Genomic DNA, 56605 nt, shown 5'->3' with positions numbered 1-56605 from the left:
AGTTGCGCAGGCAACAAGGCCGAGAACTGCGCGTTGTTGCCGGGCGTCAGGCGCAGTTGCGTGGCCTGGGCGAGTAGCCGTTGCAGCACGGTGCTGTCTTTATAGGGGATCAGCAGCGCCGCGGCCGACGCGTCCACGCCCCCAGTCTGATGAACGCGCAGGCTGTCGCTTTTGCGGTCGATCATCAGCAGCATCACCCGCTGAATGCCCGAGGCCAGTAGCGCATCCCGCGCGCAGGTGGTCAGGTGCATGGCGTTGGTGAAGGCGCTCGGTTCTTTGAGCAGGTCGCCGCAGTGTTTGCGCCAGACCTGTAACCCCTCGGCCGACGGCGGTGGGGCAGGCAGCAGACCCTTGTGAATACGCCGGGCATCCCATGGCCACAACAGGGCTTCGGCCGGGTGCCAGACCCCGGGTGCCGCATGTTGGCGGGCACTGGCCGCCGCGTTCTGATGCACCTGTTGCTGCAAGTCCATCAACGGCTGTTGCAGATAAAGGCTGGTGAGCAGTTGCCAGCGCAGGTTATGGGGCGTATCCCAGGCTTGTTGCGCTGAGAGCGCCAGACCACTCGCCAGCAGGATGGTGTTGGCCGGTTGATTCAGCCACCGCTGCAGCGGCAAGTCTGCATCCAGCAGTTGCTGTTGCTTGAGTGGCTCAGGGTTTTCGTGAGCGATGCGCAGCACCTTCACCAGATTTCGCTGTTCATTGATCAGCAAGTTGTAGCCTTGAGTGACCCAGATCGGCAAACGCCAATGATCAGCCAGTGCCTTGCACAGGCGCAGAAGGCGTACGCCGAACAGGGACTTCTCGACGATCTTTGCCGACTCACCTTTGTGAATGACGCGCAGCTCCCATTCCTCCAGCAGGCCAGGATGCGCCAGTGCCAGCGGCCACAACGGCGCGAGAAACAGCAGACTGCCCAGATGAATGTCCTGCCAGAGCCGCGCCAGTTGGTTGGCGAACAAGCCATAGGCCTGTTGCGTCGCGTGCTGGCTGATCAGTTGCAGTTGGCGCAGTGCGAGCGGAATTTCCTGAAGCTCCACGTTGGGCAGGCGCGCCAGCAATGTACCGGTACGCGCCAGTCCCAGCCGGTTCAGTGCCACTTCCAGACTCTCCGCAGGCTCCGCCAGCCCGCCGCTGTGCAGGTTTGCCTCACGCAGTACGCTGAGCACGAGTGCAGGGCTGTCTTGCATCAGGTCCGCGATTTCGCGCAACGAACGACGGCTGTCGTTTAGCGCCGCATGGACCTTGGCGTGAGCCACCGCCGGGACCGGCAAGGCGATGCCGTCCAGTTGTTTGATCCAGGTGTCGAGTGTCTGCGGAACGGGGAGCGTCGAGGCTTTATCTGATTGCATTCACTGGGCCCATACGGCTGGGAGGTTTTGATCGGTGTCGAATGGTGGCATCATGCTGGCCCTCTCGCTGGGGTGCCCGAGACAGACGCCAGACAGGATTTTCGCCTGTTTTGACTATAGTCTGGCGCACTCGTGCCGATAAGGAGAACAAGAGTTTTGAACGCTTTTCGCACAATGACCATGAACCCGACTCAGTAAGTATTTTTATCTATGGCAAAAATTATCGGCATCATCGTCGTTTTCGCGAGCGTACTCGGCGGCTACGTACTTTCCCACGGTCAGATCGCTGCGTTGATTCAGCCTTTCGAGGTCCTGATCATCGGCGGTGCAGCATTCGGTGCATTTTTGCAGGCGAACCCGGGCTACATGACCATGCACGTCATCAAGAAATCCTTGAAGATGTTCAGTTCGCGCTTCACTCATGGCTTCTATCTCGAAGTGCTTGGCCTGATCTACGAGATCCTCAACAAGAGTCGCCGCGAGGGCATGATGGCGATTGAAGGCGATATCGAAGAGCCTGAGAACAGCCCGATCTTCGCCAAGTACCCGAGCATCCTCAAAGACACCAGGATGATCGCCTTCATCTGTGACTACTTGCGCATCATGTCGTCCGGCAACATGGCTCCCCACGAGCTGGAAGGATTGTTCGACATGGAGTTGCTGAGCATGAAGGAAGAACTCGAGCATCCTTCCCACGCAGTGACCGGTGTGGCTGACGGCATGCCTGGTTTCGGTATCGTCGCGGCGGTGCTGGGTATCGTTGTGACCATGGCCTCCCTGGGTTCCGGGGACAAGGCGGCGATCGGTATGCACGTAGGTGCGGCGCTGGTGGGTACGTTCTTCGGTATTCTCGCGGCTTATGGTTTCTTCGGTCCGCTGGCGACCTCCCTGGCTCACGATGCCAAAGAGGAGATGAACGTCTTCGAAGCGATCAAGGCCTCTCTTGTGGCTTCGGCTTCTGGCGTGCCGCCTTCGCTGGCTGTGGAGTTCGGTCGCAAGGTTCTCTATCCGGCACACCGCCCCAGCTTCAGCGAGCTGGAACAAGCTGTCCGCGGTCGTTGATCCATGGAAAACAATCAGCCAATCATAATCAAGCGCGTCAAGCGCTTCGGTGGAGGGCACCACGGCGGTGCCTGGAAAATCGCGTTCGCCGACTTCGCGACAGCCATGATGGCGTTCTTCCTGGTGCTGTGGCTCATGTCGTCGGCCACGCCTGAGCAATTGATCGCCATTGCCGGTTACTTCAAGGATCCGGTCGGATTCTCCGACAGCGGCTCGCCTTACGTGATCGACCTTGGCGGCTCGCCCGAGATGTCGCCTGACCAGACATTGAACCCGGAAGTGAAATCCACGCCAGCGCCGGACAAGGTGCCGGTGGACGCCGACCAGCAGGATGCAGCCGCTGAGCAGGTCGAGCAAGAGCGTCTGGAAATGCTGTTGCAGGAGTTGCAGACCAAGGTCAACGAGAACCCGCAACTGGCGAAATTCAAGGATCAGATCCTGTTCGAAATCACTCAGGACGGCCTGCGCATTCAGATCATGGATGCCGAGAATCGCCCGATGTTCGACATTGGCAGTGCGCGACTAAAACCGTATTTCGAAGACATCCTGCTGGCGATGGCTGACACGATCAAGGCGGTGCCCAACAAGGTCAGCATCAGCGGTCATACCGATGCGACGCCTTATGTGGGCAACAATGGTTTTGGTAACTGGGAGCTGTCGGCCGGTCGTGCCAACGCCGCACGTCGTGCGCTGATTGCCGGTGGCTATCCTGATCCCCAGGTGGCTCGAGTGGTGGGCTACGCCTCGTCGTCGCTGTACGACAAGGAGCATCCGGAAAACCCGATCAATCGTCGTATCGACATTGTGGTCCTGACCAAGAAGGCGCAGACGCGTATCGAAGGTGACCAGAACGCAGGCGAAGCGCCGAAGACGGATGCCGCTCCAGCCCCTGCCTCGCCGACGGCCCCGTCGGCCAAGCCAGGTGCGTCGACCAGCGCGCCTGCGGTCGATCCCCAGGCCTACGCCCAGCCCCACGAGATCCGGCAGAAGCTGAATATCTTCGATGGGCAGATAAAGATCGACGAGACCAGGAACTGATAGCTGCTGAAAAGAAAATGCCGCGATGATCGCGGCGTTTTTGTGTGTGCTTTATTAGGTGACATCTGCCCTGTAGCAGTCCGGCTTGCCGGCGGTAGCGGTTTCGGACGACGTCACCGCCAGCAAGCCGGCCTGCCACAGGGCGTTCAGCGAGCCCTAATAACTGCTCTCGGGAAGACTCGCGATGATCGAGCGATAGCTGTTCATCCGCTGCTGCTGAACCCGACCGTCTTCCAGCGCCTTGAGCAGTGCGCAGCCCGGTTCGCGGTCATGCTTGCAGTCTCTGAAGCGGCAGCGACCCAGCAGGTCGTTGAATTCGATGAACCCCGCTTCGACATCGGCGCGACTGACGTGGCCCAGGCCGAACTCACGGATCCCCGGGGAGTCGATCAGATCGCCGCCGCGGGGGAAGTGGAACAGCCGAGCAGTGGTCGTGGTGTGTGTGCCTTGGCCGGAATACTCCGACAATGGCCCCACCCGTGTTCCCACTTCCGGCAGCAGGCTGTTGACCAGCGACGACTTGCCGACACCCGATTGCCCGACGAACACGCTGATGTGGCCGTCCAATTGGTCCTGCAGGTCCTGCATGCCGTTGCCGTGATGGGCCGAGACTTCCAGCACCGGATAACCGAGCGTGCGGTACACCTCCAGCAGCGCATTGAGCGCCGGGGCGTTTTGCTCGTCGATGAGGTCGAACTTGTTCAGCAGCAACAGGGGCCGAATCCCTGCATGCTCGGCGGCGACCAGATAGCGGTCGATCAAGTTGGCATGGGGTTCGGGCATTGGGGCAAAAACGATGACGATCAGGTCGACGTTGGCCGCGACAGGCTTGAGCTGGCCCCGGGTATCAGGGCGACACAGCTCGGTGGTGCGTGGCAGCTGCGCGACGATGACGCCGATACCCTGATTGCCAGCTCGCCAGACCACTTTGTCGCCGGTGACCAGCGCAGGCAGGTTGGCGCGCAAGTGACAGCGGAACACTTGGCCGCTGGTTTCACCTTCCTGCGCCTCGACTTCCACCTGCACGCCAAAATGCGCAATTACCAGGCCGGTCTGTTCCGGACCCAGGCCGCCGCCTTCCAGCGTTTCCAGTGCCTGTGATTCACGTTTGGCGGCACGCGCGGCGCGCTCGCCCTGAATCTTTTCGATGCGCCAGTTCTGGCGGCGGTTGAGTTGGCGTTTGGCCATGGGTGTTCAGTGTCTCGTTTTAGGACGCATAAAGCTGCTGAAGGATGAAACGCGGGGCAGTCTAGCATGATGCCCTGAGCTAAACTGCGCGCCTAAGCTGAGGAGCCGACATATGCAGAACAAGCAGAACCTGATCTGGATCGACCTGGAAATGACCGGTCTGGACCCCGACAACGACGTCATCATCGAAATGGCCACGATCATTACCGACAGCGAGCTGAACACGCTGGCTGAGGGGCCGGTCATCGCGGTGCATCAGAGTGATGAATTGCTGAACGGCATGGATGAGTGGAATACCCGTCAACACGGCGGCTCGGGGCTGACCCAGCGCGTGCGCGAGAGCACGATATCCACAGCCGAAGCCGAGGCCATGACCCTGGAGTTCATCAAGCAATGGGTACCGGAACGCAGTTCGCCGATCTGCGGCAACAGCATTTGCCAGGATCGCCGCTTCCTTTATAAGCGCATGCCGACCCTGGAAAACTACTTTCACTACCGCAACCTCGACGTATCGACGCTCAAGGAACTGGCCGCACGCTGGTCTCCTGAGTTGAAATTCAAGAAAGGCAGCAGCCACCTGGCGCTGGACGACATTCGCGAGTCCATCGCCGAGCTGCGTTTCTATCGCGAGCATTTCATCAAGGTTTAAGCGGTTGCATGATGAGAGGGTGTGGTCGATCGCGCCCTCTTTTGGTGCTCTGGCCGAGTGTTTAGACTGCGCCCCCTTTCTCGCAGGGACTGCCGCTATGCTGTTGATGCTCTATCTGATCGCCATTACCGCCGAGGCCATGACTGGCGCGCTGTCTGCCGGGCGGCGGGGCATGGACTGGTTCGGCGTCGTGCTGATCGCCTGCATCACTGCGCTGGGTGGCGGTTCGGTGCGCGATGTCTTGTTGGGGCACTACCCGCTGACGTGGGTCAAACATCCCGAATACCTGATTCTCACCAGCGTCGCGGCCTTACTGACGATCCTCATCGCTCCCCTCATGCGACACCTGCGTTCGCTGTTTCTGGTTCTCGATGCGCTGGGGCTGGTCGCGTTCACCGTGATCGGCTGCATGACCGCACTGGACATGGGCCTGAGCATGCCGGTCGCGGCAGTCAGCGGCGTGATCACGGGGGTATTCGGCGGCATCCTGCGGGACATCTTCTGCAACGACATCCCGCTGATCTTTCGGCGAGAGCTGTATGCGAGCGTGTCGTTTGCTGCTGCGTGGTGCTTTCTGTTGTGCCAGTGGTGGGGGATGCCTGTCGAGCAAGGCACCTTGATCACGCTGTTTGGGGGATTGCTGCTACAGGGATGGTGTTCCAGACCGGTCCTTGTGCTGCAGCAATGCCCATTCCACATGCTCGCGAACCATCTCTGACGGGTGGTCAAGGCGGGCTTTCAATGCCTCGATTACGGGAATGGTTGAGGGCGCATTGCCCAGTCCTACAGCCAGATTCCTCAGCCAGCGTTCGTAACCCGCTCGACGCAGTGGCGATCCTTCGGTATTGCTGAGGAAGGTCGTTTCGTCCCACAGGAACAGCGTGGTCAGTTCCGCGTTGTCCAGGCCGTGGCGCGGTTTGAAATCATTCTGATCGGTTGCTCGGGCAAATCGATTCCACGGGCAGACGATCTGGCAATCATCGCAGCCGAACACACGGTTGCCGATCATCGAGCGCAGTTCTTCCGGGATCGAGGCTTTCAATTCGATCGTCAGGTAAGAAATGCATTTGCGCGCATCCAGCACATAGGGACCTACAAACGCGTTGGTAGGGCAGATATCCAGACAGGCCGTACACCGCCCGCAATGCTCGGTGGCGTGGGGAGCGTCCGTTGGGAGGGGCAAGTCCACGAACAGCTCGCTGAGAAAGAAATAGCTGCCCGCCTTGCGATTGAGCAACAGGGTGTTTTTGCCGATCCAGCCCAAACCCGCCTGCTCGGCGATGGCCTTTTCCAGAACCGGCGCGCTGTCGACGAACGCCCGAAAGCCGAACGGACCGATGGCCTGTTGAATGCGTTCGGCCAGTTGCTGCACGCGCTTGCGGATCAGCTTGTGGTAGTCGCGACCCAATGCGTAGCGAGAAACGTAGGCTTTATGAGGCTCGGCCAGCAGTTGAGCCATCTGTGTGTCGCCCGGCAGATAGTCCATACGCAATGAAACGACGCGCAATGTGCCCGGCACCAATTCGTCGGGATGCGAACGTTTGCTGCCATGGGCTGCCATATAGTCCATCTCGCCGTGATACCCGGCTTCGAGCCAGCGTTGCAGATGCTGCTCATGTTCCGCCAGATCCAGCCCCGAGATACCGACCTGCTGAAATCCGAGGTCGCGACCCCAGTCCTTGATCGATTGGGCAAGCTCGGCCAGCCCGGCAGCCGACCGCGGCATGGAGTTTGTGGATGGATCTACAGTAATGGCGGACATGCAAAGAGGACACCGGGGCGCAGGTGCGTATAATTCTGCCAGACATCGGAGCTCAAAAACGCATGTTGCACAGCAAACCTCCATTACCCGACGCGCTGTATAGCGCAGCGCAGGTGCGCGACCTCGACGCACGGCTGATCGCCGCAGGCACCCCCGGCTTCGAATTGATGCAGCGCGCGGCCCATGCCGCGTGGCGTGCGTTGCGTCGGCGCTGGCCCGATGGCCGCCAACTGACCGTTCTTGCCGGGCGTGGCAATAACGCCGGTGATGGCTACCTGATTGCAGCCCTGGCTCAGCGTGCGGGTTGGCAAGTGTCGGTGTTGGCGGTAGGCGATGCGTCGGCACTGACTGGCGACGCCGAAGCTGCCTACCAAGAAGCGCGCAGCGCAGGCGTCGACGTTCAGCCGTGGAATCAGCAACCTTTGGTCGGCATCGTGGTGGATGCGTTACTCGGTACGGGCCTTAAGGGCGATGTGCGCGAGCCGTATGCATCGGTCATTCAGCGGATCAACGCCAGCGATCAGCCCGTCATGGCCGTGGATATCCCGTCCGGTCTGTGCTCAGACACGGGCCGAACCTTGGCCGTGGCAACGCGCGCCGACCTGACGGTCACATTCATTGGGCTCAAGATCGGGTTGTTTACTGGCGATGCGCCTGATCTCGTGGGTGAGCTGGTTTTTGACGATTTGCAGGCGGATCCGATGATCGTGGCGCAGACCCCGGTGGCGATTAAACGCCTGGATACTCTCAGCCTNGTGTGCTGGTGATCGGCGGGGATCTGGGGTTTGGCGGTGCTGCATTGTTATCCACAGAGAGCACGCTGCGCTGCGGCGCCGGGATGGTCACGCTGGCGACGCGACCCGAACATGTTCAGGCGGCATTGGCGCGGTTTCCGGAAGTCATGAGCGCCGGGATTCATTCCGCCAATCAATTGATGGGCTTGATCGAACCTGCAACGGTTCTGGTGGTGGGACCGGGCCTGGGCCAGCACAGTTGGGGGCGCAGTCTGCTATCCGCAGCCGCCAATGCCGAACGGCCACAGGTCTGGGATGCCGATGCGCTGAATCAGCTGGCTGCCGGGCGTGTCAGCTTGCCAAAGGATTGCGTCATCACTCCCCACCCCGGTGAGGCTGCACGTCTGCTGGGCATAAGCACCAAAGATGTACAAGCGGACCGTCCTGCTGCCGCAGAGGCGCTGGCTAAGAAATACAATGCGGTATGCGTGCTCAAAGGCAGTGGCAGCTTGATTGCCAATCCTGCCGGTGAGCTGGCGTTGGCCGATCATGGCCATCCCGCGATGGCCACGGGGGGATTGGGCGATGTGCTGGCCGGCGTCATTGGAGCGTTGATGGCGCAGAAAATGTCGGCGTATGACGCCGCTTGTCTGGGTGTGTGGCTGCATGCGTTCGCCGGTGAAAAATGTGGAGCGAGCGGGCGAGGCATGGCTGCCGCTGATCTGATTCCTGTCATTCGTGAGCTTCTGGAGGAGCAACAACCGTGTCTGAGTTAACCCTGCATCTAGTGGGTGAGGAAGCCATGACGAGCTTCGGCACGCGGATGTCCCAACTGACTGAAAGCAATGGGATTATTTTTTTGCAGGGCGATCTGGGGGCGGGCAAGACCACGCTCTCCAGAGGCATCATCCGTGGCCTTGGGCACACAGGTGCGGTAAAAAGCCCGACTTTTACCCTCGTAGAACCTTACGAAATCGGGAGAAATCGCGCGTATCACTTTGATCTTTACCGACTTGTTGATCCAGAAGAGCTAGAATTCCTCGGCATACGCGATTACTTCGAAGGAGACGCGCTCTGCCTGATCGAGTGGCCGGATCTAGGTGCAGGCTTTTTGCCAAAGCCCGACCTGATCATTACCATTAGGCCCCACGCGGATGGTAGAGCGCTGACTCTGAGCCCGAAAAGCTCGCGCGGCGAGACGTGGTGTGCCGCTTTGGCTTTGGAATTCAAATAGATATGGGGTTAGGTATGCGCATGCGCGCGCTGGTTACTGTGATAGGACTGTTGCTGACGACATTGGCTGTCGACGCGTTGGCCGCTTCACAGGTACGAAGTGTGCGCTTATGGCGTGCTCCGGATAACACCCGACTGGTCTTCGACCTGTCTGGCCCGGTTCAGCACAGCGTTTTCACGTTGCAGTCTCCGGATCGTCTGGTCATCGACATCAATGGCGCGACCCTGGGCGGTTCACTGAATATTCCTACTGCCAATACCCCGATTACCTCCATGCGTTCGGCGCAACGCACGCCGGATGACTTGCGTGTGGTCATCGACCTGAAAAAGGCCGTGACGCCGAAAAGTTTTACGTTGGCGCCGAACCAGCAGTACGGCAACCGCCTGGTGGTCGATCTGTATGACAACGCTGCCGACGCCAACCCGCCACCGTCCGTGGCCGACACGCCTGCAACGGTGGCTCCCGCAACGCCAGCCGTGCCGGTCAGCCCTTCGAAGCCTGAAATCAAGCTCACTCCGGTGCCAAATGGCAAGCGCGACATCGTCGTCGTGGTCGATGCCGGGCACGGTGGCGAAGACCCGGGCGCCTCCGGTGGTCGTGGTCAGAAAGAAAAGAACGTAGTGCTGTCGATTGCCAAAGAGTTGCAACGCCAGATCAACGCCGAAAAAGGCTATCGCGCCGAGCTGACCCGCACTGGCGACTACTTCATTCCGCTGCGCAAACGCACCGAGATCGCGCGGGCCAAAGGCGCGGACCTGTTTGTTTCCATTCATGCCGATGCTGCGCCGTCCTCGGCGGCGTTCGGGGCGTCGGTGTTCGCGTTGTCGGAGCGCGGCGCGACCTCCGAGACTGCGCGCTGGCTGGCCGACAGCGAAAACCGTTCCGACTTGATCGGTGGTGCCGGCGCTGTGAGTCTGGACGACAAAGACCGCATGCTGGCCGGTGTTCTGCTGGACCTGTCGATGACGGCCTCGCTCACCTCCAGTCTCAACGTGGGTCAGAAGGTCCTGAGCAACATCGGTCGGGTGACCTCACTGCACAAGTCGCGGGTCGAACAGGCGGGCTTCATGGTGCTCAAGTCGCCGGATATCCCGTCGATTCTGGTCGAAACCGGCTTCATCTCCAACGCCGCCGAAGCCAACAAGCTCGAAGGTGCCAGCCACCAGCAGGCGCTCGCTCGCTCCATCACGGCAGGCGTGAAGCAGTTCTTCCAACAGAACCCGCCGCAAGGTACCTATATCGCCTGGCTGCGAGACAACGGCAAGCTGGCCATGGGCGCCCGCGAGCACACCGTCCGTCCCGGCGAGTCGCTGAGCATGCTCGCCGTGCGTTACGACATGAGCATGGCGGCGCTGCGCACGGCCAACAACCTGAGTTCCGATGAGCTGAAGGTCGGCCAGCAACTGAAGATTCCGAGTGCGGATCTGGCGGGTGAGCCATGACCGACCTGTTACTCGATGAGAGCGGTCTCGATGCCGATGTAAGTGTCGATAGCCCGGCGGCGCAGGCTGCTCGCATTCAGCTACTCAGCCCGAGACTGGCGAACCAGATCGCGGCAGGCGAGGTGGTCGAACGTCCCGCGTCGGTCATCAAGGAGTTGCTGGAGAACAGCCTGGATTCCGGTGCCCGGCGTATCGATGTGGATGTCGAGCAGGCCGGCATTAAATTGCTGCGCGTGCGCGACGACGGTGGCGGCATCTCCTCTGACGATCTGCCGCTGGCGTTGGCGCGGCACGCCACCAGCAAGATCCGCGAACTCGAAGACCTCGAACGGGTTATGAGCCTGGGCTTTCGCGGTGAGGCGCTCGCGTCGATCAGCTCCGTTGCCCGTCTGACCCTCACCTCGCGTACTCGCGGCGCCGATCAGGCCTGGCAGGTGGAAACCGAGGGGCGCGACATGGCTTCTCGCGTTCAGCTGGCCGCGCACCCTGTGGGCACCTCAGTGGAAGTGCGGGATCTGTTCTTCAACACGCCTGCACGCCGCAAGTTCCTCAAGGCCGAAAAAACCGAATTCGATCACCTGCAGGAAGTGATCAAACGCATGGCGCTGGCGCGTTTCGACGTCGCTTTCCATTTGCGCCATAACGGAAAGACCATTTTGAGCCTGCATGAGGCCCGTGACGATGTGGCCCGTGCGCGGCGTGTGTCTGCGATCTGCGGGCCGGGCTTTCTTGAGCAGGCGTTGCCCATCCAGGTTGAGCGCAACGGCCTGAAATTGTGGGGCTGGGTGGGGCTGCCGACCTTCTCGCGCAGTCAGGCGGACTTGCAGTATTTCTTCGTCAACGGCCGTGCGGTGCGCGACAAGCTGGTCGCTCACGCTGTGCGTCAGGCGTATCGGGATGTGTTGTTCAACGGCCGGCACCCGACGTTTGTGTTGTTCTTCGAAGTCGATCCAGCCGTAGTCGACGTCAACGTTCACCCGACCAAGCACGAAGTGCGCTTCCGTGACGGGCGAATGGTTCACGACTTCCTGTATGGCACGCTTCACCGCGCATTGGGCGACGTGCGTCCTGAAGATCAACTGGCAGGCACGACTTCAATCACGGCACTGGTGCGTCCGACCGGACCTGAAGCAGGCGAGTTCGGGCCACAGGGCGAAATGCGTCTGGCCAACAACGTGCTCGAAGCGCCGCAAGGTCCGGCCTGGAATGCGCCTGCTGGTCCTAATCCCGGCAGCGGCAGCGGGGCGGGCTATCAATATCAGTACACGCCCCGACCGTCGTCGGTGCTGCCGGCTGAAGAAGCGCGCGCGGCGTACAGCACGTTCTTTGCGCCACTTCCCGGTACCCCTCAGGCGAATGCGGACGTAACCGCTGGCGTTGCGCTTCCTGATCCCCAAGGGGATATTCCGCCACTGGGCTATGCGCTGGCTCAGCTCAAAGGCATTTACATCCTTGCCGAGAACGCCCACGGCCTGGTGCTCGTAGACATGCATGCCGCGCATGAACGCATCATGTATGAACGGTTGAAGGTTGCCATGGCGAGCGAGGGCTTGAGTGGACAGCCGTTGCTGGTGCCGGAGTCCATTGCAGTCAGTCAGCGTGAGGCCGATTGTGCAGAGGAACACATGGCGACGTTCCAGCAACTGGGCTTCGAATTACAGCGTTTGGGGCCGGAGAGCCTCGCAATCAGGCAGATCCCGGCACTGCTCAAACAGGCTGAGGCAAATCGCCTGGTTCACGATGTGCTCGCCGATCTGATGGAATACGGTACCAGCGACCGTGTTCAGGCGCACATGAACGAGTTGCTCGGGACCATGGCCTGCCACGGTGCGATCCGCGCCAACCGACGTCTGGCGATTCCCGAAATGAACGGCTTGCTGCGTGACATGGAAAACACCGAACGCAGCGGTCAATGCAACCATGGACGGCCGACCTGGACCCAATTGGGTCTGGACGATCTCGACAAACTCTTCCTGCGCGGTCGCTGATGAGTGCTCTTCCACCGGCCATCTTCCTGATGGGGCCGACCGCCGCCGGCAAGACCGATCTGGCCATCGAGCTGACCAAAGTCCTTCCCTGCGAGCTGATCAGTGTCGATTCGGCACTGGTTTATCGCGGCATGGACATCGGCACGGCCAAACCTTCAAAAGCGCTTTTGGACAAGTATCCGCACCGGCTGATCGATATCCTCGACCCGTCGCAGAGCTATTCTGCGGCGGATTTTCGGACCGATGCGCTGCAGGCCATGGCTGAAATAACCGCGCGGGGAAAAATTCCCCTGCTGGTCGGTGGCACCATGTTGTATTTCAAGGCTCTATTGGAGGGGCTGGCAGACATGCCGGCCGCCGATGCCGAAGTTCGTGCGCAGTTGGAAGCCGAGGCGGTCAGTCGTGGCTGGCAAGCGTTGCACGATGAATTGGCGAGTATCGACCCGGTGTCTGCGGCCAGAATTCATCCCAATGATCCACAGCGGCTGGTTCGTGCGCTGGAAGTGTATCGGGTCAGCGGGATGAGCATGACCGCGCACCGCGAGCAACAAAGTGCGCAAAGTGCTCAAGCTGGCGCTTCGGGGCAGCATCAATTGCCCTATACTGTCGCAAATCTCGCGATCGCTCCCATGGATCGCAAGGTGTTGCATGACCGGATCGCGCTGCGTTTCAGGCAAATGCTCGATGAAGGATTCGTTGAAGAAGTCGTGGCGTTACGTTCGAGGGGTGACCTGCACTCGAATTTACCGTCTATAAGAGCTGTAGGGTATCGCCAGGTCTGGGACTTTCTGGACGGCAAGCTGACCCGCGACGAGATGCAGGAACGCGGCATCATCGCCACGCGTCAATTGGCCAAGAGGCAGTTCACCTGGCTGCGAAGCTGGGAAAATTTACACTGGTTGGACAGCCTGGCTTGCGACAATCTGCCACGCACCTTGAAATACCTGGGATCGGTCTCCATATTGAGCTGAGTCCTTGCAATAGCCGTCTATCCTTGGGGGGTAACGGCCCAAGCCAATGTTTTCGAATTTATTCTATTGATCCTTAAAGGAGTGCGGCACATGTCAAAAGGGCATTCGCTACAAGACCCTTACCTGAACACTTTGCGTAAAGAAAAGGTTGGGGTTTCGATCTATCTGGTAAACGGTATCAAGCTGCAAGGCACGATCGAGTCCTTTGACCAGTTCGTTATTTTGCTGAAGAACACTGTCAGCCAAATGGTTTACAAGCACGCTATCTCTACCGTTGTTCCGGTTCGTCCAATTCGTCTGCCTAGTGCGTCCGAATCCGAAACGGGTGACGCTGAGCCAGGTAACGCCTGATAGGAGTCTGCCTTGTTCTTTGAGCGCCACGGTGGTGGTGAGCGGGCAATCCTCGTTCATTTGGATGGTCAGGACCCTGAGGCGCGCGAAGACCCGCAGGAGTTCCGGGAGCTGGCTCTTTCGGCAGGTGCCGATATCGTTGCGTTTATCAACGTGCCGCGACATCGGCCAACGGCCAAATATCTGGTTGGCAGTGGCAAGGTCGAGGAGTTGCGCGATCTGGTCCAGGCCGAGAAATCGGATATCGTCATTTTCAATCACATCCTTACGCCCAGTCAGGAACGCAACCTCGAAAGAGTTTTCGAGTGTCGCGTGCTTGACCGTACGGGTTTGATTCTCGACATCTTTGCCCAGCGGGCGCGGACTCATGAAGGCAAGTTGCAGGTCGAGCTGGCACAGCTTGAGCACATGAGCACGCGCCTTGTTCGCGGCTGGACTCACCTTGAACGGCAAGGCGGTGGTATCGGTTTGCGTGGTCCGGGTGAAACCCAGCTGGAAACGGACCGTCGTCTGTTACGGGTTCGCCTGCGTCAGATCAAGGGCCGTCTGGAGAAAGTCCGCAGTCAGCGTGATCAGGCCCGTCGTGGCCGTTCCCGCGCCGACATTCCTACGGTTTCCATCGTGGGTTACACCAACGCCGGTAAATCGACCCTCTTCAATGCGGTGACCGATTCCGACGTCTACGCTGCTGACCAGTTGTTCGCAACGCTCGACCCGACCCTGCGCCGTCTTGAACTGAACGACCTGGGGCCGATAGTGCTGGCCGATACGGTGGGATTCATCCGCCATTTGCCGCACAAGCTGGTCGAGGCGTTTCGGGCTACGCTCGAAGAGTCGAGTAACTCGGACCTGCTGCTGCATGTGATCGACGCTCACGAGCCTGATCGCATGGAGCAGATCGAGCAGGTGATGGCGGTGCTGGGCGAGATCGGTGCCCAGGACTTGCCGATGCTGGAGGTCTATAACAAACTCGATTTGCTCGAGGGGGTCGAGCCCCAGATTCAACGCGATGCCGATGGCAAGCCGCAACGGGTCTGGGTTTCTGCTCGTGATGGTCGTGGCCTGGACTTGCTCAAGCAAGCCATTGCCGAGCTGTTGGGGGACGATCTTTTCGTTGGCACCTTGTGTCTGTCGCAACGCTTCGCCCGGCTACGTGCCCAGTTTTTTCAACTGGGGGCGGTGCAGAGCGAAGAGCACGACGAAGAAGGCCAGAGCCTGTTGGCAGTACGCTTGCCCCGAGTCGAATTCAATCGCCTGGTGAGTCGCGAAGGACTGCAGCCGCTGGAATTCATCGAGCAACACACTTTGCAATAAAAGCCTGAAAAAGCGGTTGTGCTGCTTTGACAGGCATTCTGTAGCATTGGTCGGCGCGCCGCGGGCGCGTCTTTGCTTTATCAGATGGAGAGCGCTATGGCTTGGAATGAGCCGGGTGGCAACTCGAATAATCAGGATCCTTGGGGTGGTAAGCGCAAGGGCGGCGACCGCAAGGGGCCACCGGATCTCGACGAGGCCTTCCGAAAGCTGCAGGAAAGCCTGAATGGGTTGTTCGGTGGTGGCAAGAAACGCAGTGGTGATGGCGGCGGCAGTGGCAGTGGATCGGGCAAGGGCGGCGGTTTTGGCCTGCTCGGAATCGGTCTGGTCGTGCTGCTCGCAATCTGGCTCTACAACGCGATCTACGTGGTCGATGAGCAAGAGCAGGCAGTGGTTCTGCGTTTCGGCAAATACTATGAAACGGTCGGCTCGGGTCTGAACATCTATTTCCCGCCATTCGATCGCAAGTACCTGGAAAACGTGACGCGCGAACGTGCGTACAGCAAGCAGGGCCAAATGCTCACTGAAGACGAGAACATTGTCGAAGTGCCTTTGACCGTGCAGTACAAGATCACCAACCTGCAGGATTTCGTGCTGAACGTCGATCAGCCTGAAGTCAGCTTGCAGCATGCGACCGAAAGTGCCTTGCGCCACGTGGTCGGTTCGACCGCCATGGATCAGGTCCTGACCGAAGGCCGTGAGTTGATGGCGAGCGAAATCAAGGAGCGCCTGCAGCGTTTCCTCGATACCTATCGCACCGGCATCACTGTGACCCAGGTGAACGTGCAGAGCGCTGCGGCGCCTCGTGAAGTTCAGGAAGCCTTCGATGACGTGATCCGCGCCCGTGAAGACGAGCAGCGTTCGCGCAACCAGGCCGAAACCTATGCCAACGGTGTGATTCCGGAAGCTCGTGGTCAGGCTCAACGCATCGTCGAAGACGCCAACGGTTACCGCGACGAAGTCGTCTCGCGTGCAAAGGGTGAGGCTGACCGCTTCACCAAGCTGGTCGCCGAGTACCGCAAGGCGCCAGAGGTCACTCGCGAGCGTCTGTATCTGGACACCATGCAAGAAGTCTTCAGCAACACCAGCAAGGTGCTCGTGACCGGCGATAAGGGTCAGAACAACCTGCTCTACCTGCCATTGGACAAAATGATCGAAAGCAGTCGTAACGGTTCTGCATCGTCGGCGAGCGGTGCGGCGGCAACAGTGGTCGATCCGGGCTCTCGGGCGGCGGACATGCAACAGCAACGCGACACACGCACTAGGGAGACTCGCTGATGAGCAATAAATCTCTGGTCGCCCTGATTGTCTGTGTCGTGCTGGCCGTTGTGGCCTGGAACAGCTTCTACATCGTCGCTCAGACCGAGCGTGCGGTGCTGCTGCAATTCGGTCGTGTGGTTCAGGCCGATGTTCCGCCGGGCCTGCATGTGAAGGTTCCTTACGTGAACCAGGTTCGCAAGTTCGATGGTCGTCTGCTGACCCTCGATGCGCCGACTCAGCGTTTCCTGACGCTGGAAAAGAAAGCCGTCATGGTCGATGCCTATGCCAAATGGCGCGTGAAGGACGCTGAGCGTTTCTACACTGCGACATCGGGTCTCAAGCAAATCGCTGACGAGCGTCTGTCCCGCCGTCTTGAATCCGGTCTGCGTGACCAGTTCGGCAAGCGCACCCTGCACGAAGCCGTGTCGGGCGAGCGTGACGCACTGATGGCTGACATCACCGCTTCGCTGAACAAGATGGCCGAGAAAGAACTGGGCATCGAAGTCATCGACGTTCGTGTCAAAGCCATCGACCTGCCGAAGGAAGTCAACCGCAGCGTGTTCGAGCGTATGAGCACCGAGCGTGAGCGTGAAGCTCGCGAGCATCGCGCCAAGGGTAACGAGCTGTCGGAAGGCATTCGTGCCGACGCCGATCGTCAACGCCGTGTGTTGCTGGCCGAAGCCTATCGTGAGTCTGAAGAGGCGCGTGGTGACGGTGATGCACAAGCCGCTGCGATCTACTCCAAGGCGTATGGGCAGGACCAGGAGTTCTATGCGTTCTACCGCAGCCTGCGCGCCTATCGTGAAAGCTTCGCCAACAAAAGTGACGTGATGGTTCTTGATCCAGGCAGCGAATTCTTCCGCTATCTGAATAAGGCAAAACCGTAAGCGTCAACCGCAATTGAGACCTCCGCCGGGCGGCAAAACTGTCCGGCGGGGTGATCGCACGCCAAAACGTGTGTATGATGCGGCAGCCGGGAAATTCCCGGCTTTTTTGCGTCTACACGATTGATTGGCCGTGGCGTGTTTCGTGCGCGGCAGTTTTTTCGAGGACAGTGTTCGCAAAGCTGCGATGCACAAGGCTTGGGCCCAATTGCCCGTCTGGCATCCGCAGAACGCTGTCTGCTTCACTCAAGGCTTGCCCAAGGGTTGGCCGCCCGGATCATAGGGGAAAGGCGTAATGGCAACGGTTGACCGCTGGCTGCTGCCGGATGGCATCGAAGAGGTACTGCCGCCGGAAGCTGCGCGCATAGAAGTGGCGCGTCGTCAGGTGTTGGATCTGTTTCAGAGCTGGGGCTATGAGTTCGTAGTCACTCCGCACATCGAATACCTTGAATCACTGCTCACAGGTGCTGGCCAGGATCTGGATCTGCGCACCTTCAAAGTGGTCGACCCGCAATCGGGTCGGCAGATGGGCTTCCGTGCGGACATCACCCCGCAGGTCGCCCGCATCGACGCGCACACCCTGCGCCGCGAAGGTCCGAGCCGTCTGTGCTATGCCGGTAGCGTGCTGCATGCCCAGCCGCGGGCGCTGTCGTCCTCGCGAAGCCCGATTCAACTGGGCGCCGAGTTGTACGGCGATGCCAGTCCGAGCAGCGATGTCGAAGTCATCAGCCTGATGCTGGCTATGCTGAAACTGGCAGATGTTCCCGACGTCCATATGGATCTGGGGCATGTGGGTATCTACCGTGGGCTGGCTCGTGCGGCCGGTCTCTCCGGTGAAGTCGAGCAACAGCTTTTTGACGCATTGCAGCGCAAGGCCATCGCCGAAGTCGTGGCGCTGACCGAGAATTTGCCAGCCGACCTGGCAGCCATGCTCCGTGCGCTGGTCGATCTGTGCGGCGGCAGTGAAGTGCTGACCGCTGCTCGTGATCGACTGACCAAGGCGCCGGCGCCGGTTATCGAAGCGCTGGATGACCTGGTGGAAATCGCCGAACGTCTGTCGGCACGCTTCCCTGATCTACCGTTGTACTTCGACCTCGGCGAGCTTCGGGGCTATCACTACCATACGGGCGTGGTGTTCGCGGTATTCGTTCCGGGCGTCGGCCAGTCGATCGCTCAAGGCGGTCGCTACGATGACATCGGTGCGGACTTCGGTCGTGCGCGACCGGCAACGGGCTTCTCCACCGATTTGAAAACCCTGGTCACGCTGGGGCAGGCACAGATCGAGCTACCGTCTGGCGGTATCTGGATGCCTGACAGCACCGATGCGGCACTCTGGCAGAAAGTCTGCCAGCTGCGCAGCGAAGGTCAGCGCGTGGTTCAGGCCTTGCCGGGCCAACAGGTCTCGGCTGCGAAAGAAGCCGACTGTGATCGGCAATTGATTCAGCACGGCGAGCTTTGGCAGGTAATGCCGCTGGCCTCTTGAGTTTTCCAGTCGGCTGCAGCCGGCACCAAGTTTGCGTGAATGAGGACAAGTGTTATGGGTAAGAATGTCGTAGTCCTGGGCACCCAATGGGGTGATGAGGGCAAAGGCAAGATCGTCGATCTGCTGACCGAACATGCTACCGCGGTAGTTCGCTATCAAGGCGGCCACAACGCCGGTCACACGCTGGTGATCGATGGCGAAAAAACCGTTCTGCACCTGATCCCGTCCGGCGTGCTGCGCGAAGGCGTTCAGTGCCTGATCGGTAACGGTGTGGTCGTGGCGCCTGATGCACTCATGCGTGAAATCACCAAGCTGGAAGAGAAGGGTATTCCTGTGCGCGAGCGTCTGCGCATCAGCCCGTCCTGCCCGCTGATCCTGTCCTATCACGTAGCGCTGGACCAGGCGCGTGAAAAGGCCCGTGGCGAGCACAAGATCGGTACTACCGGTCGTGGCATCGGCCCGGCTTACGAGGACAAGGTTGCACGTCGTGGCCTGCGCATTGGTGATCTGTTCCACCGCGAGCGTTTCGCTGCCAAGCTGGGCGAGTTGCTGGATTACCACAACTTCGTACTGGTCAATTACTACAAAGAGCCCGCGATCGACTTCCAGAAGACGCTCGACGAGTGCATGGAGTACGCCGAACTGCTCAAGCCGATGATGCTCGACGTCACCGCTGCGCTGCATGAAATGCGTCGTGCCGGCAAAGACATCATGTTCGAAGGTGCGCAGGGTTCGTTGCTGGACATCGACCACGGGACCTACCCGTACGTCACCAGCTCCAACACCACTGCTGGCGGTATCGCCACCGGTTCCGGTGTGGGTCCGATGTTCATCGACTACATTCTGGGTATCACCAAGGCGTACACCACCCGGGTTGGTTCCGGTCCGTTCCCGACCGAGCTGTTCGATGACGTGGGTGCTTTCCTGGCCAAGCGTGGTCATGAGTTCGGCGCTACTACCGGTCGTGCCCGCCGTTGTGGCTGGTTCGACGCCGTCATCCTGCGTCGCGCCATCGACGTCAACAGCATCTCGGGCATCTGCCTGACCAAGCTGGACGTTCTGGACGGTCTCGAAACCATCAACATCTGTGTTGGCTACAAGAACGCAGATGGCGCAGTCATCGACGAGCCGACCGATGCCGACAGCTACATCGGTCTTGAACCGGTGTACGAGCAAATGCCAGGCTGGACTGAATCGACCCTGGGTGCCAAGACCCTGGAAGAGCTCCCAGCCAACGCCCGTGCTTACATCGCGCGCCTGGAAGAGCTGGTTGGCGCGCCGATCGACATTATTTCGACGGGCCCGGATCGCAACGAAACCATCGTTCTGCGTCACCCGTTCGCTTGATAAGTCGTTGAAAGATAAATAAAGGGTCGCCTCTGCGGCCCTTTATTTTGCCTGTTTGATCCGCGTCATCGGAACGGCACGACCCTTGCTGTAAATACCGTCATAAAAGATGCCATCATTTTAGTGGCGTTTGTTGTGAGGGAGTCTCCAGTGTCAGCCGTCCTTTCGCTTCTTCGCAGTCGTTTGCTGCGCCCTGTATTCATTGCTCTTGGCATTGCGCTTTTGGTGCAAGTGCTAGTGGCGGTCGCCCTCACGCGGAGCACCGTGACTGCGCTGGAGGCTGATCTTGCCACGCGTCTCGGGGTAGATTCGCAACACTTGTCCGCGGAGCTCGAGCAGGCTAGCCGTGACGTAACGTCCAGCCTGGATAGCCTGTCGCAAAATACCCGTCAACGTCTGAGCACCGGACTGTCCTTCCGTCTGAAGGATGAGCAGAAGCAGTTGCGTGCGACGCTCGAGAAAGACCTGAAAGACTCGGCTACCGATATGGCGGAATTACTCGCCGCCGTAGCCCCTCGCGCGATGTGGGACGGAGATACCCCGACGTTGTCCGAATTCGCCCGACGTGCCCAGCGCAATCCCAACGTGTTGTTCGTCGTGTACGACGACGCGCAGGGAGAGCATCTGACGCGCTATTTGAATCGCGACAACGAGTCGATCAAGTCGCTTCTGGCTAAAGGAGAGGGCGAGCGGGCCATGGACAAAGTGCTCAATGCCGCGCAGAAAGACCCTTCCGTTTACTACGTCGAAGCGTCGATCAGCCCCAATGGGGTGGAAATCGGCAAGGTGCGCATGGGCGTCTCGACTGCCACCGTTGAAGAAAACCTTGCAGCGCTGGACAAGCGTTTCACGGCGTTGATCGGCAGCGGTGAGCAGTTGGTGTCGGAGAGTCTTGGCGGCGCTGCGGCTGAGAGCTCAGGTGCTTTGCGCTCCCGCTTGCAGACGGCACAAACGGCCGCCGCTGCTATGGCAACCAACACACGTTCCACCGTCCAGGAGGCGGCGGCAACGTTGCGCTGGAGAATCGGCCTCGGCCTGGCATTGGTCGGTCTGGGCGTGTTGCTGGCGTTGGCGGTCGTTCTGGGGCGTCGGGTCGTGTTGCGCCTGCGGTTGCTCAATCGCGCGCTGGACGATCTTGCAGCGGGTGAAGGCGATTTGACCAAGCGCGTGAAACTCAACAGCAATGATGAAATCGGCGACATGGCTGCGGCGGTAAACCGTTTCGTCGACAAATTGCAGCCTATCGTTCGCGAGGCGGGAGACGTCGCGCAGCAGACGGGTGTGGAAATCGGAGCGATGAGCAAGCGCAATGCCGGGGCCGGCGCCGCTGCCGAGCTGCAGCGCGATGAGGTTGCAGCCAGTCTTCAGGCGCTGTCGCAGATGGCGGACGAGGCGCAGGCCGAGAGCCAGGCGATGCAGGCGGCTTTGCGGCAGGTCATCGATATACGTCAGGCCACTGATGAAAACACCCGGACGTCGAATCAGGTCGGCAATCTGATCGAGGCGCTGGCCGGTCAGGTTGAAAACGGAGCGGATGTGATCGAGCGGTTGGCGCAGCAAAGCGAACAGATCGAAGTGGTGCTGGAAGTCATTCACGGCATCGCCGAACAGACGAATCTTCTGGCGCTCAATGCTGCAATTGAAGCCGCGCGCGCAGGTGAAACCGGGCGCGGTTTTGCCGTCGTCGCCGACGAGGTACGCGCGCTGGCCAGCAAGACGCAAAGCTCCACCGGCGACATTCAGGAACACATCGCCAAGCTGCAATCCGGCGCGAAAGAAGCCGTCGCGACGATTGGCGCAGCGGGGCGTCAGGCTAAAGAGGGCCTTGCCGTGTTGCGTGACAGTGCGCGCCTCCAGCAGACAGTCCAGGCGTCGGTCGAGCAGGTTCATGCGGCCATTGGGCTGGCAACCAGGGCGGCCGAGCATCAGGCTCAGGGCGCGCAAGCTGTCAGGGGGCGAGTGGAGGTGATTCACGCTCAAGCGGAAAAGGCGGCGCAGGCAGTGGTTGAGACCACGGCAAGCGGCAAGACGCTGGATAAGCTTGCGGCGCAGTTAAAGGCAAGCCTGGGGCAGTTTCGTGCGTGATTGAGTCGCGGGGATGATGCGCGTCCTGTAGCAGTCCGGCTTGCCGGCGATGGCGTTTTCAGTGGCGCTGTCGGCGGTAAGCCAGACTGGTGCAGAGACGGATATTACCTACCCCAGAAAGCACAAAACCGAGCACTTGGCTCGGTTTTGTTTTGTTTGGTGCCCAGGAGAAGACTCGAACTTCCACGACCGTAAGGTCACCAGCACCTGAAGCTGGCGTGTCTACCAATTTCACCACCTGGGCATGGCGCTGATTTAATTAGATTTTTCATTTCAATGCAACACAAATTTGCGAATTCGTAAGCGGGGAGATCAAAAATCTTCAGCGTGATGAAAGGGTTGCAGGAATTCGATGGAGGCGAGGAAGTGATCTACGCTCAAGGCTGTTTGCGATTCGCAGAATTTGCAGATCCGGAAAAACACAAAACCGAGCACTAGGCTCGGTTTCGTTGAATTGGTGCCCAGAAGAAGACTCGAACTTCCACGACCGTAAGGTCACCAGCACCTGAAGCTGGCGTGTCTACCAATTTCACCATCTGGGCAATTCGTTGATTTCATTCGACTAATTGTTCAAAAAGTCGCTTGATTTCAGCTACAACGTGGCGTGTGCCGTCGTTGTGGGGCGCATCTTACGGATGAGAAACGGGGCTGTAAACCCCCTTGGTGAAAATTTTTTGAAATAGCGAAAAGTCTCAGCAAACGCTGTCTTCGCGTTTCAATCTGGTATATGCCAAACTAATTACATACAGATAAGGTGAACTCATTCTAATGGCCGATTGGCAGTCCCTCGATCCCGAGGCCGCTCGTGAAGCGGAAAAATACGAAAACCCCATTCCCAGCCGTGAGCTGATCCTGGCGCACCTCTCCGACCGCGGCTCTCCCGCGGCTCGTGAGCAGTTGGTGGAAGAATTCGGTCTGACGACCGAAGATCAGATCGAGGCGCTTCGTCGGCGTCTGCGCGCCATGGAGCGCGATGCGCAACTGATTTATACCCGCCGCGGCACCTACGCCCCCGTAGACAAGCTGGACCTGATCCTGGGTCGCATCAGCGGCCACCGTGACGGTTTTGGCTTCCTGGTGCCTGACGACGGCTCTGATGACCTGTTCATGAGCCCGGCGCAAATGCGTCTGGTGTTCGATGGCGACCGCGCGCTGGCGCGTGTTTCCGGGCTGGATCGTCGCGGTCGTCGCGAAGGCGTGATCGTCGAAGTCGTCTCCCGCGCCCATGAAACCGTGGTGGGTCGCTATTTCGAAGAGAGCGGCATTGGCTTCGTCGTTCCGGACAACCCCAAGATCCAGCAGGAAGTGCTGGTCACGCCTGGCCGTAACTCCGATGCGAAGATCGGGCAGTTCGTCGAGGTGAAAATCACCCACTGGCCGACGCCGCGCTTCCAGCCGCAAGGCGACGTGGTCGAGGTCGTGGGCAACTACATGGCGCCCGGGATGGAAATCGACGTCGCGCTGCGCACGTACGACATTCCGCACGTCTGGCCTGAAGCCGTGCTCAAGGAAGCAGCCAAGCTCAAGCCGGAAGTCGAAGAAAAAGACAAAGAGCATCGCGTCGATTTGCGTCACTTGCCGTTCGTCACCATCGACGGCGAAGACGCTCGAGACTTCGACGATGCTGTCTATTGCGAAGCCAAACCGGGCAAGCTGCGCCTGTTCTCCGGTGGCTGGAAGCTCTACGTGGCGATTGCCGACGTGTCCAGCTATGTGAAGATCGGCTCTGCACTGGATGCCGAATCCCAGGTGCGCGGCAACTCGGTGTACTTCCCCGAGCGCGTCGTTCCGATGCTGCCGGAGCAACTGTCCAACGGCCTCTGCTCGCTGAACCCGCTGGTCGACCGTCTGGCGATGGTCTGCGAGATGACCATCTCCAAGACTGGCGAGATGACCGACTACGTGTTCTACGAAGCGGTGATCCACTCCCATGCGCGTCTGACCTATAACAAGGTCAGCTCGATTCTGGAACACCCGAAAACCGCCGAGGCCAAACAGCTTCGTGGTGAGTACAGTGAAGTGGTCCCGGATCTCAAGCAGCTGTATGCGCTGTACAAGGTATTGCTGGGCGCGCGGCACACCCGTGGCGCGATCGATTTCGAAACCCAGGAAACCCGGATCATCTTTGGCACCGAGCGCAAGATCGCGGAAATCCGCCCGACCACGCGCAACGATGCTCACAAGCTGATCGAAGAGTGCATGCTGGCGGCCAACGTGGCCACTGCCGAATTCCTCAAGAAACACGAAATTCCTGCGTTGTACCGCGTGCACGATGGCCCGCCGCCTGAGCGCCTGGAGAAACTCCGCGCGTTCCTGGGTGAGCTGGGGCTGTCCCTGCACAAGGGTAAAGACGGTCCGACGCCCAAGGATTATCAGGCGCTGCTGGAAACGATCAAGGATCGTCCGGATTATCACCTGATCCAGACCGTCATGCTGCGCTCGCTGAGCCAGGCGGTTTACAGTTCCGACAACAACGGTCATTTCGGTCTGAACTACGAGGCGTACACCCACTTCACCTCGCCGATCCGTCGTTATCCTGACTTGTTGACTCACCGCGCAATTCGCAGCGTGATCCGCTCCAAGCAGGACACACCGCACGTTCGCCGCGCCGGTGCTGCCTCGATTCCCAAGGCACGCATCTACCCGTACGACGAGGCGATACTGGAGCAACTGGGCGAGCAGTGCTCCATGAGCGAGCGCCGTGCCGATGAAGCGACCCGTGACGTTGTGAACTGGCTCAAGTGCGAGTTCATGAAGGATCGCGTCGGCGAATCGTTCCCTGGCGTGATCACGGCGGTGACCGGTTTCGGACTGTTCGTTGAATTGACCGATATCTATGTCGAAGGTCTGGTCCACGTCACTGCGCTGCCGGGCGACTACTACCACTTCGATCCGGTCCACCACCGCCTGGCGGGCGAGCGCACCGGTCGCAGCTTCCGTCTGGGCGACACGGTTGAAGTCCGCGTCATGCGCGTCGACCTCGACGAGCGCAAGATCGACTTCGAAATGTCGGAAAAGACCACCAGCGCCCCGGTTGGCCGCAAGCGCCGCTCTGCTGAGCCTGCACCTGCTTCGGTCGAGAAAGAAAAGGAAAAGGCTACGGCCTCACGCCCAAGTCGTCGCAGTGCAAGCAAAGAGCCGGTCGTCGAGGCTTATCGTCCAAGCGATGCCGCAGCGAAAAACGCTGAAGTTCGCAAAAGTCGCGAGATGAAGAAAGCCTTGTTGGCAGAAGCGAAGGGCGGTAGCAAGGCATCGTCGGGAAAGCCGTCAAGGAGTGATTCCGCTCCGGATGGCAAGTCCGCCAAACCGACCAAACACCGTAAGGGCCCGCCCAAGTCGGGCTCGGCCCCTGCTGCCAAGAGCAGTGGGTCGCGTAAACCTAAGGCCAAGTCATGAGTTCGTTGGAAAAGATCTACGGCGTTCACGCTGTGGAAGCGTTGCTGCGTCATCACCCCAAGCGGGTCAAGCAGATCTGGCTGGCCGAAGGTCGTAGCGACCCGCGGGTTCAGGTGCTGATTGATCTGGCCGCACAGAACCGTGTGTCTGTCGGCCAGGCCGAACGTCGTGAGATGGATGCCTGGGTTGAGGGCGTGCATCAGGGCGTGGTGGCGGACGTCAGTCCAAGTCAGGTCTGGGGCGAGGCAATGCTCGACGAGTTGCTGGATCGTACCGAGGGTGCGCCGCTGATTCTGGTGCTCGATGGGGTGACCGATCCGCACAACCTCGGCGCCTGTCTGCGCACCGCTGATGCAGCGGGTGCTTTGGCAGTGATTGTGCCCAAGGACAAGTCGGCGACCTTGACGCCAACCGTCCGCAAGGTCGCCTGTGGCGCCGCTGAGGTGATTCCGCTGGTGGCCGTGACCAACCTGGCCCGTACGCTGGAAAAACTCCAGCAGCGCGGTCTATGGGTGGTAGGTACGGCGGGCGAGGCGGAGCAGGAACTGTATCAACAGGATCTGACCGGCCCGACCATCATGATCATGGGGGCCGAAGGCAAGGGTATGCGCCGCCTGACCCGTGAACACTGCGATTATCTGGTGCGTCTGCCAATGGCGGGCAGTGTCAGCAGCCTCAACGTTTCGGTGGCGACAGGCGTTTGCCTGTTCGAGGCCATGCGTCAGCGCAGTGCGAAAGCGGCTGCGAAAAAGTAGTCGACTTGCGATTTCCGAAGGGGCGACTGGATTCGCCCCTTCGGCTCTGCTCCAGGCTTCAGCCCGCGAACAGCCACACGCCCGTTGCAGCCGACAGGGCTCCGGCGACCCGTACGACAGGTGCAGCTGCCGAAGGCAGATAGCGCACTGCCGCATAACCCGCCGCATGCAGCGCAGCCGTTGCCCCGACGAAGCCCAGCGCATAGCCCCACGGGCTGGACATCTCTGGCAGCTCAAGACCGTGAGCCACGCCATGGAACATCGCGAACAACGCCGTCGCGCCCACTGCCATGAACAGCGGCGGACGCACCGCCAGCGCCACCGCCAGGCCGAGCGCGAAGACAGAAGCCGCGATCCCGCTTTCCAGCGCTGGCAGCTCCAGCCCCTCAAAGCCCAGCAAGCCGCCAATCAGCATGGTGCCGACGAAGGTGCAAGGCAGTGCCCAACGTGCGGCGCCTTTCTGCTGTGCAGCCCATAGACCCACGGCAACCATGGCCAGCAAGTGATCGATCCCGCCCAGAGGGTGGCTGATACCCGCCACAAGACCGCTTTCATCATGACCGGGGTGAGCGAAGGCCAGTGCTGGAACCAGCAACAGCATGAGTGCGCCGAGCATTTTTTTCCCGGTGAAGGTTTTGCGATTCATCAATGATTTTCCTTGAGTGAATGAAATCAGGCAGCGGTCAGCAGTCCCTGGCGCTCGATGAAGGCGATGATGTCCTCGAGGCCATGGCCGGTTTTCTGGTTGCTGAACACGAACGGCTTGTCGCCACGCATCTTCTTGGTGTCGCGATCCATCATTTCCAGCGATGCGCCCACCAGTGGCGCCAGGTCGATCTTGTTGATCACCAGCAGATCGGATTTGCAAATGCCCGGGCCACCTTTGCGCGGCAGCTTGTCGCCAGCCGATACATCGATCACGTAGATGGTCAGGTCCGACAGCTCTGGGCTGAAGGTTGCCGAGAGGTTGTCGCCGCCGGACTCGACGATGATCAGGTCCAGACCCTCGAAGCGGCGGTTCAACTGGTCTACGGCCTCCAGGTTGATCGAGGCGTCTTCGCGAATCGCCGTGTGCGGGCAGCCACCGGTTTCCACGCCGATGATGCGTTCCGGGGCCAGAGCCTCATTGCGCACCAGAAAGTCGGCGTCTTCACGGGTGTAGATATCGTTGGTCACTACGGCGAGGTTGTAGCGATCGCGCAGGGCCAGGCACAGGGCGAGGGTCAGGGCGGTCTTGCCGGATCCGACCGGACCGCCGATGCCGACGCGCAAAGGTTGGCTGTTCATCAAATGCTCTCCGTTAATCTTCTTGTGCGGTTCTGGGTGATGCCGTTAAAAGCAGGTCAGGATCTAAACAGGCGGCTGTACTGGCGCTCGTGGGCCATGCTTGCCAGCGACAGGCCGAATGCGGCGCTGCCGATGTGTTCAGGGTCGAGTGCAGTTGCATGTTGTTGAGCGTTCTGCAGCAGCGGCAGTAGCTCGCTGGTCAGGCGCTGCGCAGCTTGTTGGCCCAGCGGCAGGGTTTTCATCAGCACGGCCAACTGGTTTTCCAGCCAGCTCCACAGCCACGCGGCAAGGGCGTCCTGCGGGGTGATCTGCCAGGCGCGCGCAGCCAGTGCCCAGCCGAGCGCCAGATGCGGTTCGCCGATTTGTTGCAGGAAATCCCGCGCAGGCTGATCCAGTTCCGGCAGGCCGTTAAGCAGTTGTTGGAGTGAATAGCCCATCTGCCGGCTTTCCAGATGCAGCTCGCGGGTTTCCCGACTGGCGCGATGTTCTTCGCTCAGTTGCAGCAAGGTGCCCCAGTCTTCTCGCGCGGCAGCGGTGCAATGGGCGAGCAGCAGCGGCGCTTCGAAGCGAGCGAGGTTGAGCAGCAATTGATCGCTGATCCAGCGGCCGGCACTGGCGGGGTCAGTGACAATGGACCGCTCGACGGCCATCTCCAGCCCCTGCGAGTAGCTATAGCCGCCAATCGGCAGTTGGGGGCTTGCCAGACGCAACAGCGCCCAGGCCTTGTTCATTTGCGCACGCCGAACTGATGGATACGCGGGGCGTAGTTAAAATCTTCCTCACCGGCGCGCGAGTGATGATGGCCACCGCCATAGGCTCCGTGTTCGGGTTGGAACGGTGCTTCGATGGATTCGGTGGTTGCGCCCAATTGATCGAGCATGGCTTTGAGCACGTAGTCGTCGAGCAGGCGCAGCCAGCCATCGCCGACTTGCAGTGCCACATGACGGTTGCCCAGGTGATAGGCGGCGCGGGTCAGCTCGAACGCGCTGCTGCAGGTGACATGCATNTCTTCTGCCTTGAGGAACTCGCCGTCACGCAGTGGCTGCTGGCCGCGTTCCAGGAACAGGCCGACGTCCTCGCCTTCGGCACTGAAACAGCGCAGGCGACTCTTGCTGCGGGCCTCGAAATTCAAATGGAGCTCGGCGGCCCATTCATTTTGGGGTTCGATTCGTTGATGAATCACCAGCATCGGGAAACTTCCGGCAGTGTGCGATGCGATGATTAGAGCAAGTGGCTTGCCAACTGACGGGATGGTCAGGAAATGCGAGGTTTCAGTGCAGGAGCGCGTGAGGGTGGGGCGAGGGGGTGTGGCTTATTGGTGCGCGTAATAAATGCTTGCTCCAAAGTGGTGCGTCGAGTGGTCATGCGCCAGGAGTCACTCGGTACTGCCCAGACCCTGCCAGCGCTTGGCGCCGATGAAGATGAAGCGCAATTGCTGGGTGATCTTCGCCCTTGGAGTCAGGTGCTCGGCCAGCGTCAACGAAGGAGGGTCGATCAACTCGGGCAACATGGCGAACACACTTTTGACCACCAGGTCCGCCATGACCGAGAGGTCGTCGGTGTTGAGATGGTGGAATTTGGACATCGACGCCAGATCCGTCGCGAGGTCGGCGATGATCGCCTCGCGTAGCGCACCCAACGCCTGCCGCACCTTCAGCGATCCGCCATATTGCTCACGCGCGAGAAACAGAAACTGCGAGCGATTGGCCGCGACCACGTCGAGAAAGATCCGCACCGAGGCATCGATGATGCCGCTGTTGATGTTCTCGTTGTGCCGCACCAGGCGGATGGTTTCGCGGAAGGTCTGCCCGACTTCGCTCACCAGCGCCAGGCCCAAATGGTCCATGTCGTCGAAATGTCGGTAGAAACCTGTGGGGACGATCCCGGCGGTCTTGGCGACTTCCCTGAGGCTCAGGCTGCCGAAGCCCCGCCCGCTCTCCATCAGCCCCCGTGCTGCATCGAGCAGGGCGTGGCGGGTCTGCTGTTTCTGTTCGGCGCGGGGCAGCATGCAGTGGGCGGTATCTGAAGAAAGAATGGGCAGCACTCTAACAAATGCGTTCGCGCTGCGTCGAACCCGGTTTCTTTGCGGCATGAAAAAGCCCGGCGATAGGGCCGGGCTGATTCAATGCAGTCAGCGATTCAGGAAACGCGTTGATATTGCTGCACCAGGCGGTCAGGGCCGCTTTCTGCGACGCGCTGGTAGCGGTGCGCCAGGCTGTTGCAGTTCTCTTCGGCAGCTACGCGCTGGTACTGATTGATCAGGCGATCCGGACCGTCCTGCGCCAAGGTAGGCAGACCGACTTGCTGGGCCGCTTTCACTTCGCCGAGCATCGGTTGTTCGCTGGCAGGCATCGCGAACGCGCTTGAGGCAAGGAGGGAAAGGGTCAGGGCGATCATTTGGCGTTTCATGGACAGTGCCTCTCGAAAGGGCGGGTAAGTGAACATGGGGCAATTTTACTGGCCCGGCGTATATAAAGAAGTTTAAAGGGCTGATGTTGACCATCGACAAAATTGATTCAGGCAGCAAAGCCTTGTTGGCCGCGGCTTTTAGCGTGAATGACGACTCTGGATCTACATTATTTGCCCCACTGGTAAGGACCTGCACGGAACTTTGTCGCAGTCCGGCTTGCCCGCGGCAGTGGCTTCAAACACGCCATCGCCGGCGAGCCGGACCGCTAAGAATCAAGGTTTTTCCGGATTTCATCAAACCCATAGGGCTTTTGTCAGTCGAAGGGCTATGTCGTATGAGACGCGCCTGGGATGGTGCGTCGGTATTTGGGGAGAAAACGCAATGACGCGAGGCCGTAAGATTTTCGCCTGGACAGTTGGCATCCTGCTGCTGTTGCTGGCTGTCCTGATCATCGTGATCGCCACTTTCGACTGGAACCGGCTTAAGCCAACCATTAATGAGAAGGTCTCGGCCGAGCTGCATCGACCGTTTGCCATCAACGGTAACCTGGCGGTGGAGTGGCATCGCGAACCTGACGAGGGCGGCTGGCGCGCCTGGGTACCGTGGCCGCACATGTCTGCTTCAGATATCTCGCTCGGCAATCCTGAATGGTCGAAAACCCCTCAAATGGTGACCCTCAAGCGCGTTGATATGCGCCTTTCACCCTTGCCATTACTGGCCCAGCGCGTGGTGATTCCGCGAATCGACCTCACTGAGCCGAACGCCAAAATCGAACGTCTGGCGGACGGCCGCGCGAATTGGGTGTTCGACCTGCCCAAAAGTGACCCGAATGCGCAGCCTTCCAGTTGGGTGGTAGACATCGGCTCCATCGGTTTCGACAAAGGACTGGTCAGTTACAACGATCAGATGCTCAACACCGCGGTCGATGTGGTCGTTGATCCGCTGGGCAAGCCGATCCCTTTCAGCGATATCGTCGGCAGCGGCGAAGCAAAGAAGGTTTCAGACAAGGGCGCTTCAGCGCAGGACTACGCCTTCGGCTTTACCGCCAAGGGTCAATACCATGGCCAGAAGCTCAATGGCAGCGGCAAGGTTGGCGGTCTGTTGGCGCTCAAGGACGCCGCGATGCCATTCCCGGTTCAAGCGGATGTCAGTGCAGGAAATACGCGGGTCGCCGTTGCTGGGACGGTCACCGACCCGCAGAACCTGGGCGAACTGGACCTGCGCCTGAAGCTGTCCGGCGACAGCCTGGGTAATCTTTATCCTCTGACTGGCGTGACATTGCCGGATTCGCCGCCGTACTCCACCGACGGCCGGCTGATTGCAAAGTTGCATGAGCCGACAGGGGCAGCGTTTGAGTACAAAGGCTTCAACGGCAAAATCGGCAGTAGTGACATTCACGGCGATTTGAGCTTTGTCGCCAGTCAACCCCGACCCAAGCTGACCGGCGCCCTTGTGTCGAACCAGTTGCTGATGGCCGACCTCAAGCCATTGATCGGTGCTGATTCCAATGCCGAGCAGAAAAGCCGTGGCGGTGAGAGCAAGCAGCCTGCGGATAAGGTGTTGCCGGTCGAGGAATTCAAGACTGACCGCTGGAGTGCGATGGACGCCGATGTCGAGTTCACCGGCAAGAAAATCGTCCAGAGCGCGGAGTTGCCCTTCACTGATCTGTACACCCATGTGGTGCTCAACGACGGTGAACTGAGCATGGAGCCCCTTCGTTTCGGCGTAGCGGGCGGCAAGCTGGATGCCGATATCAAGCTCAACGGCCACACTCAGCCTCTGGAAGGCCGGGCAAAACTGACGGCCCGCAATTTCAAACTCAAGCAGTTGTTCCCGACCTTCGAACCGATGAAAACCAGTTTCGGGGAGTTGAACGGCGATGCTGACATCAGCGGCAAGGGCAATTCGGTGGCGGCGTTGCTGGGCACTGCCAACGGCGAGTTGAAGATGCTGGTCAACGACGGGGCCATCAGTCGGGACCTGATGGAGATCGCCGGGCTGAACGTCGGTAACTACGTGGTGGGTACGTTGTTTGGCGACAAGAACGTGAAGATCAACTGCGCTGCTTCCGATTTCGGTATCAAGGACGGCTTGGCGACGACCAAGTTGTTCGTCTTCGATACCGAGAACGCGATCATCTACATTGATGGCACGGCCAACATGAAGGCCGAGCAGCTCGATCTGAAGATCACGCCTGAATCCAAGGGCTTTCGCGTGTTCTCCTTGCGCTCTCCACTGTATGTACGGGGTCCATTCGTCAAGCCGAGCGCGGGTGTGCAATCCGGGCCATTGCTGTTGCGTGGCGCGGGCATGGTATTGCTCGGGGCTGCCGTAGGGCCTGCGGCAGGTCTTTTGGCGTTGGTTGCACCCAGTGGCGGTGAGCCGAATCAATGCGCGCCGTTGCTTGAGCAAATGCGCGCGGGCAAGGCACCGAAGACTGTCCAGTGATCAAACGTGTGAGTGGGGATTTGCTGGCGAATGCGGCGAGCCTGCGACTTGATGTGGTGGGTCCACCGCATTCGCCAGCAAGCCGGCTCCCACGGAGATTGGGTAGGATTCACTGCTGTTTTCCAGCATAGGGATAGCGCTGGATTCAGTCATGCTCTCCAGCCAGCGCACACAAAAAAGCCAGGACGGAGGTCCTGGCTTTTTCATTTCGGGTCAAATCACAGGCCGTCGAGAATATCCGCCATGTCGTCAGCATGTTCTTCTTCTTGAGCGAGGATTTCTTCGAAGATACGGCGGGTGGTCGGATCTTTGTCGCCGATGTACTGAATGATCTCGCGATAGCTGTCGATGGCGATACGCTCGGCGATCAGGTCTTCGGTGACCATCTCTTTCAGTGTATTGCCCGCCACGTACTGCGCGTGGGAGTTCTTGGAGAGCAGGTCAGGGTTCAGTTCCGGCTCTCCACCCAGCTGCACGATGCGCTCGGCCAGCATGTCGGCGTGTTCGGCTTCCTGATTGGCGTGCTCCAGAAACTCTGCCGCCGCGACCTGGGCTTTTACGCCTTTGGCCATGTAGTAATGACGTTTGTAACGCAGTACGCAGACCCATTCGGTCGCCAGTGATTCGTTGAGCAGGCGCAGGATGCTTTCACGGTCGGCGTCGTAGCCCTCGGTCACCGCGCCGTTTTCGACGTGCTGACGCGCGCGTTCGCGAAGGGAACTGACATCGGATAATTGGTGCACATTGCTCATGATTCATCTCCAGGGCTGATCCGGTTCATGCCGTCTCACTCTAAATTCGTCTGCTCATGCCTCTGGCAGACGTCTGGCGAGATCGGGCCTTAATGTGTGAGTCTTGGGCGCCGGGAAAAGTTTTATTTGTTTTTCGGGCGGCAACGCAGTTTCCCCGTAGGAGCGCGCTTGCCCGCGAAAAATTGCCGTCACGACCTGGATGTGGCCGATTAACCGACGTTCCCGCCGTGTGCCTTTGCGGGCAAGCGCGCTCCTACAGGTGGAGCCACAGCGGCTGATCACCCCGCTTTTTCATTCGCCTCACGCTGTTCGCAGGTCATGAAGCCCTTGCTGTCCACGCGGTCGTTGGCGCCGAACGTCACGTAATACGCCTGTTGATGGCCATCCTTGTTAAGGATGTAGTTGTTGCAGGTACCCGTGTGTACCTTGCGGTGCACGCGGGTGGAAGGTTCGCCGCCGATGGTCAGCACTTGCTGTTCGGTCATGCCGTTTTCTACCTGCTTGACCAGCGGTTCGTTGCGATAGGTCGCGTAGTCCACGGGATTTTGCAGGGTTGTCGATGTACATCCGGCCAGCGCGGCCATTGCAAACACTACTGCCAAAGATTGCTTGTACATAACCGCTCACTCCACAGAAAGGCCGTCATTGGCCCGTTGCTGTTATGAGCATCGGCGCATTGAAAGAGTTCGATTGAATAGATGGCGATGGGGCATTACACCGTTCTGTCATGAATCATGAATGGTTTGTGGCTAGTGTTTGTAGAACCGCTCGCAGAGGATTCAACCGCTCATGACGCAAGAACAGGCCACGCGTTACCCGATCGTGCTGGTCCCGGGGTTGTTGGGGTTCGTGAAACTGGTGGTCTACCCCTATTGGTTCGGCATCGTGCCTGCTCTGCGCAGGGGTGGGGCAACCGTGATTCCGGTGATGGTCTCGGCGGTCAACTCCACCGAAATCCGAGGCGAGCAATTGCTGGCCCGGGTCAAAGAAATCCTTCGAGAAACCGGCGCCGCCAAGGTCAACCTGATCGGCCACAGCCAGGGCGCACTGACCATCCGCTACGTCGCAGGGGTGCGGCCGGATCTCGTGGCGTCTGTCACCTCGGTGGCAGGCCCCAATCATGGCTCGGAACTGGCTGACTACCTTGAGGAGCATTTTCCCCAGAGCACAGTGCGCGGTCGGCTGGTCAATGCTGCCATTCGCCTGACGACCCTGGTTCTCGCGTTCTTCGACACCGGTTATCGCGGCACCCGGTTACCCACCGATGTCGACGCTGCGCATCATTCGCTGACCACCCGTGGCGTCGCCCGCTTCAACACACGCTTCCCCCAAGGCCTGCCCGAGAAGTGGGGCGGGCAGGGTGCGGAACTGGTCAATGGCGTTCGCTATTACTCCTGGTCTGGCACCCTGCAACCGGGGCGAACTGACCGGGGCATGAACCTGCTGGATACCACTAATCTCAGTTGTCGATTATTTGCTCGCACGTTCCAGAAAGAGCGAGGTCAATCTGATGGCATGGTCGGGCGACTCAGTTCGCATCTGGGCACGGTCATCGGAGACGACTTCCCGCTCGACCATTTCGACATCGTCAACCAGCACCTCGGTCTGGTGGGCGAGGGAGCCAATCCCGTGGGTTTGTTTCTGGAACATGCCGCGCGCCTGAAAGCCGCCGGTCTCTAACTTTATGGTCTGCAGTTCGTGATCAGTCGACCCGAGCGGGTCGCTAAGGAAGTGATGCGATGAGCGATAAAGAACTTTACGAAATCGAGTACACGCTGGCTGGCGAACACCATGTCGATGTGATCGAGAATCTGGATGTGCCAATCATCGAGGTGGTCCACGAACTGGCGCACAAGCACCATGTTGTGGTGGATGACGACCCCCTCGATGCCGGTGATCCTCACATCGGTCTTCCCCATGTGGCGGGGATCACCGATGTGTCGATACACAGCGCCGAAAATGTCGAAGAGGCCTGAGTCAGGATTGTCTGCGCAGCGGAGTGGTCCAGCGTTCGGCCAGGATCACTCCGCCAAGGGTCAGCGCGCCGCCGATGAAATGATATGACGCCAGTTGTTCACCCAGCGCCAGCGCCGCGACCAGTGCCGTGAGAATTGGCACCAGGTTGAAAAACAGCGTTGTGCGGCTGGGGCCGAGAATGCCAATGGCTTTCATCCATAGCAGCGGCGCGATCATCGAGGTCGGAATGCAGGCGTAAAGCACCAGCGGGATGTTGCTTGCGCTTAGCCCCGTCTTGGGTGAGATCAGAAACAGCGGGAACAGCGCAATGATCGCCACCAGAATCTGCAGATACAGCAGTTGCAGCGGCGGCATGCGCAGCTGCCATTTTTTGAGCAGCGTGCTGTAAGTCGCGTACGCCAGGGTGGCGACCAGCATCATCAGGTCCCCAAGGTTGACTCCATGGGCAACCAGCGTTGCCCAGCTGCCTTGGGACACCACCAGCAAGACCCCCGCAAACGAAACCAGCGCCCCGACCAATGCGCCCGCTGTGAGCGCAGTTCCGAGGCTGGCGATGGACATGCCCAGCGTCATGACCGGCACCAGCGACAGAATGATTCCCATGTTAGTTGCGGTGGTGATGTTCGCTGCGTAATACGCAAGACTCTGATAGATCGCCATCCCCAGCACACCCAGCACCACCACTTTGCCCACGATTGGTCTGATCGCGTTACGGTTGCGCAGAACCGGACCCAGCAGAAACGGCGTGAACAGCAGTCCCGCCAGCAGCCAGCGATAGAAACCGATCTCTGCCGGAAAAATACGGCCCGCAGCGGCTTTGGTAATGACGTTGTTGCCCGCCCAGATCATGACCGTGAGCAGTGGATAAAGGTATTGCATGAAAGAACCGGCTGTGAAGTGAGGCGCTATTATCGGCCTGTCAGAAACGGCGTCTACCTCGTTCCGGAAATATGTCGCAACATTCTTTGACTACACTCCTTCGAAAGCTGCGCGAGTGCGCGGCGCACTCGGAGAAAGTCGATGAAAATGCTGCGTGTTCCTCTGTTGGTCATGGGCTTGTTGATGTGCGCTCAAGGGTTTGCAGCCACTGCGCAGCAAAACAAAATGACCACCTGCAATGCCGACGCCACGGCCAAATCCCTCAAGGGCGATGACCGCAAGGCGTTCATGAGTACTTGTCTGAAAGCCGCTCCTGCAACCACCGCCACCCCTCAGCAGGAAAAGATGAAAACCTGTAATGCCACAGCGACCACGTAAGCGCTCAAGGGCGATGCGCGCAAGACCTTCATGAGTGATTGCCTGAAGAAAAAGTGAGACTTTTGTTTTCTGGCAAGGATGTCGCCGGCCCAGAGTTGATGTCCGGGAATAACCTGTAGCGCCACGGCTTGCCGGCGGTAGCGATCAAAATGACGCCACCGCCGGCAAGCCGTGCTGCTACAGAGGTGAGCTAACACTACCGTATACGACTAACGACACTTTGCGGCGCTGGTCCTCCATCAGGAACGCTGGCAGACTGCCCATCTTTTCAAGCCGCTCGTTTTGAGGCTGTATGCCAACGTTTTCGCCGCGTCATGTTTACCTGGCCAGTTGCATCATTGTGTTCGGTGGCCTGCTGCTGGTTTTGCCACTCAATCTTTTGCCCAGCCTGTTGGCGGGCTTGCTGGTCTATGAACTGGTGGACATGCTCACGCCGCAACTGCAACGACTGATTGCCGGTGAGCGCGCGCGTTGGCTGGCGGTTGCGTTGCTGGGGACCATCGTGGTCAGCGTGCTGTCGCTGCTGTTCGCGGGAGCGATCAGCTTCTTGCTGCATGAAGCGGAAAACCCCGGCGCCTCGCTGGACAAATTCATGATTCTGGTGGAGCGCGCGCGCGGTCAGCTCCCGCCCCTCATCGATAACTATCTGCCAGCCAGCGCCACCGAGTTTCAGGTTTCGCTCAGCGCCTGGCTGACCAAACATATCGGCGAGCTGCAATTGGTTGGCAAGGGTGCGGCGCACATGTTCGTGACCTTGCTGATCGGCATGGTCCTGGGCGCGATCATTGCGTTGCAACGCATTCCCGACGTCACCAAGCGCAAGCCTTTGGCTGCAGCGTTGTTCGAACGTTTGCATTTGCTGAGTCAGGCGTTTCGCAACATCGTGTTCGCGCAGATCAAGATCTCGCTGCTGAACACGGCGTTCACCTCGGTTTTCCTGGCTGTGATCCTGCCGCTGTGTGGCGTGCACCTGCCATTGACCAAGACGCTGATCGTGCTGACGTTCCTGCTGGGCCTGTTGCCGGTGGTGGGGAATCTGATGTCCAACACGCTGATCTTCATCGTCGGCATGTCGCTGTCGATCTGGGTCGCGCTGGCGGCGCTGGGTTATCTGATCGTGATTCACAAGGTCGAGTACTTCCTCAACGCTCGGATCGTAGGCGGGCAAATCAGTGCCAAGTCTTGGGAGTTGCTGCTGGCAATGCTGATCTGCGAAGCGGCCTTCGGCTTGCCGGGAGTGGTGGCAGGGCCGATTTATTACGCATATTTGAAGAGCGAACTGCGGCGGGCGGAGTTGGTTTAAACGATTGCCCGCCTTGCCCGGCCGACGCGCAATGCTTCTGGCCGGAGGGCGTGGGAGCTGGGCTTGCCAGCGATCTGCCGGCAACCTGCAGTAAGACCGGACGACGCGGCTGTGTCAGGAAGATTGCACCCGTCGAGTTTGCTGTCGCTGCGCAACAGATCGCTGGCAAGCCAGGCTCCCACGCCCTCCGGTCAGAAGCGGGTCGGTGCCACGATGCGTCAGCCGTAGCGTTTCTTCGCTTCGATCGCCAGGCCACTGCCGATACTGCCAAAGATGTTCCCTTCCACATGCCGCGCTTTAGGCAGCATCGCCGACACGCTGTTGCGCAGGGCCGGGATGCCGCTGGAGCCGCCGGTGAAGAAAACGGTGTCGACGTCGGCCACGCCAACGCCAGCATCGCCCAGCAGGCGGGTAACGCTTTCACGAACGCGCTCGAGCAGCGAGTCGATGGACGATTCGAACAGTTGGCGAGTCAGATCCACGCTCAGGCCGGATTCGACGCGGTCCATTGGCACCACACGGTTCTCGGCGTGGGTCAGCTGAATTTTGGTCTCTTCCACTTCCATCGCCAGCCAGTGACCGGCGCGTTGTTCGATCAGCTTGAACAGGCGGTCGATGCCCAGCGTGTCTTCGATGTCATAACGCATACTGCCCAGCGCCAGCTGCGACTTCTGTGAATACACCGAGTTGATGGTGTGCCAGGTCGCCAGATTCATGTGGGTGCTGGTCGGCATGTAGGCGCCGCTCTTCATTCGGCTGCCGTAACCGAACAGAGGCATCACGCCTTGCAGGCTCAGTTGCTTGTCGAAGTCGGTACCGCCGATGTGGACACCACCGGTGGCGAGGATGTCGCTCTGACGGTCATCGACCCTGCGACGCTCGGGCGACAGGCGCACCAGCGAGAAGTCCGAAGTACCACCGCCGATGTCCACGATCAGCACCAGTTCTTCGCGCTCAAGCGTCGACTCGTAGTCGAAGGCCGCTGCGATGGGCTCGAACTGGAACGAGACGTCCTTGAAGCCGATCTTGCGCGCCACTTCGGCCAGGGTGTCCTCGGCTTCCTGGTCGGCAGCGGCGTCGTCATCGACGAAATATACCGGGCGGCCCAGTACCACGTGTTCGAATGACTGACCGGCTGCGGCTTCGGCGCGCTTTTTCAGTTCGCCGATGAACAGTCCCAGCAGATCCTTGAACGGCATGGCCGTACCCAACACGCTGGTGTCGTGCTTGATCAGCTTGGAACCCAGTAGGCTTTTCAGCGAGCGCATCAGGCGACCTTCGTAGCCTTCCAGATACTCGTGCAGGGCCAGGCGGCCGTAGACCGGGCGGCGCTCCTCCATATTGAAGAAAACCACCGAAGGCAGCGTGATCTTGTCGTCCTCCAGCGCGATCAGGGTTTCCGCTCCGGGGCGCAGCCAGCCGACCGTGGAGTTGGAGGTGCCGAAATCGATGCCAACGGCACGGGCTGGGGATGGGGTGCTCATGTGCTTTGCGTTCCGGTCGAAAAAACGGCCGCGCAGTGTATGCGAGTGGGCGGCAGATTCGTAGCGCGTAACGTCGGTTTTTCACTCGATTTGCGCCTATTTCGCACAGGTGGCTTGAACTGGAGCGTTGCAAACCCAATCTTGCAGGCAACTCTCATTGCATTCGGCCGGTTTGGACAACGTTTCAAGCTCGCGAGGCCGTGTGCCGATAACCTTGCAACATTCAGCGCGTCCAACGTTCTCATTTGATAACGCGATACGGGACTGAGCTGGATAATCCGGAATGGGTGACCGTTAGATGGACTTCAAAGACTATTACAAGATCCTTGGCGTAGAGCCGACGGCGGACGAGAAGACGATCAAGACCGCCTATCGCAAGCTCGCGCGCAAGTATCACCCCGACGTCAGCAAAGAGCCTGGCGCGGAAGACAAATTCAAGGCGGCCTCCGAGGCCTACGAAGCGCTGAGCGACCCTGAGAAGCGTGCCGAGTACGACGACATCCGCAAATACGGCCAGCAGGGCCGTTTCCAGCCGCCTCCGGGCTGGCAGGGCCGTGGTGGCGCGGGCGCTGCGGACTTTGGGAACATGGGCGGCGGCGGATTCGAGGGCGGGGATTTCTCCGATTTCTTCAGTTCGATTTTCGGTAATCGTGGTGGTCCGCAGGGCGGTCGTCCGCGCAGCACAGGTCGTAGAGGGCAAGACGTGGAAATGGAACTGGCGATTTTCCTTGAAGAAACCCTCTCGACAGAATCGAAGAAAATCAGTTTCAAAGTGCCGCAACACAGCGCCAACGGTCAGCGCATGGCGGACATCACCAAGACCCTGAACGTGAAGATCCCGGCGGGTGTCACTGACGGTGAGCGGATTCGTCTGAAGGGGCAGGGTGCTCCGGGCGTTGCGGGCGGTGAAAACGGCGACCTGTTCCTGACCATTCGTCTGGCGCCGCACCCCAAATTCGACGTCGAGGGTCATGACCTGATCATCACCGTACCGCTGGCCCCATGGGAGGCGGCGCTGGGCACCAAGGTCGCTGTGCCCACCTTGACCGGCAAAATCAACCTGACCATTCGTCCGGACAGTCAGAGTGGGCAGCGATTGCGGGTTAAAGGTAATGGTCTGTTGAACAAGCAGGGCGAGCGTGGCGACCTGTATGCGCAATTGAAGATCGTCATGCCCAAGTCCACCGATGACGCCACCAAAGCGCTGTGGGAGAAGCTGGCCGAGAAGGGCGCATTCGATCCGAGGGCCCAATGGAGTAGCTGATCATGAGCAACACCCTGGTCGTAGACATGCAGGAATTCTGTCAGGTGGTCGACATGCCGGTTGCCTATGTCATCGAAATCGTCGAGCACGGGATTGTCGAACCCCAGGGGAAGAAGCCGGATGAGTGGCTGTTCGACACCTATTCGTTGTCGGTCGCCAAGCGCGCGGCCAAGCTGCATCACGATCTTGCGATGGAGTGGGACGGCGTCGCCCTGGCGCTGAGCCTGCTGGACGAGCTTGAGCAGGTGCGGGCCGAAAACCGCATGCTCAAGCAGCGCTTGGGGCGCTTTGTAGAAGAGTGAGAGGGTGCCCTTTCGCTTCTGCCCGGAGGGCGTGGGAGCTGGCTTGCCTGCGATCTGCCGGGAATCGGCAGTAACGCCGGTGGGCTCGGTATGACGGATCAGCCATGGTCGTCCGGTTTTGCTCCTGGTTCGCAGCAGTTCGCAGCAGATCGTCGGCAAGCCGGACTTCTACGGCCTTCGGCCAGAATCAAAATAGGCCAGGTGTCGAGCCTACCCCTTCTTTGGCAACACCACGGTAAACGTGGTCCCATCGCCGAAATTCGACGTCACGGTAATGCTGCCGCAGTGAGCGTTGACCACTTCTTTGACGATGAACAGCCCCAGGCCGAGGCTGGTGGAAGGGTTGTTCGTGCCTGCTTCTTCGTTGAGCGAGCGCACCAGCGGGTCGAAAATGCTGCCGATGGCTTCCTCCGCTATGGGCTCGCCATCGTTGTGAACTGACAAGCTCACATGGTTTTCACCGCCCACCAGCGAGACGCTGATCTTATGAGTCGCTGCTCCGTGCTGAAGGGCATTGCCGATCAGGTTCTGCAGCATCTGGTCGATTCGTGCCCGGTCCCAATCGCCTTGCGTGTCGCCACTGGTGGTGAACTCCGGATCGCAATCGGGATGCCCCGCGCTCGCTTCGTCGATGGCATCACGGCAGGCAACGGTCATCTCCATGGGCTTGCGCTCGATGGGCAACGTCACGCCCAAGCGGCTGCGCACGAATTCCAGCAGGTCGCGGACCATCGTCGCCATGTGTTTGCTGCTGCTCTTGATGCGTTTGATGTAAGCCATTTCGGCATCACCAATGCCCGCTTTGCGCATCAGCACCTCTGAGGACATGCTGATCGCTTGCAACGGCGCACGCAGGTCATGACCCAGGATGGCGAGAAAGATGTCCCGCGATCGGTTTACCCGCTCGGCGTAGGCCGCCGTCGATTCCGCCAGTGCTTCGTCAATGGCCTCATTGAAACGGATCATGTCGGTGAAGTGGCCAATTTCCGGATTTTTCAGACTTTCGGCCCAGAACCGGATAACCGTGGCGCGCAGGTGACGGAACTCCGAGGTCATCTGCACCAGATCGAACCCGACCGTATGTCGCAATTCTCCGTGGCTGGCTGCGGCCTGGTCCAGCATCGGCGTCTTGCCGACGTCCTCGCCCTGGGCCTTGGCGATCTGTTCGGCCTTGGTCTGGGCGGTGTTCATGTCCCTTGCCGCCGCCAGGAGAATCAGTTTCGCGTGGTCGCGCAACTCCACACTGCTCATCGAGTTGGCCGCGGGGGTTAGCGTCGCGGCGAATTTTTCCCATTCATCGACGATACGGTCAACGTTCTGCACGATGAAGTCGGAAAGACGCATGGGTTACTACCTTGCTGGCATGGCGCTGAATGAAGTGGGGCCATCTTAGCGCCATGTTGCGGTAGGAAGAACAGGGGATTTGCGCCTTGCGCTATCACGACGGGTCCCACGGTCTATAGCAGCGCGGCTTGCCGGCGGTTGCGACATCAAAAACGCCACCGCTGGCAAGCCGGACTGCTACAGGCACAACCCATTCAAGCGTCCCTTAAAACAGGAAATATCGCTGCGCCATCGGCAGCACATCCGCAGGCTCACACCACAACAACACGCCATCGGCCTTGACCTGATAGGTCTGCGGGTCGACGTCGATGTTGGGCAAGTAGTCGTTGTGTATCAAATCTGCCTTGGTCACGCTGCGGCAGCCTTTGACTACGCCGATCTGCTTTTTCAGCCCCAACTGCTCGGGCACCCCTGCGTCCATGGCCGCCTGGCTGATAAAGGTGATGCTGCTGGCGTGAAGCGAGCTGCCGTAGCTGGCGAACATCGGGCGGTAGTGCACCGGTTGCGGGGTCGGGATCGAGGCGTTGGCGTCGCCCATGAGGCTCGCGGCGATGGAACCCCCTTTGAGAATCAACGTCGGTTTGACGCCGAAGAACGCCGGGCGCCAGAGCACCAGATCCGCCCACTTGCCGACTTCGATGGAGCCTACCTCGTGGCTGATACCGTGGGTAATCGCCGGGTTGATGGTGTACTTGGCGATGTAGCGCTTGGCGCGGAAGTTGTCGTTGCCCTCGCCGTCGCCCGGCAGCGGGCCGCGTTGACGTTTCATTTTGTCGGCGGTCTGCCAGGTGCGCATGATCACTTCGCCGACGCGGCCCATGGCCTGGCTGTCGGAACTGAGCATCGAGAACGCACCCAGGTCATGCAGGATGTCTTCGGCGGCAATGGTCTCGCGACGAATGCGGCTTTCGGCGAACGCGACGTCTTCGGCAATGCTCGGGTCCAGGTGATGGCAGACCATCAGCATGTCCAGGTGCTCGTCGATGGTGTTGCGCGTGAACGGGCGAGTCGGGTTGGTCGAACTTGGCAGCACGTTCGGGAAGCCGCAGGCCTTGATGATGTCCGGTGCGTGGCCGCCCCCGGCGCCTTCGGTGTGGTAGGTGTGGATGGTGCGGTTCTTGAACGCGCCCAGTGTGGTTTCGACGAAGCCGGACTCGTTCAGCGTGTCGGTGTGGATCGCCACTTGCACGTCGTACTGATCGGCAACGCTGAGGCAGTTGTCGATGGCTGCGGGGGTGGTGCCCCAGTCTTCGTGCAGTTTGAGGCCAATCGCGCCAGCCTTGACCTGTTCGATCAGTGGCTCTGGCACGCTGACGTTGCCCTTGCCGGTGAAACCGATGTTCATCGGGAAGGCTTCGGCGGCCTGGAGCATGCGCATCATGTGCCATTTGCCGGGGGTAACGGTGGTTGCGTTCGTACCGGTCGCCGGTCCCGTGCCGCCACCGATCATGGTGGTGACGCCGCTCATCAGGGCCTCTTCGATCTGCTGCGGGCAGATGAAGTGAATGTGGGTGTCAACGCCGCCTGCGGTGAGGATCATGCCTTCGCCGGCGATGACTTCAGTGGCAGCGCCGATGGCGATGGTCACGTCCGGCTGGATGTCCGGGTTACCCGCCTTGCCAATGGCCGCGATTCGCCCGTCCTTGATGCCGACGTCGGCTTTGACGATGCCCCAGTGATCGATGATCAGCGCGTTGGTGATCAGCGTGTCGACCACCTCTGCAGCAGTGAGTTGGCCTTGTCCCATGCCGTCGCGGATGACCTTTCCGCCGCCGAATTTAACTTCTTCACCATAGGTGGTGAAGTCCTTCTCGACTTCGATCCACAGTTCGGTGTCCGCCAGACGCACGCGGTCGCCGACGGTTGGGCCGAACATGTCGGCGTAGGCTTGTCTGGAAATTTTCATCGAAAATCCTTATGCGTTCTGATCGTTCCCACGCTCTGCGTGGTCACGCCTCTCTGGACGCTCTGCGTCCGGTCTGTGACGCGGAGCATCACGGGCTGCATTCCCACGCAGAGCGTGGGAACGATCAATGTCTTGATCTACAGATCCCCCATTACGCGCCCGGCAAAACCGAATACCCGGCGATGCCCCGCCAGATCCACCAGCTCGACTTCGCGAGCCTGACCCGGTTCGAAGCGCACGGCGGTGCCGGCCGGGATGTTCAGGCGCATGCCACGGCTGGCGGCACGATCGAAGGTGAGGGCGTCATTGGTTTCGAAAAAATGGAAATGCGAGCCGACCTGAATCGGCCGGTCGCCGCTGTTGGCGACGCTGAGGGTGATGGTCCGGCGACCGGCATTAAGCTCGATGTCGCCCGACTGGATCTGGTATTCACCAGGAATCATGCGCTCTTCCTCGACAGTAACTTGTAGTAAATGGCGGTAGCGTGGTACTCGCCGTCGGGGTTACAGGCGTAGTCCGGAAGTTTGCCGGACAACTGGTAACCCAACGCGCGGTAGAAATCTTCAGCCGGCGAACCGGCCAGGGTGTCCAGAAACAACAACCCACGATTGTGTTGCTGGGCAGCCTGTTCCACGGCATTCATCAGTTGTGTGGCCAGGCCGCGACGGCGGGCGTGATGCAGCACCAGCAGCTTCTGCACTTCAGCCCGGTTCAGGCCGTTGGCCTTCTGGCACAGCGCAAGTTGCACCGTCGCCAGCACCTGTTCTTCCTGCACCACGACCCACAGCAACACCTTGCCGTGCTCGACCTCTGCCTTGACGTCTTCCCACCAGCTGTACGCCTCATCGGCACTCAGGTCGGCCATGAATCCGACCGAGGCGCCGCGATGCACCGCGTCCAGCAACAACGCCACCAGCCCGTGGCGGTAATGCGCGAAACTTTCGCCGGTGACACGTCTTAACTGAGCAGCGTTCATGAGCAGGCATCCTTTCAGAGAGAGAAAATCAGGCCGAGGGTTTTGATACGGGTGCTTGCGACGGCGGCGCGCTGGCGCCCGGCGACAGATCCAGTTGCATGAAGGTCAGGTCCAGCCATCGACCGAACTTGGTACCGACTTGCGGCATCTGGCCGGTGATCGTGAAACCCTGCTTCTCGTGCAGGTGAATCGACGCCGCGTTACCGCTTTCGATGGCTGCAACCATCATGTGTTTGTCGCAGGTTCTGGCGCGTTCGATCAGCGCTTTCATCAGCAGCGGACCGAGGCCATTGCCGCGTTGATCGGCGCGCACGTAGACCGAATGTTCAACCGTGTGCCGGAAGCCTTCGAAGGGGCGCCAGTCGCCGAAAGACGAGTAGCCCAGCACCTGACCTGCGTCGTCAACGACCACCAGAATCGGATAGGCCTGGGTCTGGCGAGCAGCGAACCAGGCTTGGCGATTGGCGAGATCCACCGGTTGTTCGTTCCAGATCGCCGTGGTGTTGAGGACGGCGTCGTTGTAAATGTCCAGCACGGCAGGCATGTCAGTCAGCAGTGCGTCACGAATCGTATACGTCATGTTCGCTTTCACTTGTTCGGTTGGGCGCTTCAGGCGATGGGCTGATGCACGGTGACCAGTTTGGTCCCGTCGGGAAAAGTGGCCTCGACCTGGATTTCCGGGATCATCTCCGGGATGCCTTCCATCACTTGTTCGCGGGTCAGCAAGGTGGTGCCGTAATGCATCAGTTCGGCGACCGTCTGCCCATCGCGCGCGCCTTCGAGAAGAGCGGCAGAGATGAATGCCATGGCTTCCGGGTAGTTGAGTTTCAAGCCTCGGGCCAGTCGCCGCTCGGCTACAAGGCCTGCGGTGAAGATCAGCATCTTGTCTTTTTCGCGTGGCGTCAGATCCATGGTTTTGTCCGTTTCCAATAACTTGATAATGTGAGGCGCTCGTAGCCTTGTAGGAGCGCGCTATGTGCTCCAGATCCTCGGCGCCACCGCCTCTCGACCCAACAGCGCTGGGCGTAGCAGCTTCCACAGTGCGATCAGCCAGGCCCGTGCATGCAGCGCTTCGTCGGCCAGGCAGCGGGCGATGATCAGGCCGGGTAGCTGGCTTAAATCTCCTCGCACCGGCGAATGGTCAGCCAGTTGACGACAACGCTCCATCAGTTCGGCGTCGATTTCTCCGGTGACGATCAGTGTTGCGAAAACCGGTTTGCTGTCCAGCCCCACGGGTGAGTCCAGCAAACCATCGTTGCCGATGACGCGTTGCCGTTCATGCCACAGCAACTTGCCGTCGCGGCGAATATCCAGATGCGCCTGAAAATGTCCCTGATCGAAGCGCTCGTCACTGGCCGGGCGCCCCAAGGCAACCACGTCCCAGTAGAACAGGCGGGCGTCGCCCTCGAGGTCGATCCGGGTGCTGAGTTCGGCCTTGGCCTCGCTGAAGACAATGGTCTCCTGCGGCAGCCATTCCAGGGTTGCCCCCGCCGCAACTTTCAAATCCAGCTGCTGATACGCAGCCCCCGCCGCGCGATACCACTTGGCGGCGCCAGGGCTGGTCAGTTGTGCCCAGGCATCAGGGCCGACGTTGGCGGTGATGTCCAGCCGGTCACCTCCCGCAATACCACCGGGAGGATGAACGATGATGTGTTGGCAGACTTCAGGGCCTTCGGCATACAGGTGTTTCTGCACCCGCAACGGGCCTTTGTGGCGACGCAGAGTCGGGCGCGTGCTGTCGCCGAAACGCCCATAGCCCAGCTCCAGCTCGGCGTGCCAGCTGGGTGTGAACAGGGCGGTGTGGGCAGGAAGATTCATAGTGCTCGTTATCGTTTTTCGAAGGCGACTACCTTAGCCGATCGGCGCGTCAAATGGTGACCAGACCACGCACGCCTTCGGCTTCCATATTTTCGCCGCGACCTTGCTGAACGATCTCGCCGCGGGACATCACGATGTACTGATCGGCAAGTTCGGCGGCGAAGTCGTAGAACTGCTCGACCAGCAGGATCGCCATGTCACCACGGGCGGCGAGCTTCTTGATCACTGCGCCGATTTCCTTGATCACCGAGGGCTGAATCCCTTCGGTGGGTTCATCGAGAATCAGCAGGCGTGGACGACTGGCCAATGCGCGACCGATCGCCAGTTGTTGTTGCTGGCCCCCGGAGAGGTCGCCGCCACGGCGTTGCTTCATTTGCAGCAACACCGGAAACAACTCATAAATGAACGCGGGCACTTCCTTGGCTTCGGAACCGGGGAAACGCGACAGGCCCATCAGCAGGTTTTCTTCCACCGTCAGCCGCCCGAAAATCTCCCGGCCCTGGGGCACGTAAGCGATGCCTGAGTGGACACGTTGATGCGGCTTGAAGCCTGTGATCGGCTTGCCTTCCCACTGCACCACGCCTTCTTTGGCGGGCAGCAGGCCCATCAGCACCTTGAGCAGTGTGGTCTTGCCGACACCGTTGCGGCCCAGCAGGCAGGTGACTTCGCCGATTTTCACGTCGAAGGACAGCCCGCGCAGGATGTGGCTGCCGCCGTAGTATTGGTGAAGCTTTTCTATCTGCAACATGTTCGAACTCTCCCGGTGATCGTTCCCCCGCTCAGCGTGGGAATGCCGCGATGGACGCTCTGCGTCCGCTATGTGACGCAGAGCGTCACGGGATGCATTCCCACGTCGAGCGTGGGAACGATCAAAATCTGCATCAGCGACCCAGATAAACCTCGATCACGCGCTCGTCCGCCTGCACTTCCTCAAGCGAACCTTCCGCCAGAACACTGCCCTGGTGCAGCACTGTGACGTGGTCGGCGATGGTGCCGACGAAGCCCATGTCGTGCTCGACCACCATCAGCGAGTGTTTGCCCGCAAGGCTCTTGAACAGTTCGGCGGTGAATTCGGTTTCGGCGTCGGTCATGCCCGCCACTGGCTCGTCGAGCAGCAGCAGTTGCGGATCCTGTACCAGCAACATGCCGATCTCCAGAAACTGCTTCTGACCGTGGGACAAGAGTCCCGCCGGGCGTGACATTGACGACGTCAGGCGAATGGTTTCCAACACTTCATCAATGCGGTCGCGCTGGTCACCATTGAGCTTGGCCCGCAAGCTGGCCCATACCGATTTATCGGTTTTCTGCGCCAGTTCCAGGTTTTCGAACACGCTCAAGGCTTCGAACACGGTCGGCTTCTGAAACTTGCGGCCAATACCGGCCTGAGCAATCTGCACTTCGCTCATCCTGGTCAGGTCCAGGGTCTCGCCGAACCATGCCTTGCCGTGACTGGGGCGGGTCTTGCCCGTGATCACGTCCATCAGCGTGGTCTTGCCTGCGCCATTGGGGCCGATGATGCAGCGCAGTTCACCGACGCCGATGTACAGATTCAGATCATTGAGCGCCTTGAAGCCATCGAAGCTGACGCTGATGTCCTCCAGCGTCAGGATGGTGCCGTGCCGCGTGTTCAGGCCTTCGCCTGCAACCTGGCCCAGCCCGATGGCGTCGCGGCTGGTGCCTGCGTCGCTGTTAGGGTCCAGCACCGGGTCGAATGCAGGAGTGGGTGTGCTTTTCATTGTTCGCCCCTTTTCTTGATCAGGCCGATCACGCCTTTGGGCAGGTACAGCGTCACCACAATGAACAGCGCGCCGAGGAAGAACAGCCAGTATTCAGGGAAGGCCACGGTGAACCAGCTCTTCATACCATTGACCAGACCGGCGCCCAGCAGCGGACCGATCAGCGTGCCGCGACCGCCCAAGGCAACCCAGACAGCGGCCTCGATGGAGTTGGTCGGCGACATTTCGCTGGGGTTGATGATGCCGACTTGCGGCACATACAGCGCGCCTGCCAGACCGCACAGGACAGCGCTCAACACCCAGACGAACAGCTTGAAGCCGCGAGGATCGTAGCCGCAGAACATCAGGCGGTTTTCGGCATCGCGAACAGCGGTCAGCACACGGCCGAACTTGCTGCGCGCCAGACGCCAGCCGACGAACAGACTGCCGGCCAGCAGTGCAACGGTGAGCAGAAACAATACCGCCCGAGTGCCCTGCGAGGTGATGCTGAAACCCAGAATGCTGCGAAAGTTGGTGAAGCCGTTGTTGCCGCCGAAGCCGGTTTCGTTGCGGAAGAACAGCAGCATCCCGGCGAACGTCAGGGCCTGGGTCATGATCGAGAAGTACACGCCCTTGATCCGCGAGCGGAAGGCGAAGAAGCCGAACACCAGCGCCAGCAGTCCCGGCGCCAATACCACCAGGCACATGGCCCAGAGGAAGTGCTGCGTGCCGACCCAGTACCACGGCAGTTCGGTCCACGACAGGAAGGTCATGAACGCGGGAAGACTGTCTCCCGATGCTTCGCGCATCAGGTACATGCCCATCGCATAGCCGCCCAGCGCGAAGAACAGCCCGTGACCCAGCGACAGCAGGCCCGCGTAGCCCCAGACCAGATCCAGCGCCAGTGCGACGATGGCGTAACAGAGAATCTTGCCCACCAGCGTCAGGGTGTAGGCCGACACCTGCATCGAATTGCTTTCCGGCAACAACGACAGCAGCGGCAGGGCAATCAACAGGGCGAGGATCACCACGCCTATGGAGATCGTGACTTTGGTGCCAGCGCGTTGCGCGGCGGTAACCATCATTGGCTGGTTCATCAGTCGATCACCCGTCCTTTAAGCGCGAACAGACCTTGCGGACGTTTCTGGATAAACAGAATGATCAGCGCCAGGATCAGGATCTTGCCCAGCACTGCGCCGATTTGCGGTTCGAGAATCTTGTTGGCGATGCCCAGCCCGAAGGCAGCGGTCACGCTACCGGCCAGTTGACCGACACCGCCGAGCACCACGACCAGGAACGAGTCGATGATGTAGCTCTGGCCAAGGTCCGGGCCGACGTTGCCGATCTGGCTCAGGGCCACGCCGCCGAGGCCTGCGATGCCGGAACCGAGCCCGAACGCCATCATGTCGATGCGCCCGGTCGGTACGCCGCAGCAGGCCGCCATGTTGCGGTTCTGGGTGACAGCGCGCACGTTCAGGCCCAGGCGGGTCTTGTTCAGCAGCAGCCAGGTTAGTACCACCACGAACAGCGCGAAGCCAATGATGATGATCCGGTTGTACGGCAGCACCAGATTCGGCAGCACCTGGATACCGCCAGACAGCCATTCCGGGTTGGCGACTTCGACGTTCTGCGCGCCGAACACCACGCGGATCAACTGGATCAGCATCAGGCTGATGCCCCAGGTGGCGAGCAACGTTTCCAGCGGACGGCCGTAGAGGTGACGAATCACCGTGCGCTCGAGCGCCATGCCGATGCAGGCGGTGACGAAGAACGCCACCGGCAGTGCCACCAGTGGATAGAACTCGATGGCGCCCGGCGCATAACGCTGGAACATGATCTGCACGACATAGGTGGCGTAGGCGCCGAGCATCAACATTTCGCCGTGGGCCATGTTGATCACGCCCAGCAGACCGAACGTGATCGCCAGTCCCAGCGCAGCGAGCAGCAGAATCGAACCCAGCGAAATGCCGCTGAAGACCTGGCCGAGCACTTCGCCGATCATCAGCTTGCGTTTCACCTGAGCCAGACTGGTCTCGGCCGCCAGGCGTACGCTTGGGTCGGTTTCGACGCTGGGTTGCAGCAGGTTTTCCAGACGCGTTCGAGCCAGCGGATCGCCGGTTTCGCCCAACAGACGCACGGCGGCCAGACGCACGCTCGGGCTGGTGTCGACCAGTTGCAGATTGGCCAGGGCCAGGTTCAGCGCTGAATGCACGGCATCGTCTTTTTCCGTGGCGACTTGCTGCATGAGCAGTTGTAACTGGGCCGGACGGGCACTTTTTTGCAGTGTCAGCGCGGCGGCCAGGCGCAGCTTCGCGTCAGCGGCAAGCAGCTGATGGCTTGCCAGAGCGGTGTCCACCAGACCGCGTAAACGGTTGTTCAGGCTGATCTGTTGAGGCTCGTCCGGGTTCGGTGCATCGGCCAGCGCCGGTGCGGCAGGATCGACGGCGGTGAAGCTGTCCCCATTCTGGATAAAGGCGCGATTGCTGCTGTCGGCGGCCACGCGGCCTTCCTGCAGAGCGACCAGTAGTTCAACGCGCGCCGGATCGGGTTTGGCAGCCCAGGCTTCCAGCAATTCGGCGCGTTCGGAGGATTCGGCCGCGACAAAGTCGCTGGCATCGCTGGCATGGGCTGCGAAGGGCAACAACACGCTCAAGGCGAGAATGAGGCGGTAGAGAGATCTGGGCATATCGGTGTCCTGGAAGCATCCGCATGACCTCGCGGCCATGCGCAGATGCTGATCGTTCCCACGCTCTGCGTGGGAATGCATCCCCTGACGCTCTGCGTCATCCGTTAACGAGCGCGGAGCGTCGAAGGCATGTTCCCACGGGGACCGTGGGAACCATCAGGGGCGGGTGTCAGTTACTCTTCACCGCATAGTCAGGCTTCTTGTCGTTACCCGGAATGAACGGGCTCCAAGGCTGGGCGCGAATCGGCTCCTTGGTTTTCCACACGACGTTGAACTGACCGTCAGCCTTGATTTCGCCGATCATCACCGGCTTGTGCAGGTGGTGGTTGGTCTTGTCCATTTCCAGCGTGAAGCCGGATGGCGCGGCAAAGGTCTGGCCAGCCATGGCTTCGCGGACTTTGTCCACATCGGTGGACTTGGCTTTCTCGACCGCCTGCGCCCACATGTGGATACCCACGTAAGTGGCTTCCATCGGGTCGTTGGTCACCGCCTTGTCGGCGTTCGGCAGGTTGTGCGCCTTGGCGTAGGCTTTCCAGTCGGCGACAAACTTGGTGTTGACCGGGTTCTTCACGGACTCGAAGTAGTTCCAGGCGGCCAGGTTGCCAACCAGCGGTTTGGTGTCGACACCACGCAGCTCTTCTTCACCGACCGAGAACGCCACGACCGGAACGTCGGTCGCTTTCAGGCCCTGGTTACCCAGTTCCTTGTAGAACGGCACGTTGGAGTCGCCGTTCACGGTGGAGATCACTGCGGTCTTGCCACCTGCCGAGAACTTCTTGATGTTGGCCACGATGGTCTGGTAATCGCTGTGGCCGAACGGGGTGTAGACCTCTTCGATGTCGCTGTCCTTCACGCCTTTGGAGTGCAGGAAGGAGCGCAGAATCTTGTTGGTGGTGCGTGGGTAGACGTAGTCGGTACCCAGCAGGAAGAAGCGCTTGGCGGCGCCGCCGTCTTCGCTCATCAGGTACTCGACCGCAGGAATGGCCTGCTGGTTTGGCGCCGCGCCGGTGTAGAACACGTTCGGCGACATCTCTTCACCTTCGTACTGCACCGGGTAGAACAGCAGACCGTTGAGTTCTTCGAACACCGGCAATACCGATTTGCGAGAGACCGAAGTCCAGCAACCGAACACCACGGACACCTTGTCCTGGGTCAGCAGTTGACGCGCCTTTTCAGCGAACAGCGGCCAGTTGGAAGCCGGGTCGACCACCACGGCCTCCAGCTTCTTGCCATTGACGCCGCCCTTGGCGTTGATTTCGTCGATGGTCATCAGCGCCATGTCCTTGAGCGAGGTCTCGGAGATGGCCATGGTGCCGGACAAAGAATGCAGAATGCCGACCTTGATGGTCTCGGCGGCCTGGACGGTCCAGGTCAAACCCATCGCGGCGATCGATGCGGACAAGGTGAACGCTTTAAGCAAACTACGACGCTTCATTGGCTAGCTCCATTCTTCGATTTTTTTAGTAATGACTGCTGTTGGCGGTGCAGAGGTGAAGTCTGCTTAGGCTTTAGCAAACGCTGGGCCAAGGCGTGAAACGTCGCAAAATGGAATGAAAACGTCGCTAGACATCGAAGCCGTGCACCAATCTGGGATTAGCTCGGGGGGTTGGTGCGTGAGGTGCGCTGATCTGGTGCGGAAGTTGTCTGAGGTGACAGGTTTTGCGATAGGGTGAATGACAATCGGGAAGGGAAAAAACAAGAACGGGGCCTGAAACCGGAAATGAGGAGGAATTCATCACTAAACCACCCAAGTGGTTCCAGGCCCCGCAGGACGCAATCTAAGCTGTTGCCGCCGATTTGGCAAAGCGCGAAAGGGCTATTCGATCGAGCAACCATATCGCCAGCATGGAAATCCCGACGAGCGGAAAGGCGACTCCCAGCGCAATCATCACCACGGTCGCCGTTTTCCAGCGAGGGAGGTCGTGACGAAGAGGCGGAACACCGAAGCCATGCTGCGGCCTGCGCTTCCACCAGATGACGATTCCGCTGACCGAGCTGAGCAGCACCATCAGGCAGATAAACAGGATCAGCAATTGGTTCACCCAGCCGAACATCTTGCCTTCATGCAGCATCACGCCCAGCTCGGTTGCCTTCGATACGGCGCTGTAATCGGTGTATCTCACATCCGCCAGTACCTTGCCGCTGTATTGATCGACATGCAGGGTTGCGTCGTTACGCGGGTCGTCCGCGAAAACCGACACCGTGAACACGCCGTCAGCGGTCAGCGGTTGGGTGATGCTGTAGCCGGGTTCGATCTCGCGCGCTTTCGCGATGTCGACGACCTGCTGCAAGGTAACGACGGGAGCGGCAGGTGCGCTGGACATGCCGCCGTGGTTCATGTGCTCGGCGTGATCGCCGGACGAAACGGGCATCGGTGTGTTTTCCATCGCCCATGGCACGGTCTGCACGCTGGCGTTGTTCAGCTCGCCTGCCTGCTTGTCGGACTTGGGCACCTCGTTCCACATCGCGGCGGGGAAGGTGTTCCAGACATCGGCGTAGACCTTGCCCCACATGCCAGTCCAGGTCATGCCGCTGAGCAACATGAACAGCAACGCCACCGAGCCCCAGAAACCGGTTACCGCGTGCAAGTCGCGCCACAGCACCCGACCTCGTGCGCTGATCCGGGGCCAGAGTACGCCTGCTGGCGAGCGACCTCGCGGCCACCACAGATAGACGCCGGAGACGACCAGCACAATGCCCCAGCCCGCAGCCAGTTCGACCAGGCGATCACCGACGGTGCCCACCATCAACTCGCCGTGCAGCTCACGGGCCATGGCCTGCAGATTGTTCCTGGCATCTTGAGTGCCGAGGATCTTGCCGCTGTACGGGTCGATAAACAGGTTTACCTCGCGTCCTTCTTTCTTGACCACGAACTGGGCGCTGCTTTCGGTATTCACCGGTGGCAGGTACTTACTGACCACGATCTGAGGGTAAGCCTGGAGCACCCGCTGTTGCTGTTCATCGGCAGTGAGCATGTGATGCGCCGGTTTGACGGTCAGCAGGTCGCTGTACATCAGTGAATCGAGCTGCGGTTTGAACAGATAAACCATGCCGGTCAACGACAGCATGATCATGAAAGGCGCAACGAACAGGCCGGCATAGAAATGCCACCGCCACGCCAGGTTATAGAACGACACGTTTGGTTTGGACATGGTGCAACGCTCCCGTCAGGGAACCAACGGCGAAGCGCGTCGGCAACCGGAGGGTTGCCAACGGATCCGGATCTTTTTTGGAGTTCAGGCGACGGACGAGAGCGGCGGGGCGCGGCTGCGGGCGTTGGGGAAGACGTTACGCTGGGCGTGGCCCTGTTGCGGGGCGGCGTTGTAGAAGTCGGCGGGGCTGGGTGGAACCGGAGCGATGACGGCCAGCGTTTGAGTCAACGCCGGGCAACTGAACAGCAAGGTGCAATAACCGCACTTGGCCCAGATCACATGATCCATGCCGGCAGCGTCGCTTGAGTCTGCGTGGTGCTCGCTGTGGTCGTCCGCCGCCATGTCCATCGGCGCGGACATGTCCATGTCGGCCGACATCGATGCGGGCATCGACATGCCCGTGTGATGCTCCATCGGCATCGACTGCGATATCAGCGGGCCAATGAAGATCATCAGCATGGCGAACAGGCTCAACCATGCACCCGACGTTTTGCGGGGTGCTGGACTGGAGCTGGCGCGTATCGCGAACATGCGACTCAATGGGGTTCAGCTTCTACGTTCAGGACTGTCAGTGGGCGTGCATCGGGGCCGCGTCAGGTGCCTGTTTCTGCACCATGACCTCGACGGTCACGTCGCCGGTTTTCTCGAAGTGCAGGGTCACCGGGAATGACTGGCCGTCTGTCAGCTTCGAACGATCTTTCAGATCCAGCAGCATGACGTGGTAGGCCATAGGGGCAAAGGTCACTTCGCCACCGGCAGGAACATCCACGGTCTGCACTTGCTGCATCTTCATCAGGCCGTCTTTGTGCACATGCTCGTGCAATTGAGCGTTCCCGGCGATGGGGCTGTCGACACCGGTCAGGCGATCGGCCTCCGAACCCGCATTGCTGATCACGAAGTACGCCGCAACGGTCGGCGCATTCGGCGGAAGCTCCATCGACCAAGGGTGGGCGATTGCTAGATGGCCTTTTGCATACTCATGAGCCTCAACATAGCAGGCAGGCAACAGCATTGCCGCCGCCAGCAGAACTTTTTTCAGCGTGACGTTTTTCCACATGACAACCAGGCTCCAAATCATTCAGATACGCGACGTGCAACGTGAACGAACGATCAGACGCGAGGGGAGGCGCGGGGATTAAGCGCCGGCCACTGCTGGCGCGGTGGCGCGTGGAACACCAGGATCGCGGTCGGGAAACGCAGGGGTTCGAAAATCGTCAGCATGCCGAAGGTCTGGCCGCCCGCAATGGCCACCCAGGACAGGGATCCAGAGCAACACGGGCAATGTTGCATCGAGGAATGTTCGCCGCCGCCAGGGGTTGGCTCGCTGACTTTGCTGACCAGGCCTAGTGGCGTTGCCACCCACTGGGTGCCGTTCCCCGTGCAGAAGTTACCCCACACCACCTGCTCGCCCGCCGAGCGCGGCATGGTCGGCGTCATGGGCATCGCCAACATCCCGAACAACAGCGCAAAACACGCCACCCAGGCAAAGGCCCGGCGCCGTTTGAGGCTTATAATTCGATCTTGTTGTTTTTTCATGTCGGCCATTTAGCCTGAATGGCCGTGAGATGTAAAAAGGCTAGGTGCGGCGATGTGTCGCGGGGGTGTTACTGGATGGGTATCGCATGCACCTTTGCCTTTCCTGAATTAGATAGATCTAATTGTCAGCGCCCCAATATGTCTATGGCCGGTGCTGGTAGGTTTTTTGCTGGCTTCCGACGGCGAGGCCGTTGGTCTGCTTTTGCGCTATCCAAAACCCTAGGCTCGGTTTTATCGCTGGTGGAGGGGGAGGCAGTCGACGCATGCAGTTCAAGACCCAGAGCCTTGATCACTTTCATGACAGTTGCGAACTCCGGGTTGCCGTTGCTGCTCAAGGCTTTGTAGAGGCTTTCCCTGCCAAGTCCGGTATCTCTGGCGATCTTTGTCATGCCGTAGGCGCGCGCGATGTCGTTGAGGGCATGCCGGACTAATACACCGTCCCCTGAGTCTTCCTCAAAACAGGCATCCAGATAACCTGCCATGTCCTCAGGCGTTTCGAGGTACTCGGCAACATCGAATGGTTTGTATTCTTCTTTCATCATTTTTTCCTCGCTTCGAGGCTTTTAGCCATTTCTTTCGCGCGGCTGATATCCCGGTTCTGTGTTGATTTGTCACCGCCGAGTAAAAGTAGGTAAACCACGTCTTCACGGCGAGTCAGGTAAATTCGGTAGCCCGGGCCGTAGTGAACACGCATTT

General features: G+C 59.8%; 52 protein-coding genes, 2 tRNA genes and 7 pseudogenes (2 of these 61 cut by a window edge). 27 read left to right on the top strand and 34 right to left on the bottom strand.

The window, feature by feature from the left end:
• On the bottom strand, positions 1–1352 hold the 5' portion of the coding sequence (locus D3M70_RS22230) for an HDOD domain-containing protein (RefSeq protein WP_120127786.1). It extends 184 nt beyond the left edge of the window; the window shows 1352 of its 1536 coding nt (coding positions 1–1352); the start codon lies at positions 1350–1352; the stop codon falls past the left edge of the window.
• Positions 1353–1562: 210 nt separating this feature from the next.
• Here D3M70_RS22230 and motA point away from each other — a divergent pair, with 210 nt between their 5' ends.
• Positions 1563–2414 (top strand): flagellar motor stator protein MotA, encoded by an 852-nt coding sequence (motA, locus tag D3M70_RS22225; RefSeq protein WP_120127785.1) that lies wholly within the window; start codon positions 1563–1565, stop codon positions 2412–2414.
• A 3-nt stretch (positions 2415–2417) separates the two neighbouring features.
• Complete coding sequence (motB, locus tag D3M70_RS22220) at positions 2418–3452, top strand: flagellar motor protein MotB (RefSeq protein WP_120127784.1); 1035 nt, start codon at positions 2418–2420, stop codon at positions 3450–3452.
• 156 nt (positions 3453–3608) lie between these two features.
• Here the strand turns inward: motB and rsgA are convergent, their stop codons facing one another.
• Positions 3609–4640 carry a small ribosomal subunit biogenesis GTPase RsgA gene (gene rsgA / locus D3M70_RS22215; protein WP_120127783.1) on the bottom strand — a complete coding sequence of 344 codons (1032 nt, stop codon included), beginning with the start codon at positions 4638–4640 and terminating at the stop codon, positions 3609–3611.
• Between the two features lie 112 nt (positions 4641–4752).
• Between rsgA and orn the strand changes: the two genes are divergently transcribed.
• On the top strand, positions 4753–5289 hold the full coding sequence (gene orn, locus D3M70_RS22210) for an oligoribonuclease (protein ID WP_120127782.1): 537 nt from the start codon (positions 4753–4755) through the stop codon (positions 5287–5289).
• 97 nt (positions 5290–5386) lie between these two features.
• A complete protein-coding gene (locus D3M70_RS22205; protein ID WP_120127781.1) occupies positions 5387–6007 on the top strand; it encodes a trimeric intracellular cation channel family protein in 621 nt (206 codons plus the stop codon).
• Here D3M70_RS22205 and queG read toward each other — a convergent pair.
• Entirely contained in the window at positions 5933–7015 is a 1083-nt protein-coding gene (gene queG, locus D3M70_RS22200) for a tRNA epoxyqueuosine(34) reductase QueG (protein WP_120127780.1), read from the bottom strand. The genes D3M70_RS22205 and queG overlap by 75 nt on opposite strands.
• 98 nt (positions 7016–7113) lie before the next feature.
• Between queG and D3M70_RS33555 the strand changes: the two are divergent.
• The 14 genes and pseudogenes from D3M70_RS33555 to D3M70_RS34300 all read left to right on the top strand — a co-directional run.
• Positions 7114–7805 (top strand): annotated as a pseudogene (locus D3M70_RS33555) (NAD(P)H-hydrate epimerase); the annotation flags it as partial.
• A gap of 1 nt (position 7806) precedes the next feature.
• A partial coding sequence (locus D3M70_RS33550) for an NAD(P)H-hydrate dehydratase (RefSeq protein WP_256659953.1) occupies positions 7807–8561 on the top strand: 755 nt, incomplete at its 5' end.
• Complete coding sequence (gene tsaE / locus D3M70_RS22190; RefSeq protein ID WP_120127779.1) at positions 8549–9019, top strand: tRNA (adenosine(37)-N6)-threonylcarbamoyltransferase complex ATPase subunit type 1 TsaE; 471 nt, start codon at positions 8549–8551, stop codon at positions 9017–9019. The genes D3M70_RS33550 and tsaE, both read left to right, overlap by 13 nt.
• A 2-nt stretch (positions 9020–9021) precedes the next feature.
• A complete protein-coding gene (locus D3M70_RS22185) occupies positions 9022–10461 on the top strand; it encodes an N-acetylmuramoyl-L-alanine amidase (protein WP_218568445.1) in 1440 nt (479 codons plus the stop codon).
• Positions 10458–12449 (top strand): DNA mismatch repair endonuclease MutL, encoded by a 1992-nt coding sequence (gene mutL / locus D3M70_RS22180; RefSeq protein WP_120127777.1) that lies wholly within the window; start codon positions 10458–10460, stop codon positions 12447–12449. The genes D3M70_RS22185 and mutL overlap by 4 nt, the downstream gene beginning before the upstream one ends.
• Positions 12449–13420 carry a tRNA (adenosine(37)-N6)-dimethylallyltransferase MiaA gene (gene miaA / locus D3M70_RS22175; RefSeq protein ID WP_120127776.1) on the top strand — a complete coding sequence of 324 codons (972 nt, stop codon included), beginning with the start codon at positions 12449–12451 and terminating at the stop codon, positions 13418–13420. Before mutL ends, miaA begins: the two co-directional genes overlap by 1 nt.
• Before the next feature lie 90 nt (positions 13421–13510).
• Positions 13511–13771 (top strand): RNA chaperone Hfq, encoded by a 261-nt coding sequence (hfq, locus tag D3M70_RS22170; RefSeq protein ID WP_120127775.1) that lies wholly within the window; start codon positions 13511–13513, stop codon positions 13769–13771.
• A gap of 12 nt (positions 13772–13783) precedes the next feature.
• On the top strand, positions 13784–15085 hold the full coding sequence (gene hflX, locus D3M70_RS22165) for a ribosome rescue GTPase HflX (RefSeq protein ID WP_120127774.1): 1302 nt from the start codon (positions 13784–13786) through the stop codon (positions 15083–15085).
• Between the two features lie 96 nt (positions 15086–15181).
• Positions 15182–16360, top strand: coding sequence for an FtsH protease activity modulator HflK (gene hflK / locus D3M70_RS22160; RefSeq protein WP_120127773.1), 1179 nt, complete (start codon positions 15182–15184; stop codon positions 16358–16360).
• Positions 16360–17229, top strand: a complete 870-nt coding sequence (hflC, locus tag D3M70_RS22155) for a protease modulator HflC (protein WP_081563869.1) — start codon at positions 16360–16362, stop codon at positions 17227–17229. Before hflK ends, hflC begins: the two co-directional genes overlap by 1 nt.
• Positions 17230–17521: 292 nt before the next feature.
• Positions 17522–18709 carry an ATP phosphoribosyltransferase regulatory subunit gene (locus D3M70_RS22150; protein ID WP_120127772.1) on the top strand — a complete coding sequence of 396 codons (1188 nt, stop codon included), beginning with the start codon at positions 17522–17524 and terminating at the stop codon, positions 18707–18709.
• 54 nt (positions 18710–18763) lie between these two features.
• A complete protein-coding gene (locus tag D3M70_RS22145; protein WP_120127771.1) occupies positions 18764–20056 on the top strand; it encodes an adenylosuccinate synthase in 1293 nt (430 codons plus the stop codon).
• 486 nt (positions 20057–20542) lie between these two features.
• Positions 20543–21235, top strand: a pseudogene (locus D3M70_RS34305) (methyl-accepting chemotaxis protein); the annotation flags it as partial.
• A gap of 390 nt (positions 21236–21625) precedes the next feature.
• Positions 21626–22141: pseudogene (locus D3M70_RS34300) on the top strand (methyl-accepting chemotaxis protein); the annotation flags it as partial.
• A 157-nt stretch (positions 22142–22298) separates the two neighbouring features.
• Here the strand turns inward: D3M70_RS34300 and D3M70_RS22135 are convergent.
• Both D3M70_RS22135 and D3M70_RS22130 read right to left on the bottom strand, forming a co-directional pair.
• Positions 22299–22385: transfer RNA gene (locus D3M70_RS22135), tRNA-Leu, on the bottom strand.
• A 211-nt stretch (positions 22386–22596) separates the two neighbouring features.
• Positions 22597–22683, bottom strand: a tRNA-Leu gene (locus D3M70_RS22130).
• A 226-nt stretch (positions 22684–22909) separates the two neighbouring features.
• Here D3M70_RS22130 and rnr point away from each other — a divergent pair.
• Complete coding sequence (gene rnr / locus D3M70_RS22125; RefSeq protein WP_120127769.1) at positions 22910–25537, top strand: ribonuclease R; 2628 nt, start codon at positions 22910–22912, stop codon at positions 25535–25537.
• Complete coding sequence (rlmB, locus tag D3M70_RS22120; protein ID WP_120127768.1) at positions 25534–26292, top strand: 23S rRNA (guanosine(2251)-2'-O)-methyltransferase RlmB; 759 nt, start codon at positions 25534–25536, stop codon at positions 26290–26292. The genes rnr and rlmB overlap by 4 nt, the downstream gene beginning before the upstream one ends.
• A 58-nt stretch (positions 26293–26350) precedes the next feature.
• On the opposite strand, the gene D3M70_RS22115 is transcribed toward rlmB, so the two are convergent.
• From D3M70_RS22115 to D3M70_RS22090, 7 genes and pseudogenes are all read right to left on the bottom strand, one after another.
• Positions 26351–26938: a HupE/UreJ family protein gene (locus tag D3M70_RS22115; protein WP_120127767.1), complete on the bottom strand. Its 588-nt coding sequence runs from the start codon at positions 26936–26938 to the stop codon at positions 26351–26353.
• Between the two features lie 26 nt (positions 26939–26964).
• The gene (ureG, locus tag D3M70_RS22110) at positions 26965–27579 is read right to left on the bottom strand and encodes an urease accessory protein UreG (RefSeq protein WP_120127766.1); all 615 of its coding nucleotides are present in this window, start codon (positions 27577–27579) and stop codon (positions 26965–26967) included.
• A 56-nt stretch (positions 27580–27635) separates the two neighbouring features.
• Positions 27636–28310 carry an urease accessory protein UreF gene (locus tag D3M70_RS22105; RefSeq protein ID WP_120127765.1) on the bottom strand — a complete coding sequence of 225 codons (675 nt, stop codon included), beginning with the start codon at positions 28308–28310 and terminating at the stop codon, positions 27636–27638.
• Positions 28307–28585: pseudogene (locus tag D3M70_RS33545) on the bottom strand (urease accessory protein UreE); the annotation flags it as partial. The pseudogene D3M70_RS33545 and the gene D3M70_RS22105, both read right to left, overlap by 4 nt.
• A gap of 1 nt (position 28586) precedes the next feature.
• Positions 28587–28768, bottom strand: a pseudogene (locus tag D3M70_RS33540) (urease accessory protein UreE); the annotation flags it as partial.
• Between the two features lie 186 nt (positions 28769–28954).
• Positions 28955–29587 (bottom strand): TetR family transcriptional regulator, encoded by a 633-nt coding sequence (locus tag D3M70_RS22095; protein ID WP_120127763.1) that lies wholly within the window; start codon positions 29585–29587, stop codon positions 28955–28957.
• 131 nt (positions 29588–29718) lie between these two features.
• Positions 29719–29988 carry a hypothetical protein gene (locus D3M70_RS22090; RefSeq protein WP_133306507.1) on the bottom strand — a complete coding sequence of 90 codons (270 nt, stop codon included), beginning with the start codon at positions 29986–29988 and terminating at the stop codon, positions 29719–29721.
• A 382-nt stretch (positions 29989–30370) separates the two neighbouring features.
• On the opposite strand from D3M70_RS22090, the gene D3M70_RS22085 reads away from it, so the two are divergent.
• Complete coding sequence (locus tag D3M70_RS22085; protein WP_120127761.1) at positions 30371–32437, top strand: AsmA family protein; 2067 nt, start codon at positions 30371–30373, stop codon at positions 32435–32437.
• Between the two features lie 218 nt (positions 32438–32655).
• Here the strand turns inward: D3M70_RS22085 and D3M70_RS22080 are convergent, their stop codons facing one another.
• Positions 32656–33189, bottom strand: coding sequence for a bacterioferritin (locus tag D3M70_RS22080; protein ID WP_120127760.1), 534 nt, complete (start codon positions 33187–33189; stop codon positions 32656–32658).
• 278 nt (positions 33190–33467) lie between these two features.
• Positions 33468–33806 (bottom strand): osmotically-inducible lipoprotein OsmE, encoded by a 339-nt coding sequence (gene osmE, locus D3M70_RS22075; protein WP_120127759.1) that lies wholly within the window; start codon positions 33804–33806, stop codon positions 33468–33470.
• Between the two features lie 172 nt (positions 33807–33978).
• On the opposite strand from osmE, the gene D3M70_RS22070 reads away from it, so the two are divergent.
• Both D3M70_RS22070 and D3M70_RS22065 read left to right on the top strand, forming a co-directional pair.
• The gene (locus tag D3M70_RS22070) at positions 33979–34869 is read left to right on the top strand and encodes a triacylglycerol lipase (protein WP_120127758.1); all 891 of its coding nucleotides are present in this window, start codon (positions 33979–33981) and stop codon (positions 34867–34869) included.
• 59 nt (positions 34870–34928) lie between these two features.
• Positions 34929–35165, top strand: a complete 237-nt coding sequence (locus tag D3M70_RS22065; RefSeq protein WP_120127757.1) for a hypothetical protein — start codon at positions 34929–34931, stop codon at positions 35163–35165.
• A 1-nt stretch (position 35166) separates the two neighbouring features.
• Here the strand turns inward: D3M70_RS22065 and D3M70_RS22060 are convergent, their stop codons facing one another.
• Positions 35167–36045 (bottom strand): DMT family transporter, encoded by an 879-nt coding sequence (locus D3M70_RS22060; RefSeq protein ID WP_120127756.1) that lies wholly within the window; start codon positions 36043–36045, stop codon positions 35167–35169.
• Positions 36046–36186: 141 nt separating this feature from the next.
• Here D3M70_RS22060 and D3M70_RS22055 point away from each other — a divergent pair.
• Both D3M70_RS22055 and D3M70_RS22045 read left to right on the top strand, forming a co-directional pair.
• Positions 36187–36480, top strand: a pseudogene (locus tag D3M70_RS22055) (PsiF family protein).
• Positions 36481–36715: 235 nt separating this feature from the next.
• Positions 36716–37726: an AI-2E family transporter gene (locus tag D3M70_RS22045; RefSeq protein WP_120127754.1), complete on the top strand. Its 1011-nt coding sequence runs from the start codon at positions 36716–36718 to the stop codon at positions 37724–37726.
• Positions 37727–37944: 218 nt separating this feature from the next.
• On the opposite strand, the gene D3M70_RS22040 is transcribed toward D3M70_RS22045, so the two are convergent.
• Entirely contained in the window at positions 37945–39210 is a 1266-nt protein-coding gene (locus D3M70_RS22040) for an Hsp70 family protein (RefSeq protein WP_120127753.1), read from the bottom strand.
• Between the two features lie 298 nt (positions 39211–39508).
• Between D3M70_RS22040 and cbpA the strand changes: the two genes are divergently transcribed.
• Complete coding sequence (gene cbpA / locus D3M70_RS22035; protein WP_120127752.1) at positions 39509–40474, top strand: curved DNA-binding protein; 966 nt, start codon at positions 39509–39511, stop codon at positions 40472–40474.
• A 2-nt stretch (positions 40475–40476) separates the two neighbouring features.
• Positions 40477–40776, top strand: coding sequence for a chaperone modulator CbpM (locus D3M70_RS22030; protein ID WP_120127751.1), 300 nt, complete (start codon positions 40477–40479; stop codon positions 40774–40776).
• Between the two features lie 210 nt (positions 40777–40986).
• On the opposite strand, the gene D3M70_RS22025 is transcribed toward D3M70_RS22030, so the two are convergent.
• The 18 genes and pseudogenes from D3M70_RS22025 to D3M70_RS21940 all read right to left on the bottom strand — a co-directional run.
• Positions 40987–42120, bottom strand: coding sequence for a sensor histidine kinase KdpD (locus D3M70_RS22025; protein WP_120127750.1), 1134 nt, complete (start codon positions 42118–42120; stop codon positions 40987–40989).
• 205 nt (positions 42121–42325) lie between these two features.
• A complete protein-coding gene (gene ureC / locus D3M70_RS22020; protein ID WP_120127749.1) occupies positions 42326–44026 on the bottom strand; it encodes an urease subunit alpha in 1701 nt (566 codons plus the stop codon).
• A 137-nt stretch (positions 44027–44163) separates the two neighbouring features.
• Positions 44164–44469 (bottom strand): urease subunit beta, encoded by a 306-nt coding sequence (locus D3M70_RS22015; RefSeq protein WP_120127748.1) that lies wholly within the window; start codon positions 44467–44469, stop codon positions 44164–44166.
• Positions 44466–45002, bottom strand: a complete 537-nt coding sequence (locus D3M70_RS22010; RefSeq protein WP_120127747.1) for a GNAT family N-acetyltransferase — start codon at positions 45000–45002, stop codon at positions 44466–44468. The genes D3M70_RS22015 and D3M70_RS22010 overlap by 4 nt, the downstream gene beginning before the upstream one ends.
• Positions 45003–45030: 28 nt before the next feature.
• On the bottom strand, positions 45031–45582 hold the full coding sequence (locus D3M70_RS22005; protein ID WP_120127746.1) for a GNAT family N-acetyltransferase: 552 nt from the start codon (positions 45580–45582) through the stop codon (positions 45031–45033).
• Positions 45583–45611: 29 nt separating this feature from the next.
• Positions 45612–45914, bottom strand: coding sequence for an urease subunit gamma (locus tag D3M70_RS22000; protein WP_081563993.1), 303 nt, complete (start codon positions 45912–45914; stop codon positions 45612–45614).
• A 60-nt stretch (positions 45915–45974) separates the two neighbouring features.
• Positions 45975–46820: an urease accessory protein UreD gene (locus tag D3M70_RS21995; RefSeq protein ID WP_120127745.1), complete on the bottom strand. Its 846-nt coding sequence runs from the start codon at positions 46818–46820 to the stop codon at positions 45975–45977.
• A gap of 49 nt (positions 46821–46869) precedes the next feature.
• Positions 46870–47568: an urea ABC transporter ATP-binding subunit UrtE gene (gene urtE, locus D3M70_RS21990; protein ID WP_120127744.1), complete on the bottom strand. Its 699-nt coding sequence runs from the start codon at positions 47566–47568 to the stop codon at positions 46870–46872.
• A 133-nt stretch (positions 47569–47701) separates the two neighbouring features.
• On the bottom strand, positions 47702–48556 hold the full coding sequence (gene urtD / locus D3M70_RS21985; protein WP_120127743.1) for an urea ABC transporter ATP-binding protein UrtD: 855 nt from the start codon (positions 48554–48556) through the stop codon (positions 47702–47704).
• A complete protein-coding gene (urtC, locus tag D3M70_RS21980) occupies positions 48553–49632 on the bottom strand; it encodes an urea ABC transporter permease subunit UrtC (RefSeq protein WP_120127742.1) in 1080 nt (359 codons plus the stop codon). Before urtC ends, urtD begins: the two co-directional genes overlap by 4 nt.
• Positions 49632–51221, bottom strand: a complete 1590-nt coding sequence (gene urtB, locus D3M70_RS21975) for an urea ABC transporter permease subunit UrtB (protein WP_120127741.1) — start codon at positions 51219–51221, stop codon at positions 49632–49634. The genes urtC and urtB overlap by 1 nt, the downstream gene beginning before the upstream one ends.
• Before the next feature lie 169 nt (positions 51222–51390).
• Positions 51391–52656: an urea ABC transporter substrate-binding protein gene (urtA, locus tag D3M70_RS21970; RefSeq protein ID WP_081563923.1), complete on the bottom strand. Its 1266-nt coding sequence runs from the start codon at positions 52654–52656 to the stop codon at positions 51391–51393.
• 343 nt (positions 52657–52999) lie between these two features.
• On the bottom strand, positions 53000–54373 hold the full coding sequence (locus D3M70_RS21965; protein ID WP_120127740.1) for a PepSY domain-containing protein: 1374 nt from the start codon (positions 54371–54373) through the stop codon (positions 53000–53002).
• An 84-nt stretch (positions 54374–54457) separates the two neighbouring features.
• Entirely contained in the window at positions 54458–54904 is a 447-nt protein-coding gene (locus tag D3M70_RS21960; RefSeq protein WP_120127739.1) for a DUF2946 domain-containing protein, read from the bottom strand.
• A gap of 37 nt (positions 54905–54941) precedes the next feature.
• Positions 54942–55430 carry a copper chaperone PCu(A)C gene (locus D3M70_RS21955; protein WP_120127738.1) on the bottom strand — a complete coding sequence of 163 codons (489 nt, stop codon included), beginning with the start codon at positions 55428–55430 and terminating at the stop codon, positions 54942–54944.
• Between the two features lie 53 nt (positions 55431–55483).
• Complete coding sequence (locus D3M70_RS21950) at positions 55484–55909, bottom strand: DUF2946 domain-containing protein (protein ID WP_120128393.1); 426 nt, start codon at positions 55907–55909, stop codon at positions 55484–55486.
• 257 nt (positions 55910–56166) lie between these two features.
• Positions 56167–56448, bottom strand: a pseudogene (locus tag D3M70_RS21945) (addiction module antidote protein); the annotation flags it as partial.
• Positions 56448–56605, bottom strand: the 3' portion of a protein-coding gene (locus tag D3M70_RS21940; protein ID WP_120127736.1) for a type II toxin-antitoxin system RelE/ParE family toxin. 148 nt of this gene lie beyond the right edge of the window; 158 of the gene's 306 nt are visible here — the last part of the coding sequence; its start codon lies off the right edge, out of view; the stop codon is at positions 56448–56450. The gene D3M70_RS21940 and the pseudogene D3M70_RS21945, both read right to left, overlap by 1 nt.

Origin of the sequence: Pseudomonas sp. LS-2, assembly GCF_003605735.1 — a bacterium.
Taxonomy (GTDB): domain Bacteria; phylum Pseudomonadota; class Gammaproteobacteria; order Pseudomonadales; family Pseudomonadaceae; genus Aquipseudomonas.
Note: the sequence above shows the minus strand (reverse complement) of the source record. Positions and strands in the feature narration are given on the sequence as shown.

Bases quoted from the DNA above. Each gene is read 5' to 3' on its own strand.
- D3M70_RS22205 (WP_120127781.1), top strand. From the start codon at position 5,387: ATGCTGTTGATGCTCTATCTGATCGCCATTACCGCCGAGGCCATGACT.
- motA (WP_120127785.1), top strand. From the start codon at position 1,563: ATGGCAAAAATTATCGGCATCATCGTCGTTTTCGCGAGCGTACTCGGC.
- D3M70_RS22150 (WP_120127772.1), top strand. From the start codon at position 17,522: ATGGCAACGGTTGACCGCTGGCTGCTGCCGGATGGCATCGAAGAGGTA.
- D3M70_RS22000 (WP_081563993.1), bottom strand. From the start codon at position 45,914: ATGGATCTGACGCCACGCGAAAAAGACAAGATGCTGATCTTCACCGCA.
- D3M70_RS22090 (WP_133306507.1), bottom strand. From the start codon at position 29,988: ATGAAACGCCAAATGATCGCCCTGACCCTTTCCCTCCTTGCCTCAAGC.
- mutL (WP_120127777.1), top strand. From the start codon at position 10,458: ATGACCGACCTGTTACTCGATGAGAGCGGTCTCGATGCCGATGTAAGT.
- D3M70_RS21950 (WP_120128393.1), bottom strand. From the start codon at position 55,909: ATGAAAAAACAACAAGATCGAATTATAAGCCTCAAACGGCGCCGGGCC.
- D3M70_RS22005 (WP_120127746.1), bottom strand. From the start codon at position 45,582: ATGACGTATACGATTCGTGACGCACTGCTGACTGACATGCCTGCCGTG.
- D3M70_RS22040 (WP_120127753.1), bottom strand. From the start codon at position 39,210: ATGAGCACCCCATCCCCAGCCCGTGCCGTTGGCATCGATTTCGGCACC.
- motB (WP_120127784.1), top strand. From the start codon at position 2,418: ATGGAAAACAATCAGCCAATCATAATCAAGCGCGTCAAGCGCTTCGGT.
- urtA (WP_081563923.1), bottom strand. From the start codon at position 52,656: ATGAAGCGTCGTAGTTTGCTTAAAGCGTTCACCTTGTCCGCATCGATC.
- D3M70_RS22045 (WP_120127754.1), top strand. From the start codon at position 36,716: ATGCCAACGTTTTCGCCGCGTCATGTTTACCTGGCCAGTTGCATCATT.
- osmE (WP_120127759.1), bottom strand. From the start codon at position 33,806: ATGTACAAGCAATCTTTGGCAGTAGTGTTTGCAATGGCCGCGCTGGCC.
- rnr (WP_120127769.1), top strand. From the start codon at position 22,910: ATGGCCGATTGGCAGTCCCTCGATCCCGAGGCCGCTCGTGAAGCGGAA.
- D3M70_RS22095 (WP_120127763.1), bottom strand. From the start codon at position 29,587: ATGCTGCCCCGCGCCGAACAGAAACAGCAGACCCGCCACGCCCTGCTC.
- urtB (WP_120127741.1), bottom strand. From the start codon at position 51,221: ATGCCCAGATCTCTCTACCGCCTCATTCTCGCCTTGAGCGTGTTGTTG.
- urtE (WP_120127744.1), bottom strand. From the start codon at position 47,568: ATGTTGCAGATAGAAAAGCTTCACCAATACTACGGCGGCAGCCACATC.
- ureG (WP_120127766.1), bottom strand. From the start codon at position 27,579: ATGAACAGCCAACCTTTGCGCGTCGGCATCGGCGGTCCGGTCGGATCC.
- D3M70_RS22085 (WP_120127761.1), top strand. From the start codon at position 30,371: ATGACGCGAGGCCGTAAGATTTTCGCCTGGACAGTTGGCATCCTGCTG.
- D3M70_RS22025 (WP_120127750.1), bottom strand. From the start codon at position 42,120: ATGCGTCTTTCCGACTTCATCGTGCAGAACGTTGACCGTATCGTCGAT.
- rsgA (WP_120127783.1), bottom strand. From the start codon at position 4,640: ATGGCCAAACGCCAACTCAACCGCCGCCAGAACTGGCGCATCGAAAAG.
- D3M70_RS22185 (WP_218568445.1), top strand. From the start codon at position 9,022: ATGGGGTTAGGTATGCGCATGCGCGCGCTGGTTACTGTGATAGGACTG.
- D3M70_RS22105 (WP_120127765.1), bottom strand. From the start codon at position 28,310: ATGAACAAGGCCTGGGCGCTGTTGCGTCTGGCAAGCCCCCAACTGCCG.
- D3M70_RS21995 (WP_120127745.1), bottom strand. From the start codon at position 46,820: ATGAATCTTCCTGCCCACACCGCCCTGTTCACACCCAGCTGGCACGCC.
- rlmB (WP_120127768.1), top strand. From the start codon at position 25,534: ATGAGTTCGTTGGAAAAGATCTACGGCGTTCACGCTGTGGAAGCGTTG.
- hflK (WP_120127773.1), top strand. From the start codon at position 15,182: ATGGCTTGGAATGAGCCGGGTGGCAACTCGAATAATCAGGATCCTTGG.
- miaA (WP_120127776.1), top strand. From the start codon at position 12,449: ATGAGTGCTCTTCCACCGGCCATCTTCCTGATGGGGCCGACCGCCGCC.
- hflC (WP_081563869.1), top strand. From the start codon at position 16,360: ATGAGCAATAAATCTCTGGTCGCCCTGATTGTCTGTGTCGTGCTGGCC.
- orn (WP_120127782.1), top strand. From the start codon at position 4,753: ATGCAGAACAAGCAGAACCTGATCTGGATCGACCTGGAAATGACCGGT.
- D3M70_RS22015 (WP_120127748.1), bottom strand. From the start codon at position 44,469: ATGATTCCTGGTGAATACCAGATCCAGTCGGGCGACATCGAGCTTAAT.
- D3M70_RS22010 (WP_120127747.1), bottom strand. From the start codon at position 45,002: ATGAACGCTGCTCAGTTAAGACGTGTCACCGGCGAAAGTTTCGCGCAT.
- ureC (WP_120127749.1), bottom strand. From the start codon at position 44,026: ATGAAAATTTCCAGACAAGCCTACGCCGACATGTTCGGCCCAACCGTC.
- D3M70_RS21955 (WP_120127738.1), bottom strand. From the start codon at position 55,430: ATGTGGAAAAACGTCACGCTGAAAAAAGTTCTGCTGGCGGCGGCAATG.
- cbpA (WP_120127752.1), top strand. From the start codon at position 39,509: ATGGACTTCAAAGACTATTACAAGATCCTTGGCGTAGAGCCGACGGCG.
- D3M70_RS22145 (WP_120127771.1), top strand. From the start codon at position 18,764: ATGGGTAAGAATGTCGTAGTCCTGGGCACCCAATGGGGTGATGAGGGC.
- D3M70_RS22030 (WP_120127751.1), top strand. From the start codon at position 40,477: ATGAGCAACACCCTGGTCGTAGACATGCAGGAATTCTGTCAGGTGGTC.
- urtC (WP_120127742.1), bottom strand. From the start codon at position 49,632: ATGAACCAGCCAATGATGGTTACCGCCGCGCAACGCGCTGGCACCAAA.
- hfq (WP_120127775.1), top strand. From the start codon at position 13,511: ATGTCAAAAGGGCATTCGCTACAAGACCCTTACCTGAACACTTTGCGT.
- D3M70_RS22070 (WP_120127758.1), top strand. From the start codon at position 33,979: ATGACGCAAGAACAGGCCACGCGTTACCCGATCGTGCTGGTCCCGGGG.
- D3M70_RS21965 (WP_120127740.1), bottom strand. From the start codon at position 54,373: ATGTCCAAACCAAACGTGTCGTTCTATAACCTGGCGTGGCGGTGGCAT.
- queG (WP_120127780.1), bottom strand. From the start codon at position 7,015: ATGCCGCGGTCGGCTGCCGGGCTGGCCGAGCTTGCCCAATCGATCAAG.
- D3M70_RS22060 (WP_120127756.1), bottom strand. From the start codon at position 36,045: ATGCAATACCTTTATCCACTGCTCACGGTCATGATCTGGGCGGGCAAC.
- D3M70_RS22115 (WP_120127767.1), bottom strand. From the start codon at position 26,938: ATGAATCGCAAAACCTTCACCGGGAAAAAAATGCTCGGCGCACTCATG.
- urtD (WP_120127743.1), bottom strand. From the start codon at position 48,556: ATGAAAAGCACACCCACTCCTGCATTCGACCCGGTGCTGGACCCTAAC.
- D3M70_RS22065 (WP_120127757.1), top strand. From the start codon at position 34,929: ATGAGCGATAAAGAACTTTACGAAATCGAGTACACGCTGGCTGGCGAA.
- D3M70_RS22080 (WP_120127760.1), bottom strand. From the start codon at position 33,189: ATGAGCAATGTGCACCAATTATCCGATGTCAGTTCCCTTCGCGAACGC.
- D3M70_RS21960 (WP_120127739.1), bottom strand. From the start codon at position 54,904: ATGTTCGCGATACGCGCCAGCTCCAGTCCAGCACCCCGCAAAACGTCG.